38 protein-coding genes (2 of these 38 cut by a window edge) are annotated in these 57,671 nt (G+C 68.2%); 29 read left to right on the top strand and 9 right to left on the bottom strand.

What is annotated here, in order from left to right:
* The 3 genes from DB354_RS14780 to DB354_RS14770 form a co-directional block, all read left to right on the top strand.
* Positions 1-1,774, top strand: the end of a protein-coding gene (locus DB354_RS14780; RefSeq protein ID WP_146180271.1) for a hypothetical protein. The gene continues 2,078 nt to the left of window position 1, outside the view; 1,774 of the gene's 3,852 nt are visible here — the last part of the coding sequence; the start codon falls outside the window, past its left edge; it ends in the stop codon at positions 1,772-1,774.
* A gap of 196 nt (positions 1,775-1,970) precedes the next feature.
* Positions 1,971-2,957 (top strand): class I SAM-dependent methyltransferase, encoded by a 987-nt coding sequence (locus tag DB354_RS22050; RefSeq protein WP_146180270.1) that lies wholly within the window; start codon positions 1,971-1,973, stop codon positions 2,955-2,957.
* Between the two features lie 25 nt (positions 2,958-2,982).
* Positions 2,983-3,747: a methyltransferase domain-containing protein gene (locus tag DB354_RS14770; RefSeq protein WP_107836400.1), complete on the top strand. Its 765-nt coding sequence runs from the start codon at positions 2,983-2,985 to the stop codon at positions 3,745-3,747.
* A 9-nt stretch (positions 3,748-3,756) separates the two neighbouring features.
* On the opposite strand, the gene DB354_RS14765 is transcribed toward DB354_RS14770, so the two are convergent.
* Entirely contained in the window at positions 3,757-5,046 is a 1,290-nt protein-coding gene (locus tag DB354_RS14765; RefSeq protein WP_107836399.1) for a radical SAM protein, read from the bottom strand.
* A 141-nt stretch (positions 5,047-5,187) separates the two neighbouring features.
* Here DB354_RS14765 and DB354_RS14760 point away from each other — a divergent pair, with 141 nt between their 5' ends.
* The 5 genes from DB354_RS14760 to DB354_RS14740 all read left to right on the top strand — a co-directional run bounded on the left by DB354_RS14760 (position 5,188) and on the right by DB354_RS14740 (position 16,259).
* Positions 5,188-7,581, top strand: a complete 2,394-nt coding sequence (locus DB354_RS14760; protein WP_107836398.1) for a glycosyltransferase family 39 protein — start codon at positions 5,188-5,190, stop codon at positions 7,579-7,581.
* Positions 7,582-7,616: 35 nt separating this feature from the next.
* Entirely contained in the window at positions 7,617-10,778 is a 3,162-nt protein-coding gene (locus DB354_RS14755) for a hypothetical protein (protein ID WP_107836397.1), read from the top strand.
* A gap of 40 nt (positions 10,779-10,818) precedes the next feature.
* Positions 10,819-13,605 (top strand): hypothetical protein, encoded by a 2,787-nt coding sequence (locus DB354_RS14750; protein ID WP_107836396.1) that lies wholly within the window; start codon positions 10,819-10,821, stop codon positions 13,603-13,605.
* Positions 13,606-13,926: 321 nt separating this feature from the next.
* On the top strand, positions 13,927-14,679 hold the full coding sequence (locus DB354_RS14745; protein ID WP_199226858.1) for a glycosyltransferase family 2 protein: 753 nt from the start codon (positions 13,927-13,929) through the stop codon (positions 14,677-14,679).
* A gap of 173 nt (positions 14,680-14,852) precedes the next feature.
* Positions 14,853-16,259 (top strand): glycoside hydrolase family 28 protein, encoded by a 1,407-nt coding sequence (locus DB354_RS14740; protein ID WP_107836395.1) that lies wholly within the window; start codon positions 14,853-14,855, stop codon positions 16,257-16,259.
* A 167-nt stretch (positions 16,260-16,426) separates the two neighbouring features.
* On the opposite strand, the gene DB354_RS14735 is transcribed toward DB354_RS14740, so the two are convergent.
* From DB354_RS14735 to DB354_RS14725, 3 genes are all read right to left on the bottom strand, one after another.
* The gene (locus DB354_RS14735; protein WP_107836394.1) at positions 16,427-17,494 is read right to left on the bottom strand and encodes an NAD-dependent epimerase/dehydratase family protein; all 1,068 of its coding nucleotides are present in this window, start codon (positions 17,492-17,494) and stop codon (positions 16,427-16,429) included.
* An 89-nt stretch (positions 17,495-17,583) separates the two neighbouring features.
* A complete protein-coding gene (locus DB354_RS14730; protein WP_107836393.1) occupies positions 17,584-18,741 on the bottom strand; it encodes a hypothetical protein in 1,158 nt (385 codons plus the stop codon).
* A 92-nt stretch (positions 18,742-18,833) separates the two neighbouring features.
* On the bottom strand, positions 18,834-20,252 hold the full coding sequence (locus DB354_RS14725; protein WP_107836392.1) for a DUF2142 domain-containing protein: 1,419 nt from the start codon (positions 20,250-20,252) through the stop codon (positions 18,834-18,836).
* Between the two features lie 238 nt (positions 20,253-20,490).
* On the opposite strand from DB354_RS14725, the gene DB354_RS14720 reads away from it, so the two are divergent.
* Positions 20,491-21,750 carry a class I SAM-dependent methyltransferase gene (locus DB354_RS14720; protein ID WP_199226857.1) on the top strand — a complete coding sequence of 420 codons (1,260 nt, stop codon included), beginning with the start codon at positions 20,491-20,493 and terminating at the stop codon, positions 21,748-21,750.
* Positions 21,751-21,793: 43 nt separating this feature from the next.
* Here the strand turns inward: DB354_RS14720 and DB354_RS14715 are convergent, their stop codons facing one another.
* A complete protein-coding gene (locus DB354_RS14715; protein ID WP_107836390.1) occupies positions 21,794-23,608 on the bottom strand; it encodes a DEAD/DEAH box helicase in 1,815 nt (604 codons plus the stop codon).
* A 415-nt stretch (positions 23,609-24,023) separates the two neighbouring features.
* Here DB354_RS14715 and DB354_RS14710 point away from each other — a divergent pair, with 415 nt between their 5' ends.
* The 7 genes from DB354_RS14710 to amrS all read left to right on the top strand — a co-directional run bounded on the left by DB354_RS14710 (position 24,024) and on the right by amrS (position 34,819).
* Positions 24,024-26,135, top strand: coding sequence for a rhamnogalacturonan lyase (locus DB354_RS14710; RefSeq protein ID WP_107836389.1), 2,112 nt, complete (start codon positions 24,024-24,026; stop codon positions 26,133-26,135).
* Positions 26,136-26,185: 50 nt separating this feature from the next.
* Positions 26,186-28,849 carry a Tat pathway signal sequence domain protein gene (locus tag DB354_RS14705; RefSeq protein WP_107836388.1) on the top strand — a complete coding sequence of 888 codons (2,664 nt, stop codon included), beginning with the start codon at positions 26,186-26,188 and terminating at the stop codon, positions 28,847-28,849.
* A gap of 194 nt (positions 28,850-29,043) precedes the next feature.
* Positions 29,044-29,406, top strand: a complete 363-nt coding sequence (locus tag DB354_RS14700) for a hypothetical protein (RefSeq protein WP_107836387.1) — start codon at positions 29,044-29,046, stop codon at positions 29,404-29,406.
* Between the two features lie 63 nt (positions 29,407-29,469).
* Entirely contained in the window at positions 29,470-30,975 is a 1,506-nt protein-coding gene (gene amrB, locus DB354_RS14695; protein ID WP_107836386.1) for an AmmeMemoRadiSam system protein B, read from the top strand.
* Between the two features lie 17 nt (positions 30,976-30,992).
* Positions 30,993-33,176: a fused MFS/spermidine synthase gene (locus tag DB354_RS14690; RefSeq protein WP_107836385.1), complete on the top strand. Its 2,184-nt coding sequence runs from the start codon at positions 30,993-30,995 to the stop codon at positions 33,174-33,176.
* A gap of 105 nt (positions 33,177-33,281) precedes the next feature.
* Positions 33,282-33,539 (top strand): hypothetical protein, encoded by a 258-nt coding sequence (locus DB354_RS14685; RefSeq protein ID WP_107836384.1) that lies wholly within the window; start codon positions 33,282-33,284, stop codon positions 33,537-33,539.
* Between the two features lie 2 nt (positions 33,540-33,541).
* Positions 33,542-34,819, top strand: a complete 1,278-nt coding sequence (gene amrS, locus DB354_RS14680) for an AmmeMemoRadiSam system radical SAM enzyme (RefSeq protein ID WP_158277549.1) — start codon at positions 33,542-33,544, stop codon at positions 34,817-34,819.
* Between the two features lie 24 nt (positions 34,820-34,843).
* Here the strand turns inward: amrS and DB354_RS14675 are convergent, their stop codons facing one another.
* Complete coding sequence (locus tag DB354_RS14675; RefSeq protein ID WP_158277548.1) at positions 34,844-35,620, bottom strand: DUF3826 domain-containing protein; 777 nt, start codon at positions 35,618-35,620, stop codon at positions 34,844-34,846.
* Between the two features lie 282 nt (positions 35,621-35,902).
* Here DB354_RS14675 and DB354_RS14670 point away from each other — a divergent pair, with 282 nt between their 5' ends.
* Entirely contained in the window at positions 35,903-37,432 is a 1,530-nt protein-coding gene (locus DB354_RS14670; RefSeq protein WP_158277547.1) for a sialate O-acetylesterase, read from the top strand.
* Between the two features lie 134 nt (positions 37,433-37,566).
* Positions 37,567-37,923, top strand: coding sequence for a hypothetical protein (locus DB354_RS14665; protein WP_107836381.1), 357 nt, complete (start codon positions 37,567-37,569; stop codon positions 37,921-37,923).
* A gap of 66 nt (positions 37,924-37,989) precedes the next feature.
* Here the strand turns inward: DB354_RS14665 and DB354_RS14660 are convergent, their stop codons facing one another.
* Positions 37,990-38,820, bottom strand: coding sequence for an FKBP-type peptidyl-prolyl cis-trans isomerase (locus tag DB354_RS14660; RefSeq protein ID WP_107836380.1), 831 nt, complete (start codon positions 38,818-38,820; stop codon positions 37,990-37,992).
* Positions 38,821-39,264: 444 nt separating this feature from the next.
* On the opposite strand from DB354_RS14660, the gene DB354_RS14655 reads away from it, so the two are divergent.
* The 8 genes from DB354_RS14655 (at position 39,265) to DB354_RS14620 (ending at position 51,048) form a co-directional block, all read left to right on the top strand.
* Entirely contained in the window at positions 39,265-41,169 is a 1,905-nt protein-coding gene (locus tag DB354_RS14655) for an LOG family protein (RefSeq protein WP_107836379.1), read from the top strand.
* Positions 41,170-41,601: 432 nt separating this feature from the next.
* Positions 41,602-42,888, top strand: a complete 1,287-nt coding sequence (purD, locus tag DB354_RS14650; RefSeq protein ID WP_107836378.1) for a phosphoribosylamine--glycine ligase — start codon at positions 41,602-41,604, stop codon at positions 42,886-42,888.
* Positions 42,885-43,574, top strand: a complete 690-nt coding sequence (locus DB354_RS14645) for a hypothetical protein (protein ID WP_107836377.1) — start codon at positions 42,885-42,887, stop codon at positions 43,572-43,574. Before purD ends, DB354_RS14645 begins: the two co-directional genes overlap by 4 nt.
* Before the next feature lie 107 nt (positions 43,575-43,681).
* Positions 43,682-44,176, top strand: a complete 495-nt coding sequence (locus DB354_RS14640) for a protein tyrosine phosphatase (RefSeq protein WP_107836376.1) — start codon at positions 43,682-43,684, stop codon at positions 44,174-44,176.
* An 89-nt stretch (positions 44,177-44,265) separates the two neighbouring features.
* Complete coding sequence (glyA, locus tag DB354_RS14635; RefSeq protein ID WP_107836375.1) at positions 44,266-45,531, top strand: serine hydroxymethyltransferase; 1,266 nt, start codon at positions 44,266-44,268, stop codon at positions 45,529-45,531.
* 116 nt (positions 45,532-45,647) lie between these two features.
* A complete protein-coding gene (locus DB354_RS14630) occupies positions 45,648-48,323 on the top strand; it encodes a CHASE domain-containing protein (protein ID WP_107836374.1) in 2,676 nt (891 codons plus the stop codon).
* Between the two features lie 131 nt (positions 48,324-48,454).
* On the top strand, positions 48,455-49,780 hold the full coding sequence (locus DB354_RS14625; protein ID WP_233256650.1) for an MFS transporter: 1,326 nt from the start codon (positions 48,455-48,457) through the stop codon (positions 49,778-49,780).
* A gap of 140 nt (positions 49,781-49,920) precedes the next feature.
* Positions 49,921-51,048: an aspartyl protease family protein gene (locus tag DB354_RS14620; protein WP_158277546.1), complete on the top strand. Its 1,128-nt coding sequence runs from the start codon at positions 49,921-49,923 to the stop codon at positions 51,046-51,048.
* Positions 51,049-51,090: 42 nt separating this feature from the next.
* On the opposite strand, the gene DB354_RS14615 is transcribed toward DB354_RS14620, so the two are convergent.
* A complete protein-coding gene (locus DB354_RS14615) occupies positions 51,091-52,395 on the bottom strand; it encodes an RsmB/NOP family class I SAM-dependent RNA methyltransferase (protein WP_107836371.1) in 1,305 nt (434 codons plus the stop codon).
* A gap of 113 nt (positions 52,396-52,508) precedes the next feature.
* On the opposite strand from DB354_RS14615, the gene greA reads away from it, so the two are divergent.
* From greA to DB354_RS14600, 3 genes are all read left to right on the top strand, one after another.
* Positions 52,509-54,359 carry a transcription elongation factor GreA gene (greA, locus tag DB354_RS14610; protein WP_107836370.1) on the top strand — a complete coding sequence of 617 codons (1,851 nt, stop codon included), beginning with the start codon at positions 52,509-52,511 and terminating at the stop codon, positions 54,357-54,359.
* 59 nt (positions 54,360-54,418) lie between these two features.
* Complete coding sequence (locus DB354_RS14605) at positions 54,419-55,045, top strand: LysE family transporter (protein ID WP_107836369.1); 627 nt, start codon at positions 54,419-54,421, stop codon at positions 55,043-55,045.
* An 82-nt stretch (positions 55,046-55,127) separates the two neighbouring features.
* On the top strand, positions 55,128-56,066 hold the full coding sequence (locus DB354_RS14600) for a metalloregulator ArsR/SmtB family transcription factor (protein WP_107836368.1): 939 nt from the start codon (positions 55,128-55,130) through the stop codon (positions 56,064-56,066).
* 28 nt (positions 56,067-56,094) lie between these two features.
* Here DB354_RS14600 and ptsP read toward each other — a convergent pair whose 3' ends face one another.
* Positions 56,095-57,671: the 3' portion of a phosphoenolpyruvate--protein phosphotransferase gene (ptsP, locus tag DB354_RS14595; RefSeq protein ID WP_107836367.1), read on the bottom strand. Its footprint extends 187 nt past the window's final position; 1,577 of the gene's 1,764 nt are visible here — the last part of the coding sequence; its start codon lies beyond the right edge, outside the window — the gene reads right to left on this strand; the stop codon is at positions 56,095-56,097.

Here is a 57,671-nt window from a genome sequence, read left to right as displayed (position 1 = left end):
GCCGGTTTGGGACCAGTGGGCCAAGGAGGGAGAGCTCTGCTACGCGCCGTGGTTTGAGCGCCACGAGTTCTGGGCACCGCTCTTCCTTCCCCACAGCGAGCATCGCATCGCGCCCACGCTGGCGCTGAACCTCGGACTGCTCCGGCTCGGCGCCGACCAGTGGGATGCCCGCGTGCAGTGCGCCGTGAGCGCAGCCCTCCACGCCCTCATCGCCGCCGGCCTCGCGGCCTGGGCGTTGCGCCGGCTGCCGACCGGCTGGGCGCTGGCCGTCGTGGGCACCATCGTCCTCGTCACCGCCCCGCCCATCGCGTGGGAGAACGTGCTGCTCGGCTTCCAGTCGCAGTTCTACTTCCTTATCGGCTTCACCCTGCTCGCGCTCGGCGGCGTGCTCGGAGCTCCCGCCGGTTCGTGGCGGTGGTGCGGCGGCGTTGCCGCCGCGGTCGTAGCCGGTGTCAGCATGGGCTCCGGCCTGCTCGTCACCGCGCCGATCGCGCTGCTCGCCGCGCTGCGCCTGCGTCAGCCGACAAACGCCGCACGTCCCCGCCGACTTGGTCGCGCGAGCAACCTGGCGACGATCGCTACCGCCGTTGTCCTCGCCGCCATCGGCTGGTGGTTCCGACCCCAGGCGCCCTGGCACACGCCCTTGCACGCCCACTCCTTCGCCGAGGCCGCCGTGTACGCCCTGCGCTGCCTCTCCTGGCCGCTCTACGGTTTCCCGTGGCTCGCCCCGCTGCTGTGGCTGCCGTGGTTCGTGCTCGCCACCCGCCGTCTGATCTCGCCGTTCACGCGCGAGCCGCGCCACGGCGCCAGCGTGACGGCGGACCTCGTCGTCGCCGGCGGGCTCTGGGTCCTCGCCCAGGTGGCCGCGGTCAGTTTCGCCCGCGGCGGCGGGAGCAGCCTTCCCGGGATCAGATACGGCGACGTGTTCGCCGTCGGAGTGGTGTTGAACGCCTTCGCCCTGGCCCTGCTGGCACGGTCGGCCGCACCCGACACGCGCCGCGCCTCACGCTTCGCCCTCACCACGACCTGGAGCATCCTGGTCGTCGCCGCCGTCGCGGTGGCTACGCGCTCCACCTTCCAAACCGAACTGCCCCAGCGTGCCGCCGATCACCGCGACTACGTCCACAACGTGCGGATGTTCCTGCGCACCGACGATCAGGAGGCATTCGCGCGCGAACCCAAGCTGCCCTTCCCGCACACCGACTGGCTCATCCGCCTGCTGCGGAATCCGACGATCCGCCGCATCATGCCAGCCAGCGTCCGCGCTCCGATCGAGGTTCCGGGGTTGCGGAACGACGGCTCGCTCGCCGCGGTTCCCACCCTCGCGACGCTCTGGCCCGACGCAGCACGGGTGGTCACCGCGGGCCAAACCTGGCGGAGTCCGGCACTTTCGGCTGACCACGGGTGGTGGAAGATCGAGACGGCCGGCGATGTTGGCCAGTCGGGTACCACCTTCGAGCTTGTCTCGGCCCGGACCGGCGCGCTTCTCGCCCGCATCGCTCCGAGCAAGCCCGCCGGCGCCCACTGGCGTGCCGCCTATGTGCGCTGCCCCTCCGAACCAGCCATTCTGGTGGCGCACGTGGCCACCCCCGCCCGCTGGGTCGGCTTCAGCGAACCCGTCTGGGTCTCGCCGCTCAGCTATCGCACCTGGCGGCTCACGGCCCACGCGCCGCTGCTTGCGGGCGCCAGTTACATACTCTTTGCCGGCGCGCTCCTCCTCGTCGCGTACCAGCGGCGCGACGGTGAAACCACCGCACCGAAATCCGTCGCGTAGGTCACGCCTCCGCACCGGAAATGGGATTGCTTCAACCTTTTCCAAACCTACGGTCGGCCGCCGAATGGCCGGTGCAAAGGAACCTCACGGGATGAGACCACGAGCAGTGCCCACAGGGCGCAGCCGGACCGCGCCCGCACTCGTTTTCCGCCGTGCGCCCATGCCTGGCCGGCGCTGAACCGACGCCGTCCTCCGCATGCACGCCGCCCTCGACTTCCCGTCGACCACCGACATCTGCGACCCCCTCACGTTGTGCGTCCGCGGCTGGGTGCACGCGGGGTCCGAGCCCGCGCCCATCGCAATCGAGGCCGTCGCCAACGGCACGCTGAGCCTCGGCCGCACCACTCTTTTATATCCGCGCGCCGACGTCTCGACGGCACTCGGGCTCCCGGTCGACACCCCCACCGGTTTCACGTTGCTCGGCACCGCGACCGCCTTGGTCGCGGAGAAGACGCTCGCCCTTGCCGTCGTGGCGCACTTCGCCGACGGCCGCCGCGAGACCATTCTCACCCGCGAGGTCGCCCTCACCGGCCGCGATTATCGCACCGGCGACTGGGGCATTCTCATCGACCCCGCGTTTCCGCACCTCGTCCGGCAGGAGCACATGTATCACAGCGGTCCTCCGCTGGACGCGCCGAGCGCGGACCTGCTCGCCCTGCTGAACCGATACCTGCCCCGACCCTCCGCCCGCGTTCTGGACATCGGCTGCGGCCGCGGTCCGTATGGCCCGCCGTTGATCGCCGCCGGTTACCAGTGGCTGGGCGTGGAGATTCGCGCCGAGGACTGCGCCACGATGGCTGAACGCGGGCTTCCCCATCGCCAGGTCGATGGGAGCCGCCTGCCGTTCGCCAATGGCGAGTTCGACGCCGCGATCTGCATCGAGGTGCTCGAGCATACGACCGATCCCTGGTCGTTCATCGCCGAGGCTCGACGCGTCACTCGCGGCCGGCTGCTCATCTCCGTGCCCAACCTCGAGCTCGTGCCCTACCTGCGCCCGTACCTCGCCGTGCCGTGGCACCTGCTCGAGAGCGACCACCGCAACTTCTTTTCCCGCGCCAGCCTCCGCGAACTCCTCCGGCCACATTTCCGCACGGTCGAGATCCAGTCGTACGGCGAGACGCCGCTGCGCACGCGTGAAGGCGCGCGGCTCGACTACCACCTGTTTGCCGTTGCCGAGGTCTGAGCCTCCCGCCGGCATCTCTTCGTCCATGGAACACCTCGAACTCGTTGCGCGTTACCTCACCGGACCCGGCGTGGAAATCGGCGCCTTCAAGACGCCCATTCCCGGGATCAAACCGATCTACGTGGACCGGTTCGCCAACTACGCCAACGAGCCAACGCTCGCCGACTACTACGGCGACGCGAGCGAGCTGCCGTTCTTCGACTCTTCGCTCCAATACGTCGCCTCCTCGCACGTGCTCGAGCACTCCGCCAACCCGCTCGGCGCCCTGGCCGAATGGTACCGCGTCCTGGCGCACCTCGGCATCATCTACATGGTGGTCCCGGATCGCCGGAAGACGTTCGATCACCGCCGGCCGCTAACCGCGCCCGCGCACATGCTCGAGGATTATCGCCGCGGCACCACGCAGTCCGACGGCACGCACATCGACGACTTCGTGTACGGACTCGACTGGCGGCTCTTCTCCCCGGCGACGCCGCCGGAGTTGGAGCAAAAGGAACGCGACCAGTACGCCGCCAACTACCGCGGTGCCGTCGCCGCGGGTCACGAGATCAACATCCACTTTCACGTCTTCGAGCCGCCGGTCCTCACGGGGCTCATCGAACTCGGCAACCGTGAGCGCATCTGGGCCGGCCGCATCGAGGTGGTCGAGGTGCAGGAGTCCTTTCCGTCCTCCAACCCGCTCGGGTTCCTCGTCGTCGCGCGCGTCCACAAGCCCCTCACCACCCGGCTCCGCGCCACCTTCACCCGCCGGGGACTGCGCCCCGACGCTCGCAAGCTGAACGCGGCTTAGCCAGAGCGGCTACGCCCGCACCGCGGGCTGCCGCGCCTGCCACGCCGCGAGGCGCAGCGTCTCGAAATACTCCGCCGGCCGCGCGAGCTGTGCGACGTTGAGACGGAACTCGTGCTCCGGACATCCTTCCGCCACGACGAGGCCATCCCAGCGCAACCGGAGTTGAAACGTATCGTCGGGCAGCCGGTTCGCCACGTTCTCCGGTACCGGCACCGGCGTCTGCCGCGCGTCGTCACCCCAGCCGAACGCATTTTCGCGGGCCACGTACTCCGCCAGGCCCTTCTGCTCTTCGAACTGCTCGCGCGTCCCGGGCACCGGGCCCGCGATCTGCAGCGCCGTCTCCGCCTTCAACGGCTGCAGCGCCGCCTCCAACTGGTCCCATTGCTCGATCGTCAGGATGTGTTCCTTCCCCCACTGCGCGAGGTGCGGCATGTAGTAGAGAAACCGCACTTCGTGCGAATCGGCCCCGAGCTCGTGCCGGCAGTAACGGATCAGGTCCACGATTTCGCCGACGTTGTCCTGAAACGCCATCGTGATGAAATGCAGCCGCGGCCGCTCCGGTGTGCCCCGCAGCGCCGCGACCAACCGCTCCACGTTCTGCTTGAACACCTCGTAACGCGCCCCCGCGCGCAGCGCGCCAAACACCTCCGGCTGCCGCGAATCGAACGACACCCGCAGGCTGTGAATTCCCGACCGCGCGAGCCGGCCAAACCAGTCCTCCGGCAGCCGCCGCGACAGGTTCGACGTGAAGCTGATCCGGTTCCGCAGCTCCAGCGGCACGCTCTCGATGAAGTCCACCAGCCGCGGGTGCATCGTCGGTTCGTGGAGGCAGGAGAGCCAGAACTGGCCCGGCGGCACCAGCGGCATCAACTCCGCCGCCTTTCGGAAGGTTTCCTCCGTCATCAGCTTCAATCCGCGGATCCCGGCGTAATCGACCACGCAGAACGGACACCGCAGGTTGCAGTTGTTGACGATGTCACCCGCGACCAGCGCCAGCACCTCGCGGTGCTTCTGCACTGTCGGGCTGCCCCGCAGTTCAAAGCTCGTCCCCTTGATCCGCACCGCGATCTGCGGCGCGTCCCCCGCCCGCATGGGCAGCGGAATCGCGAAGGCATGCTGGCCGTCGCCAATTCCCGCCTGCTTCAGATCGGCGCGAAAGACATCGGCGACGACGGTGCCGGTCCCGCCCGACGAAAGCGTGTACTCGACCTCGACCGGTTCGTTCGGACGCGAGCGGTCGATGGCCCAGCCATAGGCCCGCCACCCGTCATTTCCGTCGAGGACGCCGTCGAATGACATAATTGGGCCGTGAAAATCCCCAGTTCAGGAGGCACTGCAAGAAGTAATTCCCCTTCGGCGGCGCGGCGCACGCCGCGGCGGACCCCGGCGACGGATAAAGCCTTGTCCACCCCTGCCGGCTAATGAAACTCGCTGCTCCGGATGAAGCTCTTCGGCATCGGACTCCTGCTGGTGGTCGCACTCGTCAGCGCGGCCTTGAATCCAGTCACGACGGAGAGCACCGCTTCATACACGCTCGAACTCACCCTGACCGCCTCCGGCCCCGGTGAGGTGGAGGCCTATTTCGATCTCGGCTCCGGCTTCTCCGAGGCCAATGCCCGGCGGCTGCCGCTGCGGCCCGGCGTGGCGGCCGCGGTCTACTCGTTCGCGTTGCCGCCCGGCCGGCTCGTCCGCCTGCGACTTGATCCGACCAACGGCGCCGAGCGCGTCGTTCTCCACCGGGCGCGTTTCGTCACCCCGTCCGGCGAAACCCTGCGTCGTCTCGCGCCGGAGGAACTCACCCCGCTCCAGCAAATCGCCGCGGCGCGTGTCGGGGTCGATGGACTGGAGATCCAGCCGACCACCGCCGCCAACGACGCCCAACTACTCGCCTCGTTCTCGCCGGCCCTCGAGATTCCCACGGCAACGCGCACCCGTATTCCCTATCCGGTGACCGCCGCGCTCGCACTGGTCGCCGCCGTTCTCGCCAGCGCGCACGTCGGCCGCCAGGCTGGCTGGCGGCTCGGCGGACGTCACCTCGCCGAGCGCCTCATCCTCGGCTTCCTCGCCCTCGTGGCGTGGTGGACCGCCGGCGGTTACCTGCTGGGCGCCGCCGGCGTCCTGGCGCGGCCGTGGGCCTGGCTGCTGTGGCTCGGACTGGGCGTGCTCCTCGCTGGCCGGCCTGTCGCCCGCGGCGGTGGCGGCCTGCGAACGCGACGCTGGCAGACGCTGCTCCGGAGCCGTCCTTACCTGACGCTCGCGCTGGCGCTGGTCGGCTTCCTCACGCTCACCAACGTCGTCCTGCTCTTCGGCCCCAGCCCAAACAGCTTCGACGCGATGCTCTACCACCTGACCCGCGTCGGCTATTACCTGCAGCAGGGCAGCCTCGCGGCTTACGGCGGCAACCACTTCTCCCAGGACCAACTCGGCCAGGGTTCCGCCGTCCTGCTCAGCGGCTTGTACGCCCTCGGCGGCCGCAGCGACGTAGTCGCCGGGTGGCCGCAGTTTCTGTCGTGGTTCGTTCTCGGCGCCGCCGTGTACGCGGTCGCGCGGACGTACCGGCTGCGTCCTTCCGGCGCCGCCTTCGCCGGATTCACGGCCATGCTCCTCAGCATCGCGTGGCTGGAGGCGGTGACCGCCCAGAACGATCTGCTGATCGCCGCGGAACTCGCCGCCGCGTTCTTCCTGCTGCGTCGCTACCGCGACGAACGGCGCATCCTCTGGCTCGCGCTCGCCGGGCTGGCGCTCGGGCTCGCCATCGGCACCAAGGCGAGCGCGCTGACGCTCCTGCCCGCCCTCGCCCTCGCGGTCGGACCTTCCCTCTGGCGCGTGCGGGTCGCCGCCGTCACCGGGCTCACCGCGCTGGTGTTCATCCTGCCCGCCGGCTACGTCGGCAACGTCCGCCGCCACGGTCACCCGCTCGGGGCCGAGGCGCTCACGTTGCACGTCGGCGCAGAGCACACGATCGCCTCGCGGCTCGCGGTCGGGGGACGCAACGCCCTGCGTTTCGCCCTCGATTTCTGCACGCTCGATCTGGCCCCTCCCACCGAGCGCCTTGCCGCGCGGCTCGCCAACGCCAAGGGGCGCGTTGCGTCCGCGCTGGCCCGGCACGGCGTCGACCTCGTCGGCACCGACAACTCGCGCATGGGCTTCATGTCCCCGCGCCTCATCCGCCCCGACGAAAACCTCTCCTATTTCGGCCCATTCGGCCTCCTCCTCCTCGCCGGCTTCCTCGTCTCCTGCGGCGCGCGGAACCTGCGGTGGCTTGCCGTCGGCGGTATCGTCTTTCTGGCGACGCAGTGCCTGGCCGGCCCGTACGATCTCACGCGTGGCCGCCAATTCCTGTACGGCGCGGTGCTGTTCCTGCCGGGACTCGCCTGGTGGGCCAGTCGCTGGCGGCGCGGCGGCCGGCTCGCCGCCACGGGATTCGTCGCGCTCGCCTGCGTCCACGTCGCCCCGGCCGCGCTGCTGCGCAACAACGCGTTCTTCCTGCCGCACGCGGGCCGCCCTGCCTTCTGGGGGCAGGACCGCGTGCAGCAGATGACCGGCCTCCACCCCAGCTATCCCGCCCAACGCGCCTTCGCCGAGCGCGTCCCGCTCCACGCCCGCGTCGGCGTCGCGCTCTCCGGCTACGAGTACCCGCTGTTCGGTCCGCGCCACGCGCGCACCTTGGTCCCTCTGCTCAACCAGCCTGCCGGCACACCCCTGCCCGCCGATCTCGACTGGCTCGTGTTCACGCCCGGTCCGCCGCCCCGCGAAGTACGGGCGACTGACATCGACCTCGGCGCCGGCTGGTTCCTGCGTCGCCTGCTCCCGGCCGGCGAAACGCGGCGCTGACACCCGCCCCCGCGTCCCCCAACGTTATCTTTTTCATGAAGTTCCTCTCGGCCGCCTCCCTGCTCGTCGCTGCCTTCGTCGCCCTCCTCTTCGCCGTGCCGTTCAGCCCCGCGGCCAAGGAGACGCCCGACGCCTTCGCCATCGAGGTCCAGCTGCGTTCCACGTCCGCGGGACGCGTCCAGATCTATCCCGACGCCGGGACGGGTTTCACCGAAGCGAGTTCGCTCATCCAGGCGCTCACGCCGGGAGCTGGTTTCACCACCTACCGCTTTCCTATCCCGCCCGGCCGTTACCGTCAGTTTCGTTTCGACCCGGTCGACGGCGACACCGCGGTCACGCTCAAGTCGCTGCGGGTCGTCCGCGTCGATGGCCGCGTGGTGCGTGACGTCGCGCTGAACGCGCTCCAGCCCGCCTACGCCATCCGCGAGCTTCGCCCGACCGCCGATGGCCTCGAGATCTTCCCCGCGCCCAACGCCAACGACCCCCAGCTCACGGTCGCCTTCGATCCCCCGCTCCAACTCGAACCTTCGCGCCTCGCCTTGGTCGTCGGCGGCTGGCGTCCGGCCGTCGCCTGCTTCGCCGTTCTCCTGTTGTTGTTGGTCGCCCTCGATCGCCTCCCGCGCGTCCGTGACGCCCTCGCGAGCCGCGCCCGTCGGCTCGCCGCCCGGCCCGTCCTCGCGCTCAGCCTCGTCGCCGCCCTCGCGGTCGCCGCGAGCAGCTACCCGGTCGTGTTCCTCGGCAAGAGCTACGTCTCGCCCAACATGGGCACGGTCCTCCTGTACGAGGAGTTTCCGACGTTGCCGGGTTACCGCGACGCGACCGCCGGCGAGGTGAAGGGATCGGACCTCGGCGCGATCATGTGGCAGCACATCCCGCTTTCGATGGTCGAGGCGCGCGCGCTGCGCCAGGGCGAGGTGCCGCTCTGGAACCGCTACAACACCGGCGGCACTCCCCTGCTTGGCCAGGGCCAGTCGATGTTTGGCGATCCACTGCACCTGCTCGTCCTCGCCACCAATGGCCGCTCCTGGGCGTGGGACCTCAAGTTCCTGCTCGCGAAGTGGATCTTCGCCAGCGGCCTCGGCCTGATCGTGTTCACCCTGGTGCGCACGAACGGGACGAGGACCGGCTCCGCCGGCGCGCCGCCGGCCACCGAAGCCGGGGATCATTTCAGCACCTCCCTGCTGCCTGCGCTCGTCGTCGCTGCGGCCGCGCCTTTCGTCGGCTTCTTCCTCTACCGCTTCAACCACCCGGCGTTCTTCAGTCTCTGTTACGCGCCCTGGCCGCTCTATTGCTGGTTGCGCGTCACCGCCGCCCGCCGCGTGCGCGGGGCCGCCGGTTGGACCGCCGGGCTCGTCGTCGCCAATCTCGCGCTGATGAACAGCGGCACGGCCAAAGAGGCCTACATGCTGCTGCTGGCGATGAATCTCGCGGGCGCCGCCGTCCTGCTGGCCGACGCCGCTCCCTGGCGCCAGCGCCTGCTCAAGCTCGCCGGCACCGCGTGGGCGGGCCTGCTCTTCGTCCTCCTCACCGCGCCGATCTGGGGCACGTTCCTGCACGAACTGGCCAACGCCTACACCTCGTACAACTCCGCCGCCGCCTACCAGATCCAGCCTTCGATCATCCTCGGGCTGTTCGACGAGGCCTTCTACCGGCCGATCGCGCCCAACAACCAGACCTTCAGCCCGTCGCTCAATTTCCTGCTCCTGTTGGGCTTTCTCTATTTTCTCGCGACGCTCCGCGCCCACTTCGGCGCCCGGCGCGTGATGGCCATCGCGGCCGTCTCGCTGCTCCCGCTCGCCCTTGCCTTCGGCCTGGTTCCGCCGGCGTGGATCATGGGGCTGCCGTTCCTCGCGAACATCGCCCACATCGACAACACGTTCTCCTGCGTGCTCATCGTCCTCTGGTCGGTCCTCGCGGGCGTGGGCTTCGCCGCCGCCATGCGCCGGCTCCCGACGCGCGAGGGCCGCGGCGATCTGCTCATCGCCGGCCTCCTGCTCGGCGCGATCGTCTTCGCCTGGATCGCGTTTCGCCAGGCGGTGCACCGCCCGATGTACGGGACCGCCTTCACGGTGAACGATCTCGGCCGCCCGCTGGCCGTCGCTCCGTTCCTCTGGGGCTATCTCGCGTCGCTGCTCCTCGCCGTCGTCGTGTTCGCCGCCGGCGTGCGGCACGCCAGCGTCACGCGCCGGCTCACTCCCGCGCTCACGCTCCTCCTCGCCGCCAGCGCCGGCGCCCTTGTCTGGCGCCACGCGCTGCACGCGCCGGCCGCTGGTTTCGAGAGCTTCGTCCTCCGCCCCACCACCCGCGTCGACTTCCACGCCAAATCGGAGGCCGTCCAGCTCATGCAGGCCGCCGTCGCCCGTGAACCCGCCCGCGCCTACGGCATCCGCGGCGTGTTCTTTCCGGGCTGGAACGATGTCTACGGCCTCGAGACGATCCACGGGCCCGACGCCCTCATGAACCCGTGGTATCGCGAACTCACCGGCCTCCTCGGCGGCGCCCAGCGGCTCTGGGACTGGCGCATCTACCTCGAGCCGCCCAACGTCCCGGCCGCCCGCCCGTTCTTCGACGCGCTCAACGTCCGCTTCTACCTCGACCGCCACAGCGACCAGGGGCTGATGGGCCGCGCGCTCAAGCTGACGAAGATCGCCGATCTCGACGTGTACGAGAGCCCCACGGTGTGGCCGCGCGCGTTCTTCACCGACCGCGTCGCGCCCTACGATCGCGCCGAGGAGTTTGCCGAGAAGATCCGCACCGGCGACGGCCGGCCGTTCGCCGCCATGGCCCGCAAGGACCTCGCGGCCACCCCCACGCTCGCCGCGCTCTGGGGCGACTGGGCAGGCCGCCGCGTCGTGCCGGCCACGCATTACCGACTCACCGAGAACACCACGGCCTTCGACGTGCACGCGCCCGGCCCCGGCGCCGTCGTGCTCCTCGAGACGTTCTGGGCGGGTGACTTCCGCGTCTTCGTCAATGGCCGCAAACAGCCCATCCTCCGGCTGAACCACGCCTTCAAGGGCGTCGCCCTGCCCGCCGGCGGCGACTACCGCATCGAGTTCCGCTGCGTGCCGCGCCACTGGTACCGCAACGTCGCCTTCTCGATCGTCGGCGCCGTGCTGTTCCTGGCCTCCCTCGCCGCCGCCTGGCGCTGGCCGGCCGGAAATGGCTCCGCCCGCCGCGACGCCGCGACGGCCTGAGCCCCGCCGGCTTCGCGCCCCCCCTGCGCCTCTTCGCCCGATGAGCAAACACCTGGGACAAAACCTCTGCACGCTGGCGGCCATTGTCGGCGCGCTGTGGCTGTTCCACTGGACCGTCGGTGCCGCCGGCGGGCTCTACCCGGCTTCGCCGCAGCCGGCCGACAACGATTACTACAACCTGCTCGTCCGGGGCTTCGTGAAGGGGCAGTTGCACATGGACGTCCCCGTGCCGGAGGCGCTGAAGGCGCTGCCGGATCCCTACGACCCAACGCAGAACTACCGGGTGCGGATGACCGACGTCTCGTATTTTAGCGACCGATACTACCTCTATTTTGGCGCCGCCCCCGCGGTCACCCTGCTCCTGCCCTACCGGCTCCTGACCGGCGAGTTCCTGCCCACGCCGCGCGCGATCCTGATCTTCACCAGCCTCGGATTTCTCGCCTCGGTCAGTGTCTGGCTCGCGCTGCGTCGGCGGTATTTTCCGGATACGCCCGGCTGGACCGCTCCGCTCGGCGTCCTGGTCCTCGCCGTCGGCAGCACGGTCGCGGTCCTCTTGCGGCGGCCGTATTTCTGGGAACTCGCCACCGCCGGTGGCTATGCGTTCGCGATGCTCGCGCTGCTGGCGCTCTACGGCGCGCTCCACTCTCCCCGCCGCCAGGCGCTCGGGATGGCGGCCGCCGGCCTGCTGCTCGGCTTGGCCGTCGCCTCCCGGCCCACGTATGTGTACGCGGTCCCGATCCTCGCGCTGCCGCTGCTGGCCCACGCGCAGTTGCACGGCCGCGACCGCCGTTGGTGGTCCATGCTGTTGGCCGGCGCCGCCGGGATCGGTGTCATGGGCATCGCGGTATTCACCTACAACCTTGCCCGGTTCGGCAGCGGCTTCGACTTCGGGCACGATTACCTGCTGAGCATGGCCTACGAGTCGAAGGTGCGGCTCTTCGGCCTCGACTACTTCCTCTTCAACGCCCGGATGTACTTTCTCCTGCCCGGGGAGTGGACCTGGCAGCCGCCTTTCTTCGCCCCGGTGCCGGTGCTGCGATCGGAGATGCCGCGGGAGTTCTACACCGTCGACGACCCGTTCGGGCTGCTGACGATCTTTCCGGCGGCCCTGCTCGCGCTTGCGGCGCCGTTCGCGCTCGCGCGCCGGTCCCACGAGGAACGCGTCCGCCTGCGCACCGTGCTCCTCGCTTTCCTGCTGCTCACCGTTTCGGCCGCGATCGTGATCCTGCTCTACGTGGCCACGATCCCGCGCTACGCGGTCGATTTCTTTCCGGCGCTCGCCCTGCTCAGCGCAACCGGCCTCCTCGTGGTGGCGCGTGATCGCTCGCCGGGCTGGACGCCGCGGCTCAAGCGCACTGGCCTTCTCCTCCTCACGGCCGCCTCGATCGCCGTCGGCACCGTCGCGCTGTTCGATCTTGGACGCACGTTGCGCCGGACCAACCCGGAGCTCGTCCAACACGTCACCCGAATCACCAGCCCGCTCGAGGTGCTGCGCGATCGCGCCCGCGGACTCCACTATGGGTCCGTCGAGCTGGAACTTCGGCGCGGGTCGAACCCGGCCGAGGTTGAAACGCTCCTGGTGGCCGGGGACCCGGCGCGCCCTGATCGCGTGCTCCTCGACTGGCACACGCGCGGACGACTTCGACTCGGATTCCAGCACGCGGCCACGCCGGTCCAGTGGAGCGAGCGCCTTGCGGTCGACGACGGTGTGGCGCGCCTGCGCGTCGAACTCGGCTCGTTTTATCCGCCGGCCGAACATGGCTTCTTCAACGGCGTCGAGGTCCACAAGGCCGCCTGGCTGCAGCACCGCGTTGAGCTCCAGCTCAACGGCCAGGTCGCGCTGCGCACCTTTGCCCCGCTCGACCCGGCCCGCCGGGGCGCGCCAACGCACGCCGAATCCAGTTTCTCCGGCCAGGTGCTCGCGTTCCGCCGGCTCAGCGCGGATCTGCCCCAGCGCGAGATCGATACGCCGGCCAACCTCGTGCTCCAGATGCCAGCGATCGGCCTCGACGCGTCCAAGGTGCTTCCGCTCCTGAGTTCCGGTCCCGACAACGCGGCCGACGTGCTGCTCCTGGAAACCGTCCAGCCCGGCCAAGCGCGACTCGGCTATCGCGCGGCCGACGGCACGCGCTCGTGGAGCGATGCCTTCGCCTTCGATACCGACGCTCCCCATCGGCTGGAGATCCGCCAGACGGAGACCGGCTGGGCCCAGCCAGTTGCCGGGTCCCGGCTCCTCGCCCTCTGGTGCGACGATCGCCTGGCTTGGCATGCATCGGTGCCCGCCGTCGCTTCGACCCACGCGCAGGTCGTCGTCGGGGAAAACCGCAGCGGCGACGCCAGCATTGCCGCGACGTTCCCCGGCTTGCGCGCCGTCGCCGACGCCGCGATGACCGGGCGCCGCGGCGGAACGCTCGTCCTGCGCATGATGCTGCCCAAGGGCGTGAAGGGCGCCTGGCGACCGATTCTGAGCACCGGCCACGCCGGCGCCGCGGACATCCTCTCCGTATACTACGTGGGCACGTCCGCGCTCCAGTTTCGCTTCGATCACTGGGGCGCGCCGCTCCGCTCCGGCGAGATGATCGAGGTCGACGAGAATATCGGCCACGACCTCGAGATTCACCTGCCCAGCTTCGCCCCGGATCGCTTCGGCCAACCCGCCGAGGGCGAGCTGTGGATCCGGCTGGATGGACGCGAGGTTCTCCGCGCCAAAGTCGCCACGTACGGCTTCACCCCCGACGAACTCGTGCTCGGCGAAAATCGCGTGCGCGCCGCGCTCGACGACCCGCTCTTCCGCGGTGCCTTCATCAAGGCCGACTGGGTCCAGTGACGCGGCAATCGGTGCCCGCGCGAGGCCCGGCCAAGGACGCCGAGAGCACGAGGGCTGCAATTATTATTGCCCATGTACCAACCACTAACGCGATAATATCCAGATACTCAGGAATCGCGTAGGAATAATGTCCAGATACTCCCCCGCTACTTTTCCCTTGGTCTCCCGTCGTTTCGGCCCTCCTCCCTCTTCATTTTCCCGCTCCCCTTTGGCCCTCCTTTCGCTCTCACTCTCACGTCCGCGTTCGTTCCGGCGGCCGCCAATAACCGATAACGAATAACTCAGTTTTCGCGTCAGCGAAAACTGCCTCCTGCTCTCCCTTTGAACCCTCCGTTTCCGCCCATCCATAACGGCGTCCTGTCCGTCATCGTCCCCGCCTTCAACGAAGCCGCGACCGCACGCGAAGCGCTCGCCGCGATCGTGGCGAAGGAAATCCCGGGCTGGCGGCTCGAGATCATCATCATTGAAAGCAATTCGACCGACGGCACCCGGGACATCGTGCTCAGCTACCAGTCCCACCCGCGGGTCCGGGTCATCCTCGAGGATCGTCCCCAGGGCAAGGGCCACGCCGTCCGTGCCGGCCTCGCCGCCGCCACCGGCGACGTGATCCTGATCCAGGACGCCGACCTCGAGTACGATCTCGCCGATTACGACACGCTGCTCGCCCCCATCGCCGCCGGCCGGCAGGAGTTTGTCCTGGGTTCGCGCCACGGCGAGGGGGGCTGGGCGATCCGCAAGTTCTCCGACCAGCCCGTGCAGGCGCTGCTCCTGAACACCGCCCATTGGGGCTTCACCTTCCTGATCAATGTCTCCTGCTGGGTCCGGCTGCGCGATCCGTTCACCATGTACAAGGTGTTCCGCCGCTCGTGCATCCAGGGCCTGACGTTCGAGTGCAACCGCTTCGATTTCGACTGGGAGCTCCTGATCAAGCTGATCCGCAAGGGGCACCGGCCGATCGAGATTCCGATCAGCTACAAGTCGCGCTCGTTCAAGGAGGGGAAGAAGATCTCCATGTTCCGCGACCCGATCACCTGGATTGTCGCCTGGGCGAAATCCCGCTTCGGCCCACTGTGACTCGGCGGCGCGCGGGCCACTCGCCCACGCTCGCTCCGCCGGCGCACCTCGGCGCAGCTGCCCGCCGGTAGTCCGCATCAGACGGTACGAATTACCCTGCGTTGAGAGGGCCGGATGAGCTGCGAGATTCGGCGGCACTGGCGCGCTTCCAGGCCTCGCCAGCACCTCTTTTCATGCACAAGCCGGCTGGCAGTTTACGCACGTTCTCCGTTCAGGACTTTGGCGCGGCCCCCAATCAGCCGACGCCCGTCACGGGCGCCATCCAGCGCGCGATCGACGCGGCCGCCGTCGCCGGGGGCGTGGTGACCTTCGCGCCGGGCGTGTACCTGACCGGCTCGCTGTTCCTCAAATCCGACGTCGAGCTGCGCGTCGACCAGGGCGTGGAACTGCGCGCGGTGCAGGACGAGGCCGCCTTCCCCGACATCTGGACCCGCGTCGCCGGCATCGAGATGACCTGGCCGGCCGCGCTCATCAACATCTGCGATCAGAAACGCGTTCGCATCACCGGCGGCGGCACGATCAACGGCCGCGGTGAGTTCTGGTGGGACAAGTTTTGGGGCCCCGACGAAAAGGGCGGCATGCTCCGCGATTACGAGGCGCGCAATCTCCGCTGGGCCGTCGACTACGACTGCAAGCGTCCGCGTCTGATGCTGGTGTACCGCTCGTCCGATGTCACCCTGCACAATCTGGTCCTGAAGCGTTCCGGCTTCTGGACCGTGCACGTCTGCTTCTCCGACCACGTCACCGTCGACGGCATCGTCATCCGCGAGAACCTCGGGCCGAGCTCCGACGGTATCGATATCGACTCGTCCTGCGACATCCTCGTCCAGAACTGCGACGTCGACTGCAACGACGACGCCCTGTGCCTCAAGTCCGGTCGCGATGCCGACGGGCTGCGCGTCGGCCGACCGACCGAGCGGGTCGTGATCCGCGACTGCGTCGTCCGCACCGGCCACGGTCTCTTCACGATCGGCAGCGAGACGTCCGGTGGCATGCGCGACGTTGAGGTGTACAACCTGAAGGCGTTCGGCACGTGGCTGGGATTCAGCTTCAAGTCCGCCCGCACCCGCGGCGGCCTGGTCGAGCGGATTTCGATCCACGACATCGAGATGGTCGGCGTGCCGCGGCCATTCCGGTTCACGCTGAACTGGATGCCGACCTACAGCTATCCGACGTTGCCGGCCGACTTCACCGGCGAGATCCCGGCACACTGGAAGCGGATGCTCGAGCCGGTGCTGCCGCCGGAGCGCGGTCTGCCGGAGTTCCGCAACATCAGTTTCGAGCGCATCGTGTCGCGGGCCGCCGCCCCCGGCGAATTCGACCGCGTCCTATCCTCCTCCGTCGCCATGCACACGCCCGATCCCCTCGCCTCACTGGCACTCGACATCGAGGCGTATCCGGAAAAGCCGATGCGCGACATCCGCTGGAACGACGTCCGGATCGAGGCCGAGAGCGCCGGCACCGTCCGCTACGCCGCCGGCTGGAAAATGGCCGGTGTCCAGATCGTCACCCCCCAGCCCAGCCAGCTCGAACTGATCGACTGCGTCGACTTCGTCGCCCCGCAGCTGAGAAAAGGCTGAAGGGCTAAAGGACTGAAGGGCTGAAACCGGATGCGGCCAGATGTCAGATGTCGGATATCAGACGTCAGCCCGACTGGTGCGGTCTTCTCTGCCGGACATCTCCTCCGACATCTGACTTCCGTCTGACATCTGACGTCTGACATCCGACAGGCCTCCGGCTTCAGCTTTCAGCCTTCCGCCTTCAGCCTCTTCTTCCCTGCCTCGACGATCTGGCGGACGGTCTCCTCGAGCGACTGGGTGATGTCCCACGTTGGGTAGTGCGCCCGCATTTTGCGCAGGTCGCTGTAGTAGCAGATGTGGTCCCCGGCGCGCGCCTGCTCGACGTACGTGTACACCTGCTTCTTGCCGGAGAATTTCTCGGCGAGCTTGAAGGCCTCGAGCACGGAGCAGGAGTTCCCCTTGCCTCCCCCCAGGTTGTACACCTCGCCGGCGCGCGGCGCGGCGACGAAAGCCGCCATGAAGCGGGCGACGTCGAGCGAGTGGATGTTGTCGCGCACCTGCTTCCCCTTGTAGCCGAAGAGCCGATACTCGCGGCCCTCGAGGTTGCACTTCACCAGGTAGCTCAGAAAGCCGTGCAGCTCGACGCCCGAGTGATTGGGCCCGGTGAGGCAGCCGCCGCGCAGCGCGCAGGTCGGCAGGTTGAAGTAGCGGCCGTATTCCTGGACCATCACGTCGGCCGCAACCTTGGACGCGCCGAAGAGCGAATGCTTCGACTGGTCGATCGTGAACGTCTCCGCGATGCCGTGCTCGTACGCCGGGTCGGCGTAGTCCCAGCGGGTTTCGAGTTCGCGCAGCAAAATCCGGTTGGGCGCGTCGCCGTAGACCTTGTTCGTGCTCATATGCACGAAGGGAGACTCGGGGCACGCCTGGCGCGCCGCCTCGAGCAGGTTCAACGTGCCGCCCGCATTGGTGTCGAAATCATCAAAGGGAATCGCCGCCGCCCGGTCGTGGCTGGGCTGCGCCGCGGTGTGCACGATGGCATGGGGCTTCACCTCGCGTACCAGCGCGAGCACGCCCGCGCGATCGCGGATATCCAACTCGTGATGCACGAACCCCGGCAGCTCCCGCGCCAGCCGTTGCTGGTTCCAGCGCGTGTCCCCCTGCGGGCCGAAAAACACCGCCCGCTGATTGTTGTCCACGCCGTGGACGGTGTAGCCGAGTTCGCGCGCGAAATACGCGCACACTTCGGAGCCAATGAGCCCGGACGAACCGGTGACGAGGAGAGTCTTGGTCACGATGGAAGAGCGTTGGAAGCCCGCCAGCCTGAGCCCCGGCCAGCGATTTCGCTAGCCGGAAAACTTCGGCGGCTCCCCGGCATCTCGCCTCAGACCGCGGGCGACCGCAGCTTCGGCAGCAACGCGTGCTGCACGTAGGCCATGTTCACAATCGCCAGCAGCATGAACGCCGGCATCAGGTTTCGAATCTCAGAAAGCCAGCTGAACATCAGCGACGACACCACCAGGGCGATGATGGTGAGGGTGGTCGTGAGCTGGAACTCACGGTCGAGGTACTTCCACCCCAGGATCGCCCCCGGCACCAACGCGAGGGAGATGGCAAAGTACATCAGGATCCATTCCCGATACCACCCGAGGTTCTCTGTGATGTGTTTCAACTCCACCCCGCTGATCGCGGAATACTCGAGATTCCCCTGCAACACGGCGCGGCGGATGCCCCACAGGATCGCGAGCGCCACCACCCCGTAAACGCCAGCCAGCAAGGCCGCCCGCCCACGGCTCCGGCCGTGGAAGAGACGACACGCCGCCAGCACGATCACCGACTCCTTAGCGAACAGTCCGACAAACAGCAGCGGGCCGAAGCCGGCCTCGTAACGGCGCACCAGGCACAGGACGCCGGCAATCATCACGAAGTGCGACATCGGGTCCACGAACTGACCAGCGTACTTCAGGATCGTGATCGGATAAATCGCGACGGCGAGCGCCACAGCGCCGGCCGCCAGCAAGTCGACGACATAGGTGCGCGCGAGGCGATAGAGCGCGGTGAAGAGCAGCGCATTGAAGAGGAGCCGGTATCCGATTCGCGAAACGGCAAAGTCATTGGTCAGCCAGGTGAAGAACTGGACGAACGCGTCAGGCAAGAAGCGATAGGAGTGCGGCAGCGCGCCCGGGCTGAGATCAAGAATCGGACCGTGCATGAAGACCTGCCAAGTCGTGTTGTCCGGGAACTGTCCAAAGTAGTGGCCGCGATCCGTGACCCAGTAATGGATGACCTCGCAGATCGCCGTGGCGCAGAGGGCGACATACCAGGCACCGAGTTTGCCCCGACCCTCGAATTTCTCCCCGGCGAGGGCGAGCCAGGCCGCTAGTGGCGTTAGCCCGATCAATGCGCCTTCAATCGCAATCCGGACCCACTCCGGCAGCGGCAGCGGAGTAATGAACGCATTGCGCCATGCCACCGGCGCAATGAACACGCCGAGAAAAATGGCGCCCAGAACATACCACAGGATGAAATGACGTTTGCTCATCGGGGTTGGAAGCCGCCGAAACAACGGGCCACGGCCCAAAGTGACAACCGCAATTTACCGCGCTCCGGTAGGATAGATGGACAATCGGCAACCTATGAGACGTAGTAACGCGCAACGACGGCATAGACTGTCACGGCGCCACACAAAACCGTAAGAATCGCCGCACCTGCCGCGATGACGCCGCTTGGCACACCAACCCACCGGATTGGTGGCGCGCAGAAGACGAGGAACGGAGCCATGGGCAGGAAATACCGTCCGCCCACCCCCTCGATCGGACCCGTCGAGCCCGGCGCATTCCACAACGAGTACTGGGCCAGGAATACCAGCAACAAGCTCCCGACCACCGCCACGGCAAACAGTCCACGATGCGACCAGCTCACGTGGTCGTCCCGAGAACTCTCCGCGAGGAGGCACAACACGAAACCAATCCCAAACGCCCGATAGAACCATTCCGGCATGTCCGTGTCACCCCAGCCCAGCAGGCCCACGAAAGACCGGTACAATGGAACGCCCTCGACGTGGAGCGTGTGGCCAACGAGCGCGAGAAAGCCCAGCGGATCGCCAACGACGTGCCGCGCCTGGGCGACCGGATCAATCGGGATGTCGGACCGCCCCACCACCCAGGCGGCGGAGACAAACTGCGACCAGACCAGAACCGGCAGCACAGCCACCAACAACGTGGTGATGCCGAAAATGACGCGCCGCCGCGGCGTCGATATCCGCGTCAAACGCAGCAGCAGCGCGGCGAGCCCAAGCGGCAGATAGACATTCTTCAGGATTGCCACCAGCGCCACGGCCAAGCCGAACCCGACGAGTTCGCCCATCCGCTCCGGAGCCTCGGCCGGCCGGGCGAGGGCGGCGACGGCCAGCGCCACGAGCAGAAACGCGAGACAATTGAGCAGTGAATCGGGCGCCGCGGTTGCCGACCCGAGATACAAGCTCATCGGCACCATGAGCAGGAGCAGACACGACCAAGTGCGGACGGGAAGCCGGCGCAGCGCCAGCCACCCCACGAGGAGGTACGCCCCCAGTACCGCCAGCCGACACAGATAGAGCAGCAGGAGCGGGCCGGCGGACACCACCTTCCCCAGTCCCAACGCGACGATCTGAGGAGCATACGTCACCGGCGAATAGACGACAGTATGAGGGAAGTGGGCGTAGCCTCTCGGCGCATGCGTCCAATCCACTTCGGCCGGCGCGAGCTTCTTCTGGATGATCGCCACCGACATCTTCTTCTCGGGATGAAACGCGATACCCTCGGTATCCGCCACCGCCATGATGGGCAAAGGCAGGTCACCGCCACTCTGCTGCCCACGACGCACCCCAACCAACTTGCCTTCGCTCAACTGAAACGCGCGAAAGAAGTGGTCGGGTTCATCCGGCGCCTGGAAGGGCGGATTCAGGAAGAGGTTCATCAACCCGAAGACCAGCCCGACGGCGAGAAACACCCGCTCTGGCCGGAGCCAGGCGAGTCGAGTCGGGGTGTTGGATGCCGGCGCCGAACGCGTCATGGAGCGCAAAACGTGGTCGCACGATCAGCCGCGATCAAACCCATTTACCTGAGCCAGACCAAGTCCCGCGAATCAGTTCATCGCACCCAGCCACGCGCACTCCGGATACCCGTCACCTGGATCGATCGAACAACGCCAAGCCAGCTCAGTCCGCGGCAGCAGCAATATCGCGTGTCGCAGACGCCAGAATGCCTGCCCCAGGCGGCACCGGAGGCCGCGCCGGTTTTCAGCCCCACTCATGACTCAATCGATTTTGAGCCAAGGGATTGACGTATCTCCGCAACCGGGTGGGCTCACAGCCTCGTCGATCATGGCAAAACAATCCTACGTCGATTTTGTGGCCGATCTGAAGAGCCGTCTGGGCGAAGACGAAGCAATGCGTCGGGCCGTCGGCGGCGATTTCTTCGCCGTTGGCGCACTACAGCGCCAGTTGCTTGAGTCCCTCGGCCTTCGCGACGGCCAGTGCGTCGTCGATGTGGGCTGTGGCAGCGGACGCCTCGCCTGCCAGCTTGCCGCCTACGAACACCTCCGATTCATGGGCTTCGACGTCGTCCCCGACCTGATCTCCTATGCCAAACGGCTCTGTCACCGCGACGATTGGGAGTTCGATGTGACCGATGGCGCCCGTATTCGGGTCGCCGATGGCACGGCTGATTTCGTCTGCTTCTTCTCCGTCTTCACCCACCTCCTGCAGGAGGACTGTTACCGTTATCTTCAGGAGGCGATGCGCGTGCTCCGCCCCGGTGGCCGAATCGTGCTGTCGTTCCTCGAGTTTCGCCTGATCGCGCACTGGCCGATGTTCAACGCCCGCAGCGGCCATCTGAACCAGTTCATTGAGCGCGACACGCTGCTTGCGTGGGCCCGGCAACTCGGCCTCGTCGTCGAGAGCATCCACGGCGGCGATCAGCCGCACATCCCGCTCCACGAGGACGTCACTTGGGAAGACGGCCGTGTCATGCGCGGCAAGGGCCACTTGGGACAGTCGGTGGCGGTGTTGCGGGTGCCATCACCGCCGGTTGCCACCGCGGTCCAAGAAGACACTGCGCCCAGCCAGCCGCACGCACCCGAGCCACTGCCCTCCCCGATCATCCGAATCGCTGCCGCGCGGGCCTATGTCGGCGTCGGCGCAGCCAACCTCCGGCTGTCGATTATGGTCCGCCAAAACTGCGACCTCTGGGTTCGAGCCTCCACTCGGATACTACAGCAGCAGGGCTATGGACATCTCCTGGCGGCACCGAGCCTGCTCTTTTTCGACGCCACGGGCAGCGCCATCGCCGCCAACGCGGGCTGGCAAACGCTGCCCCAGACCACCCAGGGAATGCTGCGCGAACTTCTCCCTGCCGCGGGCTCTGAAGCCCAGGGACTCGACGGCACCGACGCGGGGCTCTGGCTGCAGCTCGCCGACGGCGAATACTCCATCGCCGTCGCCGATCGACAGGGCAAGGAGGGCCTGATCGACCTTGAGGTTTTCCAAGCCCTGCCAAGCCGGCTGCGCTAGCGGCCAGCCGGACCAAGTCCGACTGGCTACTCGGCGAGCCGCCTCACGCGTTCCCAGCCGCGGGCTGCTGCCGTTCCACCTGGAGCGGCACGTTCTTGAGGCGGATACCGGCGAGCTTCTGGGCGATGTACGCCGCCTGCTCCTCGGCCACATCGACCAACGTGTGCCGGTCATGAATGTCCATCGCGCCGACCACCTCGCCGGGCAGCCGGCACACGCCCGCAATCTTGCCCACGATGTCTGCCGGCGTGACCAGATGCTCGCCCCCGACATTGAGTCGCAAGGTCGCCATCCCGGCCTCGCGTCCCGTGCGCGCAGGCCGCTCGTACTTGTGCTTCTTGCCTCGCGCGGCCGACGCCTCGGCGGCGGATGCGGAGGTAGACGGCGCAGGCCGCGCTGATTCGGCCGCTGCAGGCGCACCAGGAGCACTCTCGTCGCGACGCGTCAGTTTGGCCGGCGGCGTCGATGCCTTGCGCGATTCCACCCACCGCGGTGCCGGGGCACTCGCCGGCTTTTCCACCGCCTGGCCGGTGCGGCCTTCCCCACTCGGCCCGCCGCTGCCGCCCGTCTCGCCGACCTGCAACAGGTGAATCACCGCCGAGCAGATGTCCGTGCTCGCAAATCCCTGGTCCAGCAGCCGGTCGACCAAGGCGTCGTGCGGCCGGTAATTTCGCTCCTCGAGCGTCCGCCGGATCGTCTCGTACAGGACATTGCTGCGCGCCTCCGCGACTTCATCCAGCGACGGAATGCTCCCGCGCCGGATCGTCAGCCGCGCAAAGCGGATCATCCCCTGCAGGCGGTAGATCTCCTGCCCCGACACGAACGTAAACGCCTTGCCCGTCCGCCCCGCGCGGCCCGTGCGGCCGATCCGGTGTGTGTAGTCCTCAGCGTCATTCGGCAGGTCAAAGTTGAACACGACCTCGAGGTCGTCGACGTCCAGGCCGCGCGCCGCCACGTCGGTCGCCACGAGAAACTCGAATTTCCGCTCCCGGAACTTTGCCATCACCCGATCGCGCTGCGCCTGCGTGATATCGCCGTGCAGCCGGTCCACCGCATACCCGCGCGCATGCAACTGCTCGTCGAGGTCGTCCACCATCACCTTCGTGCTGCAGAAAATGATCCCGTACCGGAAGTCGTGCACATCGATGAGCCGGGTCAGCGCCTCGATCTTCGAGCGACGATCCACTTCGAAATAGAACTGCTCCACCGCCGGTGCATTCTGCGCCACCGCCTCGATCTTCACCCACGCCGGATCCCGGCTGTAGCGCTTGATCAGTTCCTGGATGGCCCGCGGCATCGTCGCCGAGAAAAACAACAACTGCCGCTCCGGCGGCGTCGCGCTCAGGATCTTCTCGATGTCCTCGCGAAAACCCATGTCCAGCATCCGGTCCGCCTCGTCGAGCACCACCACCCGCAACTGATCCAGCGGCAGCGTCCCGCGCTCCATGTGGTCCATCACCCGGCCCGGCGTCCCGATCACGATCTGCACGCCCGCCGCCAGCGCCCGGAATTGCCGCTCGTAGCTCTGCCCGCCGTAGATCGGCACCTCGCGGATCGCCGGTTTGAACGCCGCCAGACGTCCGGTCTCCTCGGCGACCTGCACCGCCAGTTCGCGCGTGGGACACAGCACCAGCACCTGCACCACGCGCTTCCGCGCCTCGATCCGCTCGATCGCGGGCAGCATGAACGCGGCGGTTTTTCCCGAACCGGTCGACGATTGCCCCACCACGTCCCGCCCCGTCAACGCCACCGGAATCACCGCTGTCTGGATGGGCGAAGCCTCTTCAAACCCCATCTTCTCGGTCGCTTTGAGCGACTCGGCCGACAACCCCAGTTCCGCAAACGGCTTCTTGTCCATGTGCCCAACGTGGCGTCACGTTGGGCAATCTGCCAGCCGCATATCTCCCCCAAAATCTTTCTCGTTCTCGACTCCGTCACTCGACGCCGTCGCGTAACAAGTGGCAGAGCGGCTCAAGCGGATAGCGCCGACCCGACACAAGCGAACAACACGCCCCCAGCCCCGCCTCCTCGGCCCCGACACCGCCCCTCTTAGCATTTGCCCTTCATGTTACGGCAGCACCTCCGGCCAGGCGGCAGTCAAATAGCGCTATCTAACTAGCGCATATTATCTTACAATACACGGCTCGATCGCCTGCTCCTTCTTCAGTTTTCGCGGACGCGAAAACTGCGAAGACCATCCGACGTCGGTAGCTGCGCGATCCCAGCCCAGACCCGTCACCTTGCCCCCGCTCCTGCGTATGGCTGTCTCACCCATGTCTCCCCTCCGCCTCTTTGTCTTGGCCGCGGTCGCCTGCGCCGCCGCCACGCTCTCCCCTGCCCAGCCTGTCATGGAAAAGCTCGGACGCGGCGTCGTCGCGATCCACCAGCCCGACGGCAAGGTCTTCGTCAGCTGGCGGCTCCTTGCTACCGATCCGGACAGCGTCGCCTTCAACCTCTATCGCAAGTCCGAGCCTCTCCCGCGTCCGCCCGGCTTTCCGCCTCCGCGCAGTACGCCCCCGGGCGCCACGCCGCCAGCCAGTGGCAACGGTCGCCGTCCTGGCCCCGGCGGGTTCGGCCCCCGCGCGGCGGAGTCCGGCCAGCCGGTGAAATTGAATGCCGCTCCTCTCACCGGCCCGACTTGCTTTCTCGACGAGGCGCCGAACCTCGCCACGAGCACCTCGTACTTCGTGCGCGCCGTGGTCGATGGCCAGGAGCAGGAGCCCAGCGCCGCGTTCACCTTCCCCGCCGCCCCCGCGCCGCTGCCCTACCTCGCCATCCCGCTGCAGACGCCGGAGGGCTACACGCCGGGCGATGGCTCCGCCGGCGATCTCGACGGCGACGGTGAATACGAGCTCGTCATCAAGCAGGAGCGCCAGCCGCGCGACAACTCCCAGGGCGGCGCCACCGGCGAAACCCTGCTCCAGGCGTACAAGCTCAACGGCCGCCACCTCTGGACCATCAACCTCGGCCGCAACATCCGCGGGGGTGCCCACTACACGCAGTTCATGGTGTACGACCTCGACGGCGACGGCCGCGCCGAGGTCGTCTGCAAGACCGCCGACGGCACGATCGACGGCACGGGCAAGGTCATCGGCGACGCCAACGCCAACTGGGTCCAGCCCGAGGGCGCGTCGTTCAAGGTAATGCACCCACCGCGCGACGGCAACGGCCCCGCCGTGGAGCGCACGGTCAACCCCGCCGGCCACATTCTCAGCGGCCCCGAATACCTGACCGTCTTCTCCGGCGCCACCGGCGCCGCCCTTGCCACCACCGACTACATTCCCGGTCGCATCGACGGCCCGACGACACTCGACCCGCAGGGCCTCGCCACGCGCTGGGGCGATGCCAGCGGCAACCGCTCCGACCGCTACCTCGCCGCCGTCGCCTACCTCGACGGCGTTCACCCGAGTGTCGTGATGTGCCGCGGTTACTACACGCGCAGCACGCTCGTCGCCTGGGACTGGCGCGACGGCAAGCTCACCCGCCGCTGGTTCTTCGACAGCGATGCCTATGGCCCGGCCGACCGCACCAATCCCTACCGCGGCCAGGGCAACCACAACCTCACGGTCGCCGACGTCGATGCCGACGGCCGCGACGAGATCGTCTACGGCGCCATGGTCATCGATGACGACGGCAAGCCGCTCTACTCCACCGGCTGGGGCCACGGCGACGCCATGCACGTCTCCGATCTCGTGCCCGACAATCCCGGCCTCGAGGTTTTCACGATCCAGGAGCGCTTCGACAAACAGGGCATGGCCATGCGCGACGCCCGCACCGGTCGCCCGATCTTCACCATCGCGTCGATCCACGCCGCCGAGAGCGGTGGTGACGCCGGCGAAGGTCCCGGCCGCGGCGTCGCCTTCAACATCGATCCCCGCTATCCCGGCGCCGAGTCCTGGGCCCGCGGCGCCGCCGTGGAACAGGTTGGCATGCTCGACGCCCACGGCCGCAAAATTTCCGATCGCACGCCGCGCTCCTGCAACTTCGCGATCTACTGGGACGGCGACTTTCTCCAAGAGCTGCTCGACCGCAACACGATCACCAAATGGCACCCCGAGTCCGGCACGGAATCGACCTTGCTGATCGCGCAGGGTGCCTCCTCCAACAACGGCACCAAGGCCACCCCGACGCTCTGCGCCGACCTGTTCGGCGACTGGCGCGAGGAACTCGTCCTCCGCAGCAACGACGGCAAGGAACTGCGAATCTACACGACGACGATCCCCACGCCCCATCGGCTGTGCACGCTCATGCACGACCGGCAGTACCGCCTCGCGGTCGCGTGGCAGAACGTCGCCTACAACCAGCCGCCCCACCCGAGCTTCTATCTCGACGAGGCCGCGCCGCTGCCGCCCAAGCCCGTGATCCGCGTCGCCGAACCGCGCTGATCCGCCGCCTCGCCCTCCCTGTGTCTCGGTCCCGGTCCCTTCCTCTCATCATGAAAGCCAGTCTGCTCGCGTTGCTCGCCCTGCCGCTGTTCGCCTCCGCCGCTCCGGTGAGCGTGCACTGGCTCGACGGCGCGCCGCCGCCTGCACCCGATGGCGTCACGTGGGGCGTACCCTGGGCCAAGGGCGAACTGAAGGCGACCGACCCGCTCGCGCTTGTGGGCGCCGACGGCACCGCGATTCCCGTGCAGTCATGGCCGCTGGCGTTCTGGCCCGATGGCTCCGTGAAGTGGAGCGGCCACGCCATCGCCGCACAGGCCTCGCTGCCCGCGTCGTTTCAACTCGCCGTCGGCCAGCCCGCCGCGCCGACCCAGGCGCTCACCGTCACCGACACCGCCGATGCCATCACCGTCGATACCGGCGGGTTCGTCGCCCGCATCGGCAAACGCGGCCCCAACGTGATCGAGTCCTTCACCACCGCCGCCGGCGCCGTGGCGCGCGAGGGGCACTTGGTCGCGCAGACGCAGACCGGCGGGGCCGCCACGGAGTTCGTCAGCGACATCACCTCCGCCACCGTCGAACGTTCCGGTCCGGTGCACGCCGTGATCAAGGTCACCGGCCGCCACCTCGCCACCACCGGCAACCGCGCCGTGCTGCCGTTCACGGTGCGGCTCTCGTTCTTCGCGGGTTCGCCGGCGGTCCGCGTGACCCACTCCTTCGTGTACGACCTCGACCCGCAGCAGGACGCGTTGCGTGGCATCGGCCTGACCTTCGCCGTCCCGTTCCGCGAGCAGCTGCAGAACCGCCATGTCCGTCTGGCGGGCGAGACCGACGCCGGCATGTGGGCGCAGCCGGTGCGCATGCTGCCCGGCTTCCGCACCCAGGCCGGGCCCGAGGTAGTCCAGCTCTACCCGCAGCACCTCGCCGGCCAGCGCGTGCCCAACGTCGCGGACCTCGAACCGCGCACCCGCGACGCGTTGCAGACGATGCCGATCTGGGCCGACGCCAAACTCACCCAGCTCTCGCCCAATGGCTGGTCCATCGCCAAGCGCACCACGTCCGCCGCCTCCTGGCTGCACGTAAACGACGGCCGCCGCTCGCGCGGCCTCGCGCTCGTCGGCGATTGCAGCGGGGCGCTCGCCGTCGGCGTGAAGGACTTCTGGCAAAAGGCGCCGCGCTCGATCGAAATCACCGGCGGCGCCTCGCCCGCCGCGGACTTGCGCGTGTGGTTCTGGTCGCCCGAGGCGCCCGCGATGGATCTCCGCCGCTACGACGAGATCCCGCACGGACTCGCCATCAATTACGAGGACTGGAAACCGGGCTGGGGCACCCCGCTCGGGATCGCCAACACGCAGGATCTCACGCTGTGGGTGCTCAACGGCGTGCCGCGCAATGAGACCCTCGTCGGCATGAGCCGCGTCGCCGCCGAGCCCTCCCTGCTCGTGTGCCCCCCGGAGCACTACCACGCGCAACACGCGTTCGGATACTGGAGCCTGCCGGATCGCTCCACGCCCACGCTACGCTGGATCGAGGACCAGGTGCAGGGCTTCGTGGATTTCTACCACGGGCAGGTCGAGGAGCGCTCCTGGTATGGGTTCTGGGACTTCGGCGACATCATGCACAACTACGACTTCGAACGCCACGAGTGGCGGTACGACGTCGGCGGCTGGGCCTGGGCGAACACCGAGCTCATGCCCGACATGCTGCTCTGGTATTCCTTCCTGCGCACCGGCCGCGCCGACCTGTACCGGTTCGCCGCTGCGATGACCCGGCACACCAGCGAGGTCGACGCGTACCACATCGGGCCGTTCGCCCCGCTGGGCTCTCGCCACAACGTCAACCACTGGGGCGACGGCGCGAAGCAGCCCCGGGCGAGCCACGCCGGGCTCAAGCGCGCGTTCTACTTCCTCAGCGGTGGCGACGGCCGCGTCGGCGATCTCCTCCGCGAGCAGCTCGATGCCGATCTCACCTACGAGTACCTGCAACAGTTCAACGCGTCCCACTACGTGCCGGACGCCGATGGCCGGCCGGTACTCGACGCGCGCAAGAACCCGCGGTTCCCGAACGCCCCGAGCGCGGTCCCCGCGCCGCGTCCGGAGGAATTCACCGCCCGCCGCACCGCCGCCCAGCGTGAACCGTTCACCCGCTTCGGGCTCGAATGGATGTGCTACGCGGCCAACTGGACGACCGAATGGGAACGCGGGGGCGACCCGCGCTGGCGTGCCGAAATCGAGTCCGCCATGCGCGCCATGGCCCGCAACGTCGACGCCGACGGCAAGTTTCAAGGGCGCTACTTCGACATGATCTTCGGCGGACCGGAGAACATGTGGGAGATGGAGCCGATGTACGACATCCCCGAGTTCTGGCGCGCGTGGGTCGCGACCTCGGAGGCGGTCGGCCGCGCCGTCCAGGGCAATGAGATGACCGGCCCCCGCATGCTCGCCTACGCCGCCAACCGCAAGGGTGACGCCGCGCTTGGCCGGATGGCCTGGGAAAAGCTGATCGGCCCCGCCGGCGTGCTGCCCCCGTTGCCACAGCCCAAGCGCTACGCCGCCCCCAGCGTCGTGCGCCCCGTGACCGATCCTGCCTTCCTCGGAGCCTCCGTCGGCTGGCAGCTCCATGGCGTCGCCAGCGTGCAATGGGCGCTCAACGCGATCGAAACCCTCGAACTCGCCCGCGCCTACCTGCCCGAGTGGGAAAAGCCCTCGGGCGAGTAGCCCCAAGCTCTTTCTCTTACTCTTCCTCTTTCTCCTACTCTCCCTCCGACAAACCGCCTCTGGATTTCGACTTCTGATCTCCGACATCTGACATCCGACCTCTGACTTCTGACATCCGGCCTTTGAACGCTCTCGCCGCGAAAATTCCGCCGCGCACGGCGCTCCACTTTCCATTTCCCTGGTCTATCGCGCGGATGAACACGCCCGCGCTGAAGACCCGGAGCTATGAGTTCACCTTCCCCGATGTGGACACGCTCCTGAAGGTGGAAACCCCGGACCCCGAGACCGTGATCGTCCGCGCGACGCGCAACAGCTTCTCCGAACGCAGAAAGATCGCCTTCATCCGCCAGCTCGCAGCCGAGGGATTCATTGCCGACGGCTGCCAATGGTACCCGCTGCCGGCCGGCATGCCGCAGATTCACTGGGTGGTGGACGTCTCGTGGCTCCGGTTGTCCCAGGCCGCGAAGGCCCACTCCCGCCGGCTCACCTTCTTTCTCGTAGGCGGCGGTCTCGTCGCCTGGACCGGTCTCCTGACCAGCCTGCTCCTCCTGCATTGAACTGCGTAAGAGGGATTCCTAGCGTCGGCCCGCCCAACTTCCGGGCGGAAGGAGTCACCCCGCATGAAACGCTCCCCGTGCCCCGTCCTCGCGTTTGCCCTCGCCTGCGCGGTCACCGTCTTCGCCACCCCGCCATCGGCTTCTGAGGTGCGGGAGCCGGCGGTGGCAGGGCTGTTCTACCCCAAGGATCCCGGCGTGCTCGGCCGCACGGTCGACGCGTACCTCGCCGCGGCCAAGACCTCGCCGACCGGTGAGCTCAGGGCGCTAATCTGCCCGCACGCGGGGTACGACTATTCGGGACCCGTCGCCGCCTCCGGCTTTGCCCTCCTGCGAGGATCGTCCTTCGCCACGGTCGTCCTGCTCTCGCCGGCCCACTACGCGGCCATCGACTTCGCCGCGGTTTCGGACGCCGACATCTATCGCACGCCGCTCGGCGACGTGCCGGTTGCCCCGCAGGCCCGCGAACTCGCCCGGCACGCGCCCTTTGCACTCGATCACCCGCTGGATGTCCAGCGGCCGCCGTGGGCCGACCAAGCGTCACGCCCGCTGCCGCGCCCGGGGGAGGACCAGGCCGATACCTGGGAGCACTCCGGCGAAGTCGAGGTTCCTTTCCTGCAGCGCAGCCTCGGAAGTTTCCAGTTGCTCCCGGTCGTGATGGGCCGCGTCGATCCGGCCGCCGCCGCGCGCGCCCTGGATCGGTTCGTCGATGACCGCACGCTCCTCGTCGTCAGCACCGATCTCAGCCACTACCACTCCGCCGCCCAGGCGCGCCGGCTCGACCGGCGGTGGGTCGATGCCGTCCTCGCGCTGGACCTGCGCCAACTCGCGACGCAGGAAGCGTGCGGCCTGGTGCCCGTGCAGACGCTGGTCCACCTCGCGCGCCAACGCGGGTGGGAGGCCCGCTTGCTCGACCTCCGGAACAGCGGCGACACCGCCGGCGACTCGTCCCGGGTCGTCGGCTACGCCGCCGTCGCGTTCTACGCGCGTCCGGCCGGCGCGACCCTCAACGCCGAGGAACGAAGCCTGCTCCTGGCCCTCGCGCGCCGCACGGTGGTGGCGACCGCCGGCAACGAGGAGCTCCCCGCCCCCGGCGAGCTCGCGAACCGGCCCAGCCTCACCGCCTCCCGCGCGGTCTTCGTCACGCTCACGCGGCACGGCCAGTTGCGCGGCTGCATCGGCAACCTGCTGGCCCGCGGCCCGCTCTACGCTGCCGTGATCGACAATGCCCGCAGCGCGGCACGCGAGGACCCGCGCTTCTCCCCGGTGCGCCCGGCGGAGGTGGCCGGGCTCGAGATCGAGATCAGCGTGCTCTCGGCCCCCCTCCCGCTGCCGTTCACCTCGCCCGATGACCTGCTCCGGCAACTGCGCCCCGGGGTGGACGGCGTGATTCTGCGCGTGCCCGCCGGCACCGCCACCTACCTGCCCCAGGTCTGGCAGCAACTGCCGGACAAGACCGAGTTTCTGGACACGCTCGCGCAGAAGGCGGGCGGGCGCGCGGGCGATTGGCGCCGGCCCGGGGTCGAGGTCGCCGTGTACCAGGTCGCGTCGTTCCGGGAGCACGAGCCCTGAGCCCCGCGCCGTCCGCCATGTTTCACGCCGCCAAGGCCGCGCCCACCGACCAGCCCCTGCAGGGCGCGTATTCGCGTCGCCCGTACGTGATCGTCACGGTCGGCGTGCTGGGCGCCGGCGCGGTCATCATCCAGCTCGCGCTCATGCGCGAACTGCTCGCGGTGTTTTCGGCAAACGAGCTGACCTTCGGCATCACATTGAGCTGCTGGCTGGTGCTGACCGCGGGCGGAACCTGGCTCGGCGCGCTGGTGCGGCACATCCCGCACCCGGTGCGGCACCTCGTGGGCGGCACCGCGCTCCTCGGCGTCGTGGCCCTCGCGGAGGGCCTCGCGATCCGCAGCCTGCGCGGGGGTGTCTTCGGCGCGGGAGAGACCATCGATCCCCTCGGCACCACCTACGGCACGCTCCTCGTGCTCGCGCCGTTCTGCCTCGGCAGCGGCATGCTCCTCACATTTGGGTGCCGAATCCTGTTCCGAGAGAACGAGGGTCATCCGGTTGCGCGCGTGTATCTCGCCGATGTCGCTGGCGCCGTGCTCGGCGCCGTCCTGTTCACCGTCTGGCTCGGACGCGGCATCGACCACATGACGCTGCTCGCCTGGCTGGCGGCCGGCCTGTGCGCTTTCGCCGCCGGCATCAGCCGGCGCACCTGGGGTCACCGCTTTCGCCTCGTGGCGGCGGCCGGCGCGGTGGTCCTCGCCGCGCTCGCGTGGTTCGGCGATCTCGCGACGCGATCAACGCAATGGCAGTACCCCGCGCTCGTGGTCGACCACCGCACCACGCCGTATGGGCGCGTCGTCGTGACCCGCGACGCCGGCCAGCTGGCGCTGTATGAAAACGGCGTGCCGGTCAGCTTCAGTGCCAACGCCGCGGCGGCGGAGGAGATCGTGCATTACGCGCTCGCCCAGCGTCCCGGCGCCCGCTCCGTGCTGCTGGTCGGCGGCGGCGTCGCGGGCGCCGCGCCCGAGGTGCTGCGTCATCCCACGATCCAACAAGTCACGTGTGTGGAGCTCGACCCCGGCCTGCTAATGGCCGCGCGCGAGCACCTGCCGAACGCGTTCGCCGATGCGCGCATCCGCGTCGTCGCCGCCGACGGCCGACGTTTCCTGCAGCAGACGGCCGAGCGCTTCGACGTCATCCTCATCGCGCTGCCGGACCCCACCACGCTCCAGTTGAACCGCCTGTTCACCGCCGAGTTCTTTGCACTCGCGAAACGCGCGCTCCACCCCGCCGGCGTGTTCGCCTTCGGCACCGGCTACTACGTCAACTACATCAGCCCGGAACTCGCCGCCACCCTGGGCTCCGCACGCGCCACGCTCGCCACCGCGTTCTCCCACGTCGCCGTGCTCCCGGGTGCGCGCGTGTTCTTCCTCGGCTCCGACGGTCCCCTGCACCGCGACATCGCCCCCGCGCTCGAGCAGCTGGGTGTCGCGCCGCGGCTCGTCAACCGCCACTACCTCGCGGCCACGCTCGCGCCGGACCGGCTCGCCGATGTCGATCGCGCCAGCCTCACCCCCGCCCCGATTAACACCGATTTCCGCCCGATCCTCTACGTGCTGCGCCTCCGCCAGTGGCTCAGCCAGTTTTCTTTCCCCGCCGGAGCCTTTGGCGGCACGCTCGTGCTGGTGTTCGTCACCGCCCTCGTGCGGCTGCCCGCGATTCCCCGGCTGGTGTTCGCCGCGGGCTATGCCGCGTCCACGCTCGAACTGGCGCTGCTCGTTACCCTCCAGGTCTGCTACGGCTCGCTCTATCAGCAGATCGGACTGGTCACGGCGCTGTTCATGGCCGGCCTCGCCCTCGGCGCGGCCTTCGCGCGGCGCCACCCGAGCGGCCACCTCCGGCGCCTGGTGCGCACCGGCGGTTTCGCGCTGGGCGCGCTCGCGCTGGTCTGCGCGCTGCTCCTGCCCCGGCTTGGCGCCATCGACGCCGCGACCGGCACGCCCGGCGGCTACACCGTGCTGCTCGGATTGACCCTCCTGATCTCGGGCGTGGTCGGCGCGCAGTTCGCGTACGCCGCGGCGCAGCCGACGGGCAACGCTGCGCGCCAGGCGCCGCGCATCTTCTCCGCCGACCTCGTCGGCGCCGCGCTCGGCGCGCTCACCGTGAGTTCGTTCATGCTCCCGGAATGGGGCCTGGTCCCCGTCTGCCTCTTCGCCGCCGCCCTGAACCTCGCTTGCGCCGCCGTCGCTCGCCCCTCCCGCTAGCCCCCCGGTTCTCGTTCTCGTTCTCGTTCTCGTTCTCGTTCTCGTTCTCGTTCTCGTGAGGTCGCACCGCCCGCCCAACCGCCACCATCGTCCCTATTCCCGCCCATGAGCCGCCTGCAGTTCTTCGCCCTGAAACTGGTCCGCTGGACCGGCTGGCTCCTGATCCCGGTGGTGCTCGCGTTCTTTTTCACCGGATACGCGCTGAGCGACGGCTTCGGCCTCGGGGTCTGGCTCGACGAGCGCACCGCGCTGGCGCTGCACCGGCGGCTGCACCTGCCACTGGCGTTACTGGTTGGGTTCCACCTCGTCCCTTCCGTCTACCTCGCCTTCGTGCGGTGGGAATGGATCAAGCCGCGGGCCTGAACATGTCCTTCGCCATCGCCAGCGCCCCCGTCTCCCGCCGCACCGCCCTCCGCGCCGGCGGCGCCACCGCCCTCCTCGCGGCCACCGACGCGTCGTGGCTGCAGCGGTTGCTCGGACTCGGTGCCGACGGCGACGGGCCGGCCGAGGTGTTCAAGGGGGATGCCCCCGGCGAGGCCACGTGGCGGCGCTGGGCACAGCGCGGCTGGGCGCGCGAGGCCGCCCATTACGTGAAGCTCGGCCGCAACGTGCAGTGCAAGGTCTGCCCCAACAACTGCATCCTCGCGCCGGGCGACCGCAGCCACTGTCGCAACAAGGTGAACCGCGACGGCACGCTCTACACCCTGGCCTACGGCAACCCGTGCACCTTCCACGTCGACCCCGTGGAGAAGAAGCCGCTGTTCCATTTTCATCCGGGCGCGCGCACGTTCTCCCTCGCCACCGCCGGCTGCGTCTTCCGCTGCCTCAACTGCCAGAACTGGGAAATCTCCCAGCGCCGGCCCGAGGACACCAAGGACGCCCGCGGTGCCGAACTGCGCCTGCGCGCCCCGCTCCCCGCGACGCTCACGCTCGACGAGATGAGCCGGCTGAGCCTGTTTCCCGAAGATCTCCCCGGCGTGGCGGAAGCCCTGCGCTGCCCCAGCGTCTCCTACACCTACTCCGAGCCCACGGCCTACTATGAGTACACGCTGGCCTCCTGCCGGGCGGTCCGCGCCGCCGGCCGCCAAAACATCCTGGTGTCCTGCGGCTCGATCGAGGAGCGCCCGCTGCGCGAGCTGCTCGCCTTCGTCGACGCCGCCCACATCGATCTGAAGGGTTTCGACGAATCCACTTACCGCCAGCTCAACTCCGGTCGGCTCGCGCCGATCCTGCGTACGCTCAAGGTCTGCCACGAACTCGGCGTGTGGTTCGAGATCATCAATCTCGTCGTGCCGGGCTACACCGACCGCCTCGATTCCATCCGCCGGATGTGCGGCTGGATTGTCGCGGAACTCGGGCCCGACCGGCCGCTGCACTTCTCGCGTTTCCACCCGCAGCACAAACTCGAGCACCTCGCGCCCACGCCGGTGGACACCTTGTTGCGCGCCCGCGACATCGCCCGGGACGCCGGCCTGCGCCACGTCTACATCGGCAACGTGCCGGAACTGGAGGGCGCCGAAGCCACGTTCTGCCCCCAGTGCCGCCGGCCGGTGATCGAGCGCACGGGCTTCGCGGTCACCCGGAACGTCCTCGTCGGAGGTCGTTGCCCACACTGCCAGACCGCCGTCGCCGGCGTGTGGTGACGCGGCCCGCCGGGCGGCGCCGCCTTACGGAGCCGCCGGCGCCGTGCGCACGCGTTTGGTGATCGCGTCCTTCGGCGCAGGCTGGTTGTTGGCAAACGCCTTGTAGGCGGCTCGGTAGTCATAGCCCTGCGCGTCGATGTAAGCCTCAACCTGTACTTTCTGCGTCTTGAAAAGGTTGGCCTTCTCCTTGTCGCTGACGGCATCCATCGCCATCTCGCGGGCCACGAGCAGCTTCCCGGCAATGAACGCCTTCTCCTCGTCGGTGAAGGTCGGGATCATCTTCAGGTAGGCCTCGTAGGTGCGGCGCATCCCCGGCGAGGATGTCATGGCGTCCTTCACCGCCTCGACCTGTTCCGGCGTGAGGTGCTTCGCCAGCGCCTGCAGAAAACTCTGGTGCTGAGGCTGGAGCGAGGCGTACGTCGCGCGGATCTCCGCGACGACTGCCGCCGCCTTCGTCTCGTCCTTCGCGTCCTGGGTGCGCGCATCCGCCCAGCGTTTCCACAGCCCGGCCAGCTCCGGATCGTGCTGCTGGTGCCAGTCATACAACGCGCGGAAATGCTGTTCCAGGATCTGCAGCACCGCTTCCTTCTGGGCCGCGTCGCTCAACTGCAGCCGCTTCAGCACGCCGGACGTCCGCTTGTCGAGGGTGTGCTGGTCAATCGGTGCGGCGGGTGCGCCCGCGGTCGGGGAGGACGGTGCCGGGGCAGAAGCGGCAGGTTCGGCTGCGGCCAGCGCAGCGCCGGTACCGAGGACGAGGCCGGCCAGCAGAGGACGGAACGAAAGCAGGGAGATGGAGTGCATGAAGGGGATCGCCACCATCACCACCAACCGGGACGGCAGGCAATGTCGCGCTGGACGCACCGCCCCGCCCCTCGGTTGCGCGCCCCTATTTCGGGCGGCGCGTCTTTTCTTCCCCGCTTCCGTCCTCCACTTTCGCGCATATCGGTGTCCATTCGTGGTCACCTCCTGATTCTCTCTCCCGGTCTTCCATTTGCCCGCGCTCCAGCATCTTCGAGCGTGCCAACGCCGTCTCTCCATTGCCGCAGATTTCAGCCTTCAGCATTCCGCCTTCAGCCTTTCTTCATGCACTTCAGTCGCCTCGTCCGCCTAGTCCTTCTCGCCGCCGCGGCCGGCACCGCCTTCGTCGCGCGGGCCGCCGTCGAACTCGCCAGTCCTTTCACCTCGCACATGGTGCTCCAGCGCGAGCAGCCCGTCCCGGTGTGGGGAACGGCCGCGCCCGGCGAAAAGGTCACCGTGCAGTTCGATCGCCAACAAATGACCACGACCGCCGACGACCAGGGGCAATGGCGCGTCCAGTTGGCCCCCCTCGCCGCGTCGAGCGAACCGCGCGTCCTGAGCGTCCGCGGCGCGGGCGCGGATGAGGTGATCGAACTCTCCGATGTCCTCGTCGGCGAGGTTTGGCTCTGTTCCGGACAGTCGAACATGGATTTCACCGTCGCGAAGACCGAGAAGTATGGCTTCGCCGGCGTGGCCAACGAGGCCGAGGAAGTGGCCCGCGCCGACCATCCGCAGTTGCGCATGTTCACCGGCGAGTGGACGCGCGCCTACGTCCCGCAGGCCCGCGTCCCGGGCACGTGGAAGGTTTGCACCCCGGAGAACGTGCGCGAGTTCTCCGCCGTCGGCTACTTCTTCGCCCGCGATCTCCAGCAGGCACTCGGCGTGCCGGTCGGCATCGTCACCCTGACCTACGGCGCCAGCACCGCGCAGGCCTGGATCCGCCGCAAAGCCATCGCCGCCGATCCCCGGCTCAAGCCCGTGCTCGATGACTTCGACGCCAAGGTGAAGGCGTACGCCCCGCCGTCCGCGCAGGAACAGCAAGTGTGGGACAAGGCCGTCGCCAAAGCGAAGGAGGAGAAGAAGCGGCCACCGCGCCGCCCGCGCCCCCACCCGGTGCAGGACCAGCACAACCCCACGGTTATGTTCAACGGCATGGTCGCGCCGTTCGTCGGCTTCTCCATCCGCGGCGTGCTCTGGTACCAGGGCGAATCCATCACCGCCCCACGCGAGCTTTTCCCGCTCTGGAATGAAACGTTGATCAAGGACTGGCGGACACTCTGGGGCCGCGAGTTGCCCTTCTTTTTCTGCCAGCTCGCCGGCCAGAACGCCGCCAGCAACGGCCCCGATGTCCGCGCCTGGCAGGCCGAGGCCCTCAAGCTCCCCAACACCGCCATGGCGGTCACGATCGACATTGGCGAGGAGCGCAACGTTCACCCGCGCAACAAGCAGGACGTCGGCGCGCGACTCTGCCGCATCGCCCTGGCGCGCACCTATGGCCGACCGATCGAGTACTCCGGCCCCCAACTCGAAAAGATGGTGGGCCTCGGTGGCGCGCTGCGCCTCACCTTCAGCCACACCACCGGCGGACTCACCGACCGCGGCGCTCCCCTGCGCAGTTTCGAGGTCGCCGGTGACGACGGGAAATTCATGCCGGCCACCGCCACCATCGACGGCGACACGGTCTATGTCTCCAGCTCCGCCGTCGCGACGCCCGTATCCGTCCGCTACGCCTGGGCCCCGTTCCCCGCGGGCTGCAACCTGTACAACGGCGAGGGCCTCCCCGCCGCGCCGTTTCAGGCCTCGCTCCCGCGCTGATCTCGACCCGCTCGCTCGGCGCGAAGCCACTCAACGCCGACGCCTCGCCGCGCGTCTGGCCGGTCCCCTTCGCCCCCAGCACCCTTCGCGCCGTCGCCCGCAATGGCGGACGCGAAGTCGCGCGCGACGAACTCGTGACCGCCGCCCCCCCCGCCCGCGTCGTCCTCACCGCCGACCGGACGCAGGTGTCGCCCGACTGGGAGGACGTGGTCCGCGTCACCGCGACAATCGTCGACGCCGCCGGTGTGCGCGTCCCCTCCGCCGCGCACCTCGTCTCGTTTCGCGCGGAAGGTCCCGGACACGTCGTCGCCGTGGATGACGGCGACAACACGAGCCACGAGGCTTTCCATGCCACCGAGCGCACGGCCATCCAAGGGCGCTGCGTCGCGTACGTCCGGGCGTCGGCCGGTCGGGGCGTCATTGTCCTTCGCGCCAGCGTCGCCGGCCTTGCCCCGGGCGAGCTTCAGATCGCGGCGGCATCCACGCGCTGAGCGCAGCCAAAAAAAGAGCGCGACCGGAGTTCGGTCGCGCTCAGGCGGAAACGAATGACGCGGCGCTTACTTCGTCGCCGGCGCCGGCGTGGGCGTGGGCGCGGCGGGGGCCGGCGGATTGATGTCGAGCAGCTCGACGTCGAAAATCAGCGTGGAGCCCGGAGGAATGCCAGGACGCGGATCGTCGCCGTAGGCCAGGTGCGGCGGCACGTAGAGCTTAATCTTGCCGCCCTTGTTTATCTTCTGGATGCCCTCGGTCCAGCCGGGGATGACTTCCTTCAGGGCGAAGGTCGCGGGCTCCTTGCGCTCGACGGAGCTGTCAAACACGGACCCGTTCACGAGCGTGCCGGTGTAGTGAACCTTCACGGTGTCCTCGGCCTTCGGGTACGCGCCGTTGCCGGCCTGGACGATCTCGTAGCGGAGGCCGTCCGGCAGTTCGACGATGTTCTTGTTCTCCTTGAGCTTGGTGAAGAAGGCCAGGTTCTCGGCATTGCTCTGCTCCTTCAGCTTGGCGAGGTAGGCGGCCTGCTTCTGCTGCATGAACTCCTCGACGCGCGGGCTGATCTTCTCGAGGTCGAACGGCGAGTCCTTGCCGGCGGCCGCGGAGGAGAGGCCCTTGAGGAGCGCCTGGGTCTCGGCGGCGCTGAAGCCGAGTTCGGACAGGCCCATGCGCTTGCCGTAGAACCAGCCGAGCTCTTCCGCCACCTGCGCGTCGGTGAACGTCGGGGCGGGCGTGGGCGCAGCGGTGGCGGGCGCCGGAGCCGCGGGAGCCGCGGCAGCCGGAGCCGCACCAGCCTGGTCACCCTGGGCCGGAGGATTGAATTTGACGCCCTCGGCGCGGGCGACGGTGAGGCCGGCCGCAGCGATGCAGAGCGCGAGAGAATGCTTCAGGTTCATATTGGAGGGTTCGGGTAGACGCGTTCCGGAGGGGAACAGTGCCGTAAAATCGAGCGAATCAGCCAGTCCTCCGTCCAAAAGCAACCCGAGAGTGGCCGCCCCGCTCCGGCCCGGGGCGGGGCCGGGGCAGGGCTCTTCCTCTTACTCTTCCTCTTTCTCTTCCTCTCAAGGGATTGAGGAAGGGCCGGCCCTGAGCGCCGGCCCCAAATCGTTCTCATTCTCGTACTCGTTCTCGTTCTCTCATGTGGGCCGCTCCGGCGGCCTGGACGGATGAGAGAAAGAGAAAGAGGAAGAGTATGAGAAAGAGGATGCGCCGGAGGGCCGGCATCGCCTCGGGCCGTCGAGAACGAGAACGATTACGAGAACGATGGAGGCCCTCCAAGGCCCCTGATACTCCCCACTTGCGCCGGGGGCGGGGTTCCGCCATCACCGACCCCCTCACAAATGAATCCTGACCAATTTTGGACCAGTCAGGATGGCCAGATCCTTACCGTCAAAAACAAGGACGAGCACTCTGTAACGCTCACCTTGGCGTTTTGGCCCCGCCATCCGGCAGAACTGGAGTTCGCCAAATCCCACCTCCCCGCCTTGCAGTTCACCGAGCGCAGCTCACTCGCGCGCGTCGGTATCGAAATGCTCACGCAGGGAGCTCCCCGCATTGAGGGCAACCGCCTCGAGCTCGAGGCCGATGCCTTCATCTACGACAGCAGCTTCCCCAACGCGACCTACTGGAAGAAACTGATGCGCGTTGGTGCGCCCGTCGGCCGCCTCTTCTTCGCGCCTCCCGCCGCCAAGCTCTCCACCGGAGAGATCTGGGACGCGCTCAAGGAGAACCGCATCAAGCTGCCCAACACCGTCAGCATCGATAGCAGCGGCCGCGTCTTCCTGACGCCGCACCAGCTCAGCTACACGCTCAGCACCAAGCTGCAGCGCGCAGACTTCGAGCGCGTCGTCAGTGGCGTCGCCGGCCGTGGGTATCTCGACCGCGTGCAGGTGCGCCACGACGCCTCCCCGCTCACGATCCCGCCGCGCTCGGGCATTCTCACGAGCTGCTCGATGTACCTGAAGGAGCACTTCGTCGTCCTCAACCAGGGCGCCGGCAACTTCGGCATCCACACGAGCGCCGTGCTGCTCGATCCGATCAAGACGTTCGGCACGAACATCATGCTCGAGATCTACAACACCGGCGACCAGCCGGTGGTGAATCCCGTGGTGTCGGTCGAGCTCTTCCGCGCCCCCGAGGCCAACGATCCCGAGTACAAGACGCTCGCCAAGCGCCGCACCCGGCTCCTCGCGACCGCCTCCGAGCTCTACAAGAGCATGGACGAAAACCCGGCGCGCGACTCCGGTCCCGTCCAGCCGCGCACCAAGATCACCGTTCGCGGCCAGAGCGCCACGATGGAGAATCGCGCCACGCTCGTCCGCGCGGGCGACGACCTCAAGGCCGTCCTCAGCAACGGCAACGGCTGCGGTCATCGCACGATGATCCAGGCCCTCGACGCCGCGCCGGACAACGCCGACACCCTGGTCCTCGACTACTTCCCGGACCTTATCGAACAGATCGAGCTCCTCACGCGCATCGGCGACATCAAGCTGAAGCGCGTCATCTTCCGGAAGGCGTCGCGCACGCACGGTTATTTCCTCTCGAGCAACGCGCACGCGCGGCTCGACACGTTCGAGGCGATCGGCCTGCAGGTCTATTGGTACGACGAGCTCACCAAGGACCTGTACATGCACACGTACAAGAAGGACCACGGTTTCTTCGTCCGCGAGGAGAGCGCCCGCAAGTTCCAGGAGTCGACCATCCTCGCGTTCTACGGCTCCGCCATCGGGCTCGAGCCGGCCGACACCGACCGCATCTCGTCGCTCGTCGACAAGCTGACGTCGTTCATCGGCACGAACCTCGGCGTCCTCACCGGTGGCGGTGGCGGCGTCATGCGTCTCGCCACCGACCAGGCCCGCGCGAAGGGCGCGCTCACGGGCGCGTGCTTCCTGGAGCTCGAGGCCCAGCCACCGGAGCTCGGCGTCGACTTCTTCAACACGTTCCAGGAGTCGTCCCGCCACTTCCGCCAAAAATGGTTCGAAGCGGCTGACTTCTGCATCTTCAACGTCGGCGGCGTCGGCACGCTCGAGGAGATCGGCATCGAGATGTGCAACCTCAAGCTCGGTGTCCGCCCGCGCGTCCCGTACGTGTTCTTCAACGCGAAGTTCTGGACCGACATGCGGAAGCAGCTCCAGCACATGATCCGCACCCGCCGCGCCCCGGCGTGGATCGCCGACTACGTGCTCTTCACCGACGATCCCGACGAGGTCGTGGAGTTCTACCGCAAGAAGCTGCAGGTGCTCTGATCCTTCCACGGACTCGGGGCGCTCGGTTCACCGGCGCCTCGAGTGCGTTCCCGTTCGCATCACCGTTCGCCCCCGCCGGCCCGTCGCCGCTCGGCGGCTGGCTTCGTGCGGGGCTGCTCGTCCGGGCCCGCCACCCAACCCATCACGGCCACGCCGGACTTCGCGCCCGGCTCAGGCCTGCACTTCGACTCCCGGGCAAGGACAACGAGGGGACGAGGGATGCAATTATATCGCGCTATGGCGCAGCAATTAACGCGATAATGTCCAGATACTCGGGAATAATGTCCGGATACTGCGGAATAGTGTCCGGATACTCACCGGCACGGCTCGGCGGCAGCGATTGAGCCCGGCGGTCCCGACCGGCGTTCACCGCACGAAGTCCCACGGGCTGCCAGACTTGAAACTTCCGCAGCGCGCCTGTGGACTCGCGCCGTGGCCAAACTCCCTCGCTCCGTCCTCGTTGTGGGTGGTGGCGGTCGTGAACACACCCTCGTTCGCGCCCTCCTCGCCTCGCCCGCCCAACCGCGCGTGATCTGCGCGCCCGGCAACGCCGGCATCGCGGAGGACGTTCCCTGCTTCGCCATTGCCGCCGACCAGGTGGCGGAGCTCGTGGCCCTGGCGAAGCGCGAACAGATCGAGCTCGTGGTCGTCGGTCCCGAGGTCCCGTTGTCACTCGGCCTCGCCAACCAGCTCCAGGCGGCCGGCATTCCTGTTTACGGCCCCAAGGCCGACGGCGCCCGCCTGGAGGCCTCGAAGATCTTCACCAAGCAGCTCCTGCTGAAGTACCGCATTCCCACCGCCGGCGCCGCGTTCTTCCGCGAAGTCGAGCCGGCCCTCGCCTACCTCAACACCCATCCCGTCCCGATCGTCGTCAAGGCCGACGGCCTCGCGGCCGGCAAGGGCGTCATCGTCGCCCAGTCGCGCGCCGAAGCCGAGGCCGCGGTGCGCGACATGCTCGAGAGCGGACGCTTCGGCGCCAGCGGTCGCGAGATCCTCATCGAGGACTGCCTCGTCGGGGAGGAGACCTCCCTTCTGGTCGTGGTGTCGGGCCGTGACTACGTGATCCTGCCCACCTCGCAGGACCACAAACGCATCGGCGACGGCGACACCGGCCCAAACACCGGCGGCATGGGCACCTACTCCCCCGCCGAGGTCGTCACGCCCGCCCTCCTTGCCCAAATCGAACGCGACATCGTGCGGCCTTCCGTCGATGCGATCGCCGCCGAGGGCATCGAGTTTCGCGGCACGCTCTTCATCGGCATCATGCTCACGCCGCAGGGCCCGAGCGTGCTCGAGTTCAACACCCGCTTCGGCGATCCCGAAACGCAGGTTGTCCTCCCGCGCCTCGCGTCGGACCTGCTCGAACTGCTCTGGGCCGCCGCCCGCGGTGAACTCGCCGGCCACCGCCTCGCGGTGAAGCCCGAGCACGCGCTCTGCGTCGTCATCGCCGCGAAGGGTTACCCGGACGCGTTCCGCAAGGGCGACGTCATCACCTTCCCCGCCTCGCTGCCGCCTGGCGTCTCCATCCTGCACGCCGGCACCGCGCGCAATGCCGACGGACACATCGTGACCCACGGCGGCCGCGTCCTCGGTGTCACCGCGCTGGCCCCCACGCTGCCGGAAGCCGCCGCCCGCGCGTACGCGGCCTGCGACGCGATCCAGTGCGCGTCGAAGTACTTCCGCCGCGACATCGGCGCGCGCCAGCTGAACCGTCGATGAGGCCGGCCGCCTGCATTGCCCGCGCCGCGCGCCGTTCGGTTCTCCGCCTCGGCGCGCTGCTCGCCCTCGCCCTCGTCGCCTGCGCCGCTCCCGAGGTGCGCGAGGTCGACTCCGCCCTCGTGTACGTGCGCGTCCATGCGGTCGCGACCGACCTGCCCTCGGCGGAACAACTGCGCCAGCGGGCCTGCATCCTCGACCTGCGCTACGCCGCGGCCGCAGCGCCGGACGCCGAGCTCCTCGCGGCCTGGCTCAAGTTTCACGCCCATCGCCAGCGCCCGGTCTTTGTCCTGGTCAACAGCGCGACCGGCCCCGCCGTCCAGGCAGCGCTCGCGCGGCCGGGCCACCCCGCCGGCGTGCTCACGGTGGGCCTGCGCGGGCAGCGGTTCGCCGCCGACATCACCGTCGACGACAGCGCGGAGAACGAGCGGCGCGGTTACGACGCCTTCGCGGCGGGCACAACGCTGCTCGCGCTCACGACGGATCTTCCCGCCAAGGTGCGCAACGACGAGGCCAGCCTCTCGCGCGATCCGCTGGCGGAGCCGGCCTCGCCCGTGGCCGCGGATTCCGCCGCCCAGCCCGGCGAGGCGACGCCGCCAAAGGACGCCGTGCTGCAGCGCGCCATCCATCTGCACCGCGGCCTGCAGGCGCTGGCCGGAGCCACCCAACCCCCGCCGGCGAGAAAGTGACGGCCCCGGGAAAACGACGTCGCCGCCGCCGCGCGGCCGCGGCGCGGAACGCGCCGCACTCCGGCTTTGCCTTTCACCCGAATCCATGTCCTTTCGCTCCCACGCGGATGCCATCGCCCGGAACCATTGTTACCGTCTGCACGGCGAACATTTGTCGCAGCCCGATGGCGGCGGCGCTGTTGCAGCATGCCCTCGCCGCCCAGCCTGAGCCGCTGCGCTCGCTGCAGGTCATCTCGGCCGGCGTCGCCGCCCGCGGCGGCGAACCCGCTTCCGAGAACTCGGTGACGGCGCTGAAGAAGGTCGGCATCGACCTCTCGGCGCACCACAGCCAGCCCCTCACCCAGGAGATGCTCGACCAGGCGCTCGTCGTGCTGTGCATGACCGAATCGCACCGCGCGATGATCCAGGTGCAGGCCGAGCCGGTGCCGAAGAACCTGTTCCTGTTTCGCGAGTTCATGCCCGGCAACGGCGAGAAGGAGATCGGCGACCCCTACGGCGGCCCGCTCCGCATCTACGAGATGGCGCGCGACGAGATGGTCGAGGCGATCCCGGCGCTGCTCGAACACCTTAAGACACTGCTGCCCCCGTCGACGCCGGCCTAGCGCCGGATTTCGGAATTGCGGATTGCGGCGTTAAGCCATCGGCTGCCCGCGGTTATTTTCCGACCGCCAACCGCACTCCGTATTCCGCAATGCTAAACTCCGCGCCGCTCTCCACCGTTGATCCTGAAATCTTCGCCGCGATTTCCGCCGAACTAGGCCGCCAGCAGAGCCACATCGAGCTGATCGCCTCGGAGAACTTCACCTACCCTGCCGTGATGGAAGCGCAGGGCAGCGTGCTGACCAACAAGTACGCCGAGGGTTACCCCGGCAAGCGCTGGTACGGCGGTTGCGAACACGTCGACAAGGTCGAGCAGCTCGCCATCGACCGCGCCAAGAAACTGTTCGGCGCCGAACACGCCAACGTGCAGCCGCACTCCGGCTCGCAGGCCAATTTCGCCGTCTACACCGCGATGCTCCAGCCGGGCGACAAGGTCCTCGGCATGAACCTCAGCCACGGCGGCCACCTCACGCACGGCAACCCGGCGAACTTCTCCGGCAAGCTGTACTCGTTCTGCCAGTACGGCGTCCGCGAGGACAACGGCCTGATCGACTACGATGAGCTCGCCGCCGTCGCGCAGCGCGAGAAGCCCAAGATGATCACCGTCGGCGCGAGCGCCTACTCGCGCGTCATCGACTTCGCCCGCATGGGTGAGATCGCCCGCAGCGTCGGCGCGCTGCTCTTCGCCGACATCGCCCACATCGCCGGCCTGGTGGCCGCGGGCGTGCATCCCTCCCCCGTGCCGCACGCGGACTTCGTCACGACCACCACGCACAAGACGCTGCGCGGCCCGCGCGGCGGCCTCATCCTCTGCCGCGCCCAGCACGCCAAGGCGATCGACTCCGCCATGTTCCCCGGCGGCCAGGGCGGCCCGCTCATGCACATCATCGCCGGCAAGGCCGTGTGCTTCTCCGAGTGCCTCAAGCCCGAGTTCAAGACGTACTCCGAGCAGATCGTGAAGAACGCCCGCGCCCTCGCCGCCGCCATGACCAAGCGCGGCTACAAGATCGTGTCCGGCGGCACCGACAACCATCTCATGCTCGTCGACCTCCGCCCGAAGTTCCCCGAGCTCACGGCGAAGAAGGCGCAGGAGACCCTCGATCTCGCCCACATCACCTGCAACAAGAACACCGTGCCGTTCGAAACCCGCAGCCCGTTCCAGGCCTCGGGCATCCGCCTCGGCACCCCGGCCGTCACCACCCGCGGCTTCGTCGAGGCCGAGATGGACGAAATCGCCGGTTGTATCGATGCGGTGCTCGCCGCGGTTGACACGCCCAACCAGGAGTCCGCCCTCGCCGCCGTGCGCGCGCGCATCAAGGTGCTGACCGACCGGCATCCGCTGCCGTACCGCCTGTAAGGCGCCAGCCGGCTCCCTCTCCTTCACGGCCGCGGTGCACCCGCGGCCGTTTTGTTTTGCGACTGGCTTGCGGGCGTCGGCCCCGGGCAAAACTTGATCGCGCCCAGGCTTTGCCCATGCTCGCGGCGAACCTCATGACCGGCAGACCGCGGACCTCCACCCCCCTGCCTTACCGCGTCACCATCATCGCGATCGTGCTGTGCGGCGTGCTCGCGGCCGTGCTGCTTTACCGGGAGGCCCGCCACTCCGAGCAGCTGCACGCCGAGAGCGAGTTTGTCCGGCGCGCCTCGCTGCGCCACGCGCTCACCAGCGAGGTCCTGTCCCGCTACACCGAATCGCTCTTCGGCGTCTCCTCGATCTTCGCGCTCGACACCACGCTCACACGCGCCGAGTTCGCCCGCGCCACCCAGCGGCTGCAGGCCCGGCTCACCGGTTCGCTCGCGTTCGAATGGGTGCCGCTCGTGACGGACGAGAACCGCGCCACCCTCGAGACGGCCATGCGGCAGGTGTATCCGCGCCGTGGTTTCGAGTTCATGGACTTCGACGCCAACGGCCTCGCGCACCGCGCACCGCCGCGGCCGTTCTACTACCCGATCGTATTCGTCGAGCCGATGCACGGCAACGAGCTCGCCCTCGGCTACGACCTCACGAACGCCCCCAGCGGCCCGTACCTCCAGCGGGCCCGTGAGCTGCACCGCCTCGTCGTCACGCACCAGTTTCGCCTCGTCCAGGAGCGGGGCAACGAGCTCGGGGTGGTCATGGTCATCCCGGTGTTTCGCCCCGGCGGGCCCGCCCCGACGGAGCCGGCCGAGGAGACGTTCACGGGCTTCGTCCAATGCGTGTTCCACGTGCGGGAGCTGCTGGAGACCGCCAGCGCCAGCGACCCCGACGCCGCCTTCGACATGCTGTTTGTCGACGCCTCGGCGGTCGCCCCGGCCCCGCGCATCATGTACTACCGGCCTGCGCTCGACGCCACGGCCCGCGACCAGGCCCCGAGCGAAGCGGAGTTCCGCCGCGACGCCGCCTTTACCCGCGCCTTTCCCCTGCACATCGGCGAGCGGGAGTGGCACGTGATCTACCGGCCGCGGCCGGAATGGCTCGCCACCCAGCACACCTCCACCCCCCTGGCCCGCGTCGGCAGCGTCCTGGCCCTCGCCGCCCTCCTCGGCGGCTTGGTCAATGTCCTAGGCCGCCGCGCCCAGACCATCACCCGCGAGGTCAACGAACGCACCGCCGAGCTGGCCGACAGCCGCCGGCAGTTCGCCAACCTGGTCCACGCGCTGCCCGGCATGGCCTACCGCGCCACCTACGACGGCGACTTTCAGCTCACCTTCGCCAGCGAAGGCGCCCTCGCCCTCACCGGCTGCACCCCCGAGCAACTGGTGAGTGGCGCCGTCCGGGTCCGCGAACTGATCCATCCCGACGATGTCGCCCGCGTCCGCGACGAAACCCGCGCCGCGCTGCAGGCGCACCGGGACGTCGAGGTTGAGTACCGGACGCGGCTGCGCGACGGCACGGTGAAGTGGGTGCTCTCCCGGGGCCGCGGCGTGTACGATGACGCCGGCCGGCTCGTCGTCGTCGAGGGCATCGTCATCGACGTCACCGACACGAAGCGCGCCGAGGAATCTCGGCTCGCGATCGAGCGCAAGCTGCTCGAGACGCAGAAGCTCGAGAGTCTCGGCCTGCTCGCCGGCGGCATCGCCCACGATTTCAACAATCTCCTCAGCGCCATCCTCGGCAACGCCAGCCTCGCGCGGATGACGCTCCCCGCCGGCAATCCGATCGACCCGCAACTGCGCGCCATCGAAACCGCCTCGCTCCGCGCCGCCGAGCTCTGCCGGCAGATGCTCGCCTACGCGGGCAAGGGGCGGTTCATCATCGAACGCGTCGACCTCTCCGCGCTCGTCGAGGACATGCTCCCGCTTCTCCGCGTCTCCGTCGTGCGTTCGGCCCAGCTGCACCTCGAACTCACGACGCCGGTGCCCGGCGTACGCGCTGACGCGACGCAGCTCCGCCAGATCGTGATGAACCTCGTGCTCAACGCGGTCGACGCCCTCGCCGGGCGCAGCGGCGATGTCACCATCCGCACCGGCTATCGCACGATCGACAAGGCCGAGTTCGCCACCTCCGTCACCGGCCAGAATCTTCCCGGCGGCGACTACGTGGTCCTCGAGGTGCAGGACACCGGCTGCGGCATGTCGCGCGAGGTGCTGGGGAAAATTTTCGACCCGTTCTTCACGACCAAGTTCGCCGGGCGCGGGCTCGGCCTCGCCGCGGTGCAGGGCATCGTCCGCAGCCACAACGGCGCGCTCCAGGTCGAAAGTGAGGTCGACAAGGGCACGCTCTTCCGCCTCTTCCTCCCGGCGATCGCCGGCGAGGCGGTGCAGATCGAGGCGGCGAAACCCGCCCCCCGCACGCGCTGGCAGCACACCGGCCACGTGCTCGTCATCGACGACGAGGAATCGGTCCGGCACGTGATTGCCGAACTGCTGAAGACCTTCGGCTTTTCCACCCAGATTGAAGGGAACGGCCCGGCGGGCATCGAAGCCTTCAGGGCCGATCCCGACCGCTGGACCCTGGTCGTCATCGACCTCCTGATGCCGGGCATGGACGGCGAACAAACCCTGAAGGCGATCCGGGCCATCCGGAAGGACATCCGCGTCCTGCTCGTGAGCGGCTACGCCGAAGGCGGAATCCTCGAGCGCGTGCGCGGCCCCGGCCGCGTCGGCTTCCTCGCCAAGCCATTCGAACCCGACGCCTTCGAGGACAAGCTCCGCGAGCTGTTCGTCTAGCGGGCGGCGCGGGCTCCGGCCGCTGCGGCCAGCCGCTGGCGTCGCCCAGGACGGTTTCAGGCAGGAAGTTGCGCCTTGGCGAGTTCGCTCCATCTGTCTTTCGTTTCGCCTCCTTGCCCACCGAAGGATCCATGCCGCCTCCCACCCAGCCCGGACGTCCCACACGGCCCCTGTCGCTCGGCGTGATCTTCCTCACGCTGTACATCGACCTCATCGGCTTCTCGATCATCTTCCCGCTCGGCCCCGACCTGCTGGACTACTACCTCCGACTCGAGGGGCACAGCGGATTGCTCGGTTGGGTGCTGCGGCAGATCGACGCGCTCGCGGGCGCGGCCGGGATCCAGAATTACGCCCCGGTCCTGTTCGGCGGCGTGCTGAGCTCGTTCTTCTCCATCCTGCAGTTCGTGTTCGCCCCTTTCTGGGGCGCAGTGAGCGACCGCCGTGGCCGCCGGCCAGTGCTGCTCGTCACGGTCACCGGCACCGCCGTCGGCTATCTCGTTTGGGTGTGCAGCGGGTCGTTCTGGCTGTTTCTCCTCTCGCGCATCGTGAGCGGCGGTTTCAGCGGCAACCTGTCTGTCGCCACCGCCGCCGTGGCCGACGTCACGTCCCGCGAGGAACGCTCGAAAGCCATGGGCCTCGTGGGCGCCGCTTTCGGCCTCGGCCTCGTCACCGGCCCCATGCTCGGCGCGGTCACCGCGCAATGGAACGTGCTCAAGACGTTTCCCGCCCTCGCCCACCTGGGTTTCAATCCGTTTTCCGGCCCCGCGCTCGTCGCCCTGCTGCTCTGCGTGGCCAACCTGGCCTGGATCTACCGGCGCTTCCACGAGACGCTCCCGGCCGGCACTCGCGCGGAGTCCCGCGAGCCCCGGCTGCGCAATCCCCTGCGCGCAATCCTCGGGCTCCATGACCCCGCGATCCGGCGCGCCAACCTCGTGTCGTTCGTGTACTCCGTCGCCTTCGTCGCGATGGAGTCCGCGCTCACCTTCCTCGCCGCCCAGCGGTTCGGCTACACCGCGTGGGACAACGGCAAGCTGCTCGGCTTTCTCGGCCTCTGCGCGATCATCACGCAGGGCTACATCGTCCGGAAACTCCTGAACGTGGTGGACGAAATCCGCATCCTCGGCAGCGGGCTTGTCTTCACCACCGTCGGCCTCCTGCTCATCGGCTTCGCGCCGCGGCCGTGGATGCTGTACGTCGGCCTGGCCGCGCTCGCGCTCGGCTCGGGGCTCGTAAACCCCTCCACCTCCGGCCTCATCTCGCTCTACGCCGGCCGCGAGGAACAGGGCCGTGTCCTGGGCATCTTCCGCTCGCTGGGTTCGCTCGCGCGGGCGGTCACGCCGATGCTCGCCGGCCTCGTGTTCTGGCGTTTCGGTTCCACGATCGTGTTTGTGGTGAGCGCTGGCTTGTCCCTGGCCGCCCTGGGGTTGAGTCTGCGCCTGCCCAAACCGGTGAAATGAACGTCCTTTCCTCGCCCTCGCGCCATCTCGGCGGCCCGCGTTCGCCGGCGCCCGCCGCGGCGCGCCGGTCGGGAGGCTCCGGGGTCCGAATGGCGTGCCTGGTTTCGGCTTTTTGCTGCCTCCTCTTCGCGTCGGGTTGCATGTACCTGCCTTTTCGCCGCGAACCCGCCCGGCCGGGCCGGACCCGCCTGGGTTCCCCGATCGTCGAGCTGCCGGCGCAGATCGTTGGCAACTTCCTGATCGTCGAGGCCAAGTGGGACCGTCAGGGGCCGTACCATTTCCTCATCGACACCGGGTCTGCCAACACGCTCGTCACCCCGGCGCTGGTCCGCCGCCACGGCACCGGCATGCCCGGGCCCGGCGCCCCGCGCGTGCGGGTCGCTTCCGCCGAGGGCGACGTCCTCGAACTGCCGGCGGGGTCCCTGCACCGCCTCGAGCTCGGCGATGCCACGTTCGAGGACGTGCCGGTGTTGATCCACGATCTCGCCGAGCTCTCCGCCCACTTGGGCGTGCGGATCGACGGGCTCCTGGGCTTCCCACTGTTTCGCGAGACGCGCCTCACGCTCGACTACCCGCACCACCGCGTTCTGCTCCAGCCGATGGCGACCACCGCCCTCACGCCCGGCCGCTCCGTGCGCTTCGATGACGTCCACAAGACCCCCGTCATCCATGTGCAGATCGGCTCGCGCAACGTGATCGTGCTGCTCGACTCCGGCAGCGACGCCACCCTCAGCCTCAATCCGCACGGCCTCGATGCCGCCTTCGCGTTTGGCCCCCGCCGTGGTGCGACGCTGGGCACCATCGGCGGCGACCATCCGCAGGAAATCGGCCGCCTGGGGGAGGAACTTTCCATCGCCGAGTACGCCCTGCCTAACCCCGTGGTCGACCTGACGGAGGACCTGTCGGCCGTCGGCGGCGGCATTCTGAAACACTTCACCGTCACCTTCGACACCGCCCACGACCAGGTGACTTTTCTCCGGGACTCCACCGCCCCGATCGTGCTGCCGGCCAGGCGCAGCGCCGGGCTGAGTTTCAGCAAGACTCCCGCCTATTGGCGCGTCGCCGGCGTCATTCCCGATTCTCCGGCGGCCGCCGCCAACATCCAGTTCGGCGACCTGGTCACGCGCATCAATGGCGAGTCCGTGTCGAAGTGGAATCTCACCCGCTACGAGCAACTGGTGAGCTCGACCTCGAGCATCACGTTCACCCTGCTTTTCGGCACGACCGAGGTGGAGAAGACCGTGGCCGTCTTCGACCTGGTCCCCTGAACCGCGGTCGCCGGCCTCGGCGCCGCGGCCATGGCAACCGGCTCAAGTCGACCGCCGCAGCAGGAAGCTGGCGCCACCATCGTGGCCCTGGACCCACGGGAAGCTGAGCACCGTGGACTCGAGGGTGTACGGCCCGCCGGCGCGACTGGCCAGGAAGCTGCGCACGACGTGCTCGTTCTCCTCGGTATCAATGCTGCAGGTGGAGTAGACGAGCCGACCTCCCGGGCGCACCAGCCGCGCGGCCACATGGAGCATCGAAAGCTGCTGCTGGGGATGCTTCTTGAAGTCACCCTCCTGCAGCCGCCATTTCACGTCGACGCGGTGCCGCATCACGCCGGTGTTCGAGCAGGGCACGTCGATCAGCACGCCGTCATAAACGGGCGGCAACTCGTGCTCCCGCAGCAGTGCCTCGAACTTCGCCAGCACATCGCCCTGGACCAGCGCCACCGTCACGGCGCCCGCGCGGGAGAGGTTTTCCTTCAGCCGATCGATCCGGCTGGTCGGCAGATCCACGGCCACGAGCCGCCCCGCCTTCATCGCGTCCGCCATCAGCAGCGCCTTGCCGCCGGGAGCCGCACACAGGTCGAGCAACGTCTCGTTCTCCTGCGGCGCCAACACCTCCACCGGGAGGCGCGTCGCCGGATCCTGCAGGTAGATCTGTCCTGCCTTGAGCAGCGGTTCGACCGCCGCCCACCGGCCGGACTCGATCTCGAAGAATCCCGCCCACGGCGTCGGCTTCAGCCATTCGGGCGGCTTTTCGGCCGTCGCGCGCCAGCGCGCGTAAACCGGCGCCGGCTTCTGATTCCACTCCAGCAGCGCGCGCGTCGCGTCCGGCCCAAACTGCGCCAGCCAGCTCCGCACCAGCCACTCGGGATGGGAAAAATACTCCGCCAGTTCGGCCGCCGCCGCGCCCGCCGCCGGCGCCGGCCCCGACAGCAACGGCTTCAGCTTGCGCACCACCGCGTTCACCAGCCGCGCCTCCGCCGGGCTCGCCAGCGTCTTCGTCTGCTCCACGGCGTGATGCACGATCTTCGCCGCCTGGCCTTCGGCGGTGGCGGCGTTGCCCGCCGCCTCGATCAGCTCGAAGCCCGCGACAAACAGCACCGCTCGCGTCACAAACCGCGGCGGATGCGGCACCAGCCGCGCCAGCGCCGCGTCGATCCGGCCAAAATGCCGGATCACGCCCAGCACGAGGTGCTGGCACCGCGCCCGCTCCGCCGGAGCCAGCCCCGACGGTAGCGTGTCGAGCAACACGTCCACCCGTTCACGCCGGTCGAGCCACCGGGCGATCAACTGCGCCGCCGACCTCCATGCGCCTCCGGGCGCGGACTCCGCCACGGTGCTCATGCGCACCTCCGGCGATGGGTAAAGTGCGTTGCGGCACGGGTTTTTACACGCGGTTTGACAAGGCTAGTCATTGTCGGCTCAACTCTCCCGTTCAGGCCCTCACCTACGCAATAATGAATTCCGAAGCCGTTTCCGCTCTGCTCGCCAAATCTCCGTCGCTCAAGCCGGCCAAAGCCAAACTCGAAGCGATGGAGCCTGGCACGTACGTCGTGCATCGCAGCTGGGGGTTCGGCCAGATCAAGAGCTACGACGAAGCGTCGCACAAGCTCCTCATCGATTTCCGGGACAAGAAGAACCACCCGATGGACCCGGCGTTCTGCGTCAACACGATGGACGTGCTGCCGCCGAAGCACCTGCTGGTGCGCAAGGAGACCGAGCCGAAGAAGATCGCGGAGCTTATCGCCGAGAACCCGGCCCAGCTCGTGGTGGAGGCGCTGCAGGCGTATCCCAACAACGCCGCGACCGGCATCGAGCTTGAGGTGACGCTCGGCCAGGTCATCGGCGAGGACAAATTCAAGAAGTGGTGGTCGGCCGCCAAGAAGGCGCTGGCCAAGGATCCGCGCGTCGCCGTGCCCGAGAAGAAGACCGAGTGCTACGTGCTGCGCGAAACCCCGGTCTCCGCGGAAGACGAGATCATCGAGCAGTTCGGCAGCACGCGCTCCGCCCGCCGCCGCATTCTCCTCGCGGAAGAGCTCCTCGCGACCGACACCAAGGACCTCCATCCGGATCACCTGACCGGCATGCTGAAGACCGTCGCCGACGCCGTGCGCGAGTCGAACCAGCTGACCGCCGCCGAGCGCCTCTACGGTGCGGCCGTGCGCGACGACCTCGCGAAGGCAATCGGCGCGGAGAACAATTTCGAACCCACGCAGGCGTCGCTCGTCAGCGTCGCCCGCGACCTCCCGACCATCGCCGAGACGATCCCGGTTCATTTCCAGTCCCGCTTCCTCGAGCTCGTTCAGGCCACGCACCCGATCGAGGCCCGTGACATCCTCTTCAGCCTGCTGAAGACGTCGCAGGGCAAGTTTACCACGGAGGTGATCAACTTCCTCGTGGAGCAGGGCCACTCCGACGAACTCGCGAACACGCTCAAGCGCTGGCAGACCGAGCAGAACCTCCGCGCGCCGGTCCTCCTGTGGATCGTCAAGAATCGCCACTCGAAGAAATTCGCCAAGCTGCTCAACGACCTCATCACCCCCCGCCTCCTCGGCGCCATCTTCTTCGCCATCGATTACGAGGCCCTGCAGGCCGCCAGCGCCCGCCGCATCCCGCTCGCCGACATCCTGAGCGACGATCCCGACCTGATCTCGGACCTGCTGTCGACCGCCGATCCCGAGACCGCGCGCGATCTGGCCAACACCCTGATGCTGAACCAGGGCTTCGAAGAGCTGACCAAGAAGTCGCTCCTCGCCCGCTTCATCAAAATCTTCCCCAAGATCCAGTCGCTCGTCGCCGCCGATGCCGAGGGCAAGGAGGAGCAGCTGCTCGTCTCCCGCTCCAGCTACGACCGGAAGCGCGAGGAGTACGATACGATCGTCGCCAAGAAGATTCCCGAGAACTCCAAGGCCATCGCCGCCGCCCGCGAGCACGGCGATCTCCGCGAGAACTCCGAGTTCAAGATGGCCAAGCAGGACCAGTCGGTCCTCATGGCGCAGAAGGCCCAGCTCGAACGCGATCTCGCCCGGGCGCGCGTCACCGACTTCAAGGATGCCTCCACCGACCAGGTCGGCGTCGGCACCGTGGTCGAGGTGAAGAACAACGCCACCGGCGCGACCACCACCTACACGATCCTCGGCGCCTGGGACGGCGATCCGGACCGCCACATCATCTCCTACAAGACCGCCTTTGGCGCCGCCCTCGTCGGCAAGAAGCGCGGCGAGATCGTCAAGGTTAAGACCGGTGGCAACGAGGAGGACTACACCATCGTCACCATCAGTCGCTACGTCGACCAGGCCGCGGGCTGATCCCACCGCTTCCCCCCTCCCGGCGGGCCGAGTCCCGGCCCGCCTTTTTGTTACCCTGCATGTTTCTCTTTGTGACCGGACTCGTCGGCGGCCTCGCGATCGCCGCCCCCGTTGGCCCCATTGGGATGCTGTGTATCCATCGTTCGGTGGCACATGGCCGGCTGGTCGGCTTCGCGTGCGGGCTGGGCGCGGCGACGGCCGACGCGCTCTATGGGGCGATCGCCGCCTTCGGCTTCACCGCGATCAGCCAGGCCCTCGTGGCGAACCAGCTCTGGATCCAGCTCGTGGGCGGCCTCGCGCTCGTGGCGATCGGCGCCGCGGCGTTCCGGGCCCGTCCCGCCGCCCGTCGCGCCGCCGGTGAACCCCGCGGTTTGGGCGCCGCCTACCTTTCGACGCTCGCGCTCACCTTGATGAACCCGATGACCATCCTGTCGTTCCTGGCGATCTTCGCCGGGCTCGGACTCGGGGCCGAAGCGGGCAGCATCACCGGCGCCATGCTGCTCGTCCTCGGCGTCTTCGTCGGTTCCGTGGGCTGGTGGCTGGTGGTCAGCCTCGCCGGCGGGTGGCTCGGCAGCCGGCTCGAGCAGAGCGGCCTCCGCGTCATGAATCTCGTCGCCGGCACGATCATCACGCTGCTCGGCGCCTGGCAGCTCGCCGCGTTCGTCCGCAACTTTCTTACGCGCTAAGCCCGGAGCCGGCCTCCGCGGATACCGCGGTGCTGGTTCGGACGTTGCGCTGCCCCGGGCTTTTGCCCACGGTTGCCGCCACGTGAACTCCTCCTGGGACATCCTGAAGATTCTCTCGGACCCGACGCGCCTGCGGCTGCTCGCCCTGCTGTCTCGCGAGGAGCTTTCCGTCGCCGAGCTCCAGGACATCCTCGCCATGGGCCAGTCGCGTATCTCGTCGCAACTCGCCCAACTGCGCCAGGCCAAGCTCGTGCTCGACCGGCGCGAGGGGAAGAACGCCTTCTATTCGCTGCAGGAGAAACTGCCGGCCAAGACCCAAGCCCTCCTCGGTGCCGCGATCGATTCCATCAGCGAGCTGCCCATCCTCGCCGCGGACCGCGAGAACCTCGACCTCATCCTCCAGAAGCGCCGACGCACGCAGGAGCAATACTTCAACCTCATCGCCGGCCGCTTGGGCAAAAACTACTGCCCGGGACGGTCGTGGGAGGCCATCGGTCATCTCGCCCTGCGCCTCACGCCCGCCATCGACATCGCCGATTTCGGCGCCGGCGAGGGTCTCATTTCCCAGCTGCTCGCGCGTCGCGCCCGCCAGGTGTGGTGCATTGACAACTCGCCGCGGATGGTCGAGGTCGGCACCGAACTTGCCCGCAAGAACGGGCTCGAGAACCTCACCTACAAGCTCGGCGACATCGAGCAGGTGCCGCTCGCCGACCGCTCCGTCGATCTCGTCATTCTGAGCCAGGCCCTCCACCACGCGCAGCACCCGCAGGACGCCGTCAACGAGGCGTTCCGCGTCCTCCGCCCCGGCGGCCAGGTCCTCGTGCTCGACCTCAATGAGCACGGGTTCGAGAAGGCGCGCGAACTCTACGCCGACATCTGGCTCGGCTTCCGGGAAGGCGCCCTGCACGGGTTCCTCAAGAAGGCCGGCTTCACCAAGGTGGAGGTGAGCGCCGTCGCCCGGGAATCGATCGAGCCGTATTTCGAGACGCTCCTCGCCAGCGGCGTGAAGGAGCGGCGCTGACCGGCGCCGCGGCGGGCGCGCCGCGAGCTCAGTCCATCTTCACCCGCGCGCGGTAGAACGCGTCGCAGCGGGCGTAGATTTCCTTCGGCGAACCGAGCGTCAGGGCCTCGGCCGCCAGCGCCCGCGCCTCCGCCATCGTCATCGCGCGCACCAGGTACTTCACCGAGGGAATCCACGCGGGTGACATGCTGAGCGCGTCGACGCCCAGGCCCAGCAACAGCGGCGAGAAGACCGGATCTCCGGCCATTTCCCCGCACACGCTCACCGGGATCCCATGCTTGTGCGCCTCCTCCACGATGTGCTGCAGCGTGCGCAACACCGCCGGATGCGTCGGTTCGTAAAGGTGCGCGATCCGGTCGTTCACCCGGTCGATCGCGAGCAGGTACTGGATGAGGTCGTTGGTGCCGATGCTGAAAAACGCACAGTCCGGCGCGAGCAGGTCGATGGTCGCGGCGGCGCTCGGAATCTCGATCATCGCGCCCACCTCGATGTTCTCGTCGAACGGCTGGCCGCGCTGCTTCAGCTCCGTCATGCACTCGGCGAGCACCGCATTCGCGCGCGCCATCTCCTCGGAGCCGCTGATCATCGGGTACATGATCCGCACCTTGCCGTGCGCGCTCGCCATCAGGATCGCGCGCAACTGGTCCTTGAAGATGTCCTGGTGCTCCAGGCAAAACCGGATCGCCCGGAAGCCCATGAAGGGGTTGTCCTCCTTCGGGAACAGGTCCGCCTGCAGCGAGAGCGGCTTGTCGCCGCCGATGTCGAGCGTGCGGATGATCACCGGCTGCGGCGCCAGCGCGGCGGCCGCCGACTTGTACGCGACAAACTGCTCCTGCTCCGACGGCATGCGTGCCGCGTTCATGAACAGGAACTCGGTGCGGAACAGCCCCACGCCTTGCGCGAAGAAATTCTTCACGATGCCGACCTCGTCGGCCTTCTCGATGTTCGCCATCAGCGTCACGCTGACGCCGTCCTTCGTGATCGCCGGCTCCCGGTTGGCCTCGAGCAGCCGCGATTCGAACGACTTCTTTCGCTCCTGCACCTTGCCGTAGCGGAACAGCGTGCTCTCGGTCGGGTTGAGAATCACGATGCCGTCGTACCCGTCGACGATCGCCCAGTCCCCGCTCTTCACGCGCTGCGTCAGGTTGCGCACGCCAACCACGGCCGGCACCTTCATCGACCGCGCGACGATCACGGCATGGCTGGTCTTGCTGCCCGAGTCCGTGACGATCGCGAGCGTCGCCGACCGGTCGAGCGTCGCGGAATCCGACGGTGAGATCTCGTGCGACACCACGATGCGCTGGTCGGCCAGCCGGTTGAGTGCGTTCTCGGTTTGGCCGAGCAGGTTCTGCAACACGCGCTGCGTCACATCCCGCAGGTCGCCCGCGCGTTCGCGCAGGTACTCGTCGTCGATCTCGGAAAAGGCCTTGATGTAGCGCTGCGAGACGAGGTTGAAGCAGGTCTCGATGTTGTTCCCGGTCGACTCGAACGCGCGGATCGTCTCGCCGATCAACGCCTGGTCCTCGAGCACCATGAGGTGGGCGTCGAAGATGGCCGCCTCCTCCGGGCCAATGTTTTTCTCCACCTCCGCCTTGATGCGCGCGA

The sequence above is a fragment of the Opitutus sp. ER46 genome (assembly GCF_003054705.1).
Classification (GTDB): Bacteria; Verrucomicrobiota; Verrucomicrobiia; order Opitutales; family Opitutaceae; genus ER46.
Note: the sequence above shows the minus strand (reverse complement) of the source record. Positions and strands in the feature narration are given on the sequence as shown.

Bases quoted from the DNA above. Each gene is read 5' to 3' on its own strand.
- DB354_RS14725 (WP_107836392.1), bottom strand. From the start codon at position 20,252: ATGACGCGTTCGGCGCCGGCATCCAACACCCCGACTCGACTCGCCTGG.
- DB354_RS14685 (WP_107836384.1), top strand. From the start codon at position 33,282: ATGAGCCGCCTGCAGTTCTTCGCCCTGAAACTGGTCCGCTGGACCGGC.
- DB354_RS14765 (WP_107836399.1), bottom strand. From the start codon at position 5,046: ATGTCATTCGACGGCGTCCTCGACGGAAATGACGGGTGGCGGGCCTAT.
- glyA (WP_107836375.1), top strand. From the start codon at position 44,266: ATGCTAAACTCCGCGCCGCTCTCCACCGTTGATCCTGAAATCTTCGCC.
- DB354_RS14740 (WP_107836395.1), top strand. From the start codon at position 14,853: ATGCACAAGCCGGCTGGCAGTTTACGCACGTTCTCCGTTCAGGACTTT.
- DB354_RS14675 (WP_158277548.1), bottom strand. From the start codon at position 35,620: ATGCACTCCATCTCCCTGCTTTCGTTCCGTCCTCTGCTGGCCGGCCTC.
- DB354_RS14630 (WP_107836374.1), top strand. From the start codon at position 45,648: ATGCTCGCGGCGAACCTCATGACCGGCAGACCGCGGACCTCCACCCCC.
- DB354_RS14730 (WP_107836393.1), bottom strand. From the start codon at position 18,741: ATGAGCAAACGTCATTTCATCCTGTGGTATGTTCTGGGCGCCATTTTT.
- DB354_RS14660 (WP_107836380.1), bottom strand. From the start codon at position 38,820: ATGAACCTGAAGCATTCTCTCGCGCTCTGCATCGCTGCGGCCGGCCTC.
- greA (WP_107836370.1), top strand. From the start codon at position 52,509: ATGAATTCCGAAGCCGTTTCCGCTCTGCTCGCCAAATCTCCGTCGCTC.
- DB354_RS14655 (WP_107836379.1), top strand. From the start codon at position 39,265: ATGAATCCTGACCAATTTTGGACCAGTCAGGATGGCCAGATCCTTACC.
- DB354_RS14750 (WP_107836396.1), top strand. From the start codon at position 10,819: ATGAGCAAACACCTGGGACAAAACCTCTGCACGCTGGCGGCCATTGTC.
- DB354_RS14690 (WP_107836385.1), top strand. From the start codon at position 30,993: ATGTTTCACGCCGCCAAGGCCGCGCCCACCGACCAGCCCCTGCAGGGC.
- DB354_RS14645 (WP_107836377.1), top strand. From the start codon at position 42,885: ATGAGGCCGGCCGCCTGCATTGCCCGCGCCGCGCGCCGTTCGGTTCTC.
- DB354_RS14720 (WP_199226857.1), top strand. From the start codon at position 20,491: ATGACTCAATCGATTTTGAGCCAAGGGATTGACGTATCTCCGCAACCG.
- DB354_RS14670 (WP_158277547.1), top strand. From the start codon at position 35,903: ATGCACTTCAGTCGCCTCGTCCGCCTAGTCCTTCTCGCCGCCGCGGCC.
- DB354_RS14615 (WP_107836371.1), bottom strand. From the start codon at position 52,395: ATGAGCACCGTGGCGGAGTCCGCGCCCGGAGGCGCATGGAGGTCGGCG.
- DB354_RS14640 (WP_107836376.1), top strand. From the start codon at position 43,682: ATGCCATCGCCCGGAACCATTGTTACCGTCTGCACGGCGAACATTTGT.
- DB354_RS14700 (WP_107836387.1), top strand. From the start codon at position 29,044: ATGAACACGCCCGCGCTGAAGACCCGGAGCTATGAGTTCACCTTCCCC.
- DB354_RS14710 (WP_107836389.1), top strand. From the start codon at position 24,024: ATGTCTCCCCTCCGCCTCTTTGTCTTGGCCGCGGTCGCCTGCGCCGCC.
- amrS (WP_158277549.1), top strand. From the start codon at position 33,542: ATGTCCTTCGCCATCGCCAGCGCCCCCGTCTCCCGCCGCACCGCCCTC.
- DB354_RS14770 (WP_107836400.1), top strand. From the start codon at position 2,983: ATGGAACACCTCGAACTCGTTGCGCGTTACCTCACCGGACCCGGCGTG.
- DB354_RS14715 (WP_107836390.1), bottom strand. From the start codon at position 23,608: ATGGACAAGAAGCCGTTTGCGGAACTGGGGTTGTCGGCCGAGTCGCTC.
- DB354_RS14625 (WP_233256650.1), top strand. From the start codon at position 48,455: ATGCCGCCTCCCACCCAGCCCGGACGTCCCACACGGCCCCTGTCGCTC.
- amrB (WP_107836386.1), top strand. From the start codon at position 29,470: ATGAAACGCTCCCCGTGCCCCGTCCTCGCGTTTGCCCTCGCCTGCGCG.
- DB354_RS14705 (WP_107836388.1), top strand. From the start codon at position 26,186: ATGAAAGCCAGTCTGCTCGCGTTGCTCGCCCTGCCGCTGTTCGCCTCC.
- DB354_RS14620 (WP_158277546.1), top strand. From the start codon at position 49,921: ATGTACCTGCCTTTTCGCCGCGAACCCGCCCGGCCGGGCCGGACCCGC.
- DB354_RS14605 (WP_107836369.1), top strand. From the start codon at position 54,419: ATGTTTCTCTTTGTGACCGGACTCGTCGGCGGCCTCGCGATCGCCGCC.
- DB354_RS14760 (WP_107836398.1), top strand. From the start codon at position 5,188: ATGAAGCTCTTCGGCATCGGACTCCTGCTGGTGGTCGCACTCGTCAGC.
- DB354_RS14755 (WP_107836397.1), top strand. From the start codon at position 7,617: ATGAAGTTCCTCTCGGCCGCCTCCCTGCTCGTCGCTGCCTTCGTCGCC.
- DB354_RS22050 (WP_146180270.1), top strand. From the start codon at position 1,971: ATGCACGCCGCCCTCGACTTCCCGTCGACCACCGACATCTGCGACCCC.